The 57,007-nt window shown below is 71.6% G+C and carries 46 protein-coding genes, 1 tRNA gene, 2 pseudogenes and 1 riboswitch (2 of these 50 cut by a window edge); of the genes and pseudogenes, 25 read left to right on the top strand and 24 right to left on the bottom strand.

The window, feature by feature from the left end; all coding sequences use genetic code 11:
* Together JN22_RS30750 and JN22_RS30740 are read right to left on the bottom strand one after the other, a co-directional pair.
* Positions 1-3,876, bottom strand: partial view of a non-ribosomal peptide synthetase/type I polyketide synthase gene (locus tag JN22_RS30750; RefSeq protein ID WP_143268913.1) — the beginning only. 8,472 nt of this gene lie to the left of the window's left edge; only the first 3,876 of its 12,348 coding nucleotides appear in the window; it begins with the start codon at positions 3,874-3,876; the stop codon falls past the left edge of the window.
* A gap of 13 nt (positions 3,877-3,889) precedes the next feature.
* Positions 3,890-10,855 (bottom strand): type I polyketide synthase, encoded by a 6,966-nt coding sequence (locus JN22_RS30740; protein ID WP_085557719.1) that lies wholly within the window; start codon positions 10,853-10,855, stop codon positions 3,890-3,892.
* 288 nt (positions 10,856-11,143) lie between these two features.
* On the opposite strand from JN22_RS30740, the gene JN22_RS30735 reads away from it, so the two are divergent.
* The 3 genes and pseudogenes from JN22_RS30735 to JN22_RS30725 form a co-directional block, all read left to right on the top strand.
* A protein-coding gene (locus tag JN22_RS30735; protein ID WP_143268911.1) for an IS3 family transposase occupies positions 11,144-12,282 on the top strand; the annotation gives its coding sequence in 2 pieces (ribosomal slippage) (positions 11,144-11,399 and positions 11,399-12,282; 1,140 coding nt in all).
* Positions 12,283-12,397: 115 nt separating this feature from the next.
* Positions 12,398-13,343, top strand: a protein-coding gene (locus JN22_RS30730) for an IS630 family transposase (protein ID WP_143268068.1) whose coding sequence is annotated in 2 segments (ribosomal slippage) — positions 12,398-12,736 and positions 12,738-13,343 — 945 coding nt in all. Because the reading frame shifts where the segments join, the coding sequence is not laid out codon by codon here.
* Between the two features lie 49 nt (positions 13,344-13,392).
* Positions 13,393-13,773: pseudogene (locus JN22_RS30725) on the top strand (integrase core domain-containing protein); the annotation flags it as partial.
* Between the two features lie 40 nt (positions 13,774-13,813).
* Here the strand turns inward: JN22_RS30725 and JN22_RS30720 are convergent.
* From JN22_RS30720 to JN22_RS30710, 3 genes and pseudogenes are all read right to left on the bottom strand, one after another.
* A pseudogene (locus tag JN22_RS30720) lies at positions 13,814-13,939 on the bottom strand (transposase); the annotation flags it as partial.
* 487 nt (positions 13,940-14,426) lie between these two features.
* Positions 14,427-14,500, bottom strand: a tRNA-Gly gene (locus JN22_RS30715).
* Positions 14,501-14,579: 79 nt separating this feature from the next.
* On the bottom strand, positions 14,580-15,182 hold the full coding sequence (locus JN22_RS30710; protein ID WP_085557718.1) for a gamma carbonic anhydrase family protein: 603 nt from the start codon (positions 15,180-15,182) through the stop codon (positions 14,580-14,582).
* A 228-nt stretch (positions 15,183-15,410) separates the two neighbouring features.
* On the opposite strand from JN22_RS30710, the gene hppD reads away from it, so the two are divergent.
* From hppD to JN22_RS30690, 4 genes are all read left to right on the top strand, one after another.
* Positions 15,411-16,538 (top strand): 4-hydroxyphenylpyruvate dioxygenase, encoded by a 1,128-nt coding sequence (gene hppD / locus JN22_RS30705; protein ID WP_085557717.1) that lies wholly within the window; start codon positions 15,411-15,413, stop codon positions 16,536-16,538.
* Positions 16,539-16,564: 26 nt separating this feature from the next.
* Positions 16,565-16,957 carry a Rieske (2Fe-2S) protein gene (locus tag JN22_RS30700; protein WP_211099717.1) on the top strand — a complete coding sequence of 131 codons (393 nt, stop codon included), beginning with the start codon at positions 16,565-16,567 and terminating at the stop codon, positions 16,955-16,957.
* On the top strand, positions 16,954-18,270 hold the full coding sequence (gene hmgA / locus JN22_RS30695; protein ID WP_085557715.1) for a homogentisate 1,2-dioxygenase: 1,317 nt from the start codon (positions 16,954-16,956) through the stop codon (positions 18,268-18,270). The genes JN22_RS30700 and hmgA overlap by 4 nt, the downstream gene beginning before the upstream one ends.
* Before the next feature lie 91 nt (positions 18,271-18,361).
* Entirely contained in the window at positions 18,362-18,883 is a 522-nt protein-coding gene (locus JN22_RS30690) for a lytic transglycosylase domain-containing protein (protein WP_179166315.1), read from the top strand.
* A gap of 22 nt (positions 18,884-18,905) precedes the next feature.
* On the opposite strand, the gene JN22_RS30685 is transcribed toward JN22_RS30690, so the two are convergent.
* The 8 genes from JN22_RS30685 to JN22_RS30650 all read right to left on the bottom strand — a co-directional run bounded on the left by JN22_RS30685 (position 18,906) and on the right by JN22_RS30650 (position 27,037).
* Positions 18,906-19,277, bottom strand: a complete 372-nt coding sequence (locus JN22_RS30685) for a hypothetical protein (RefSeq protein WP_085557713.1) — start codon at positions 19,275-19,277, stop codon at positions 18,906-18,908.
* 20 nt (positions 19,278-19,297) lie between these two features.
* Positions 19,298-20,479, bottom strand: a complete 1,182-nt coding sequence (locus JN22_RS30680) for a type II secretion system F family protein (RefSeq protein WP_085557712.1) — start codon at positions 20,477-20,479, stop codon at positions 19,298-19,300.
* Positions 20,480-20,501: 22 nt separating this feature from the next.
* Positions 20,502-22,028 carry a hypothetical protein gene (locus JN22_RS30675; RefSeq protein ID WP_085557711.1) on the bottom strand — a complete coding sequence of 509 codons (1,527 nt, stop codon included), beginning with the start codon at positions 22,026-22,028 and terminating at the stop codon, positions 20,502-20,504.
* Positions 22,016-22,525, bottom strand: a complete 510-nt coding sequence (locus tag JN22_RS30670; protein WP_179166314.1) for a hypothetical protein — start codon at positions 22,523-22,525, stop codon at positions 22,016-22,018. Before JN22_RS30670 ends, JN22_RS30675 begins: the two co-directional genes overlap by 13 nt.
* Before the next feature lie 95 nt (positions 22,526-22,620).
* Positions 22,621-23,343, bottom strand: a complete 723-nt coding sequence (locus JN22_RS30665) for a hypothetical protein (RefSeq protein WP_223677991.1) — start codon at positions 23,341-23,343, stop codon at positions 22,621-22,623.
* 176 nt (positions 23,344-23,519) lie between these two features.
* Positions 23,520-24,293 (bottom strand): glycosyltransferase family 2 protein, encoded by a 774-nt coding sequence (locus tag JN22_RS30660; protein WP_085557710.1) that lies wholly within the window; start codon positions 24,291-24,293, stop codon positions 23,520-23,522.
* A gap of 74 nt (positions 24,294-24,367) precedes the next feature.
* Entirely contained in the window at positions 24,368-24,610 is a 243-nt protein-coding gene (locus JN22_RS30655; RefSeq protein WP_143268905.1) for a hypothetical protein, read from the bottom strand.
* 237 nt (positions 24,611-24,847) lie between these two features.
* Positions 24,848-27,037 (bottom strand): O-linked N-acetylglucosamine transferase, SPINDLY family protein, encoded by a 2,190-nt coding sequence (locus JN22_RS30650; protein WP_085557708.1) that lies wholly within the window; start codon positions 27,035-27,037, stop codon positions 24,848-24,850.
* 160 nt (positions 27,038-27,197) lie between these two features.
* Here JN22_RS30650 and lptF point away from each other — a divergent pair, with 160 nt between their 5' ends.
* From lptF to JN22_RS30635, 3 genes are all read left to right on the top strand, one after another.
* On the top strand, positions 27,198-28,352 hold the full coding sequence (gene lptF, locus JN22_RS30645; protein WP_085557707.1) for an LPS export ABC transporter permease LptF: 1,155 nt from the start codon (positions 27,198-27,200) through the stop codon (positions 28,350-28,352).
* Between the two features lie 11 nt (positions 28,353-28,363).
* Positions 28,364-29,392 carry a glycosyltransferase family 9 protein gene (locus tag JN22_RS30640; protein ID WP_085557706.1) on the top strand — a complete coding sequence of 343 codons (1,029 nt, stop codon included), beginning with the start codon at positions 28,364-28,366 and terminating at the stop codon, positions 29,390-29,392.
* A 92-nt stretch (positions 29,393-29,484) separates the two neighbouring features.
* Complete coding sequence (locus JN22_RS30635; protein WP_085557705.1) at positions 29,485-30,009, top strand: flagellar biosynthesis regulator FlaF; 525 nt, start codon at positions 29,485-29,487, stop codon at positions 30,007-30,009.
* 179 nt (positions 30,010-30,188) lie between these two features.
* Here JN22_RS30635 and JN22_RS30630 read toward each other — a convergent pair whose 3' ends face one another.
* Both JN22_RS30630 and JN22_RS30625 read right to left on the bottom strand, forming a co-directional pair.
* Positions 30,189-32,009, bottom strand: a complete 1,821-nt coding sequence (locus JN22_RS30630; protein WP_085557704.1) for an acyl-CoA dehydrogenase C-terminal domain-containing protein — start codon at positions 32,007-32,009, stop codon at positions 30,189-30,191.
* Positions 32,009-33,592 carry a fatty acyl-CoA synthetase gene (locus JN22_RS30625; protein ID WP_085557703.1) on the bottom strand — a complete coding sequence of 528 codons (1,584 nt, stop codon included), beginning with the start codon at positions 33,590-33,592 and terminating at the stop codon, positions 32,009-32,011. The genes JN22_RS30630 and JN22_RS30625 overlap by 1 nt, the downstream gene beginning before the upstream one ends.
* A 231-nt stretch (positions 33,593-33,823) precedes the next feature.
* Between JN22_RS30625 and JN22_RS30620 the strand changes: the two genes are divergently transcribed.
* From JN22_RS30620 to JN22_RS30590, 7 genes are all read left to right on the top strand, one after another.
* Positions 33,824-34,438, top strand: a complete 615-nt coding sequence (locus JN22_RS30620; protein ID WP_223677990.1) for a TetR/AcrR family transcriptional regulator — start codon at positions 33,824-33,826, stop codon at positions 34,436-34,438.
* 176 nt (positions 34,439-34,614) lie between these two features.
* Entirely contained in the window at positions 34,615-35,814 is a 1,200-nt protein-coding gene (locus JN22_RS30615) for a urate hydroxylase PuuD (protein ID WP_085557701.1), read from the top strand.
* A 15-nt stretch (positions 35,815-35,829) separates the two neighbouring features.
* Positions 35,830-37,179, top strand: coding sequence for a guanine deaminase (gene guaD / locus JN22_RS30610; RefSeq protein WP_085557700.1), 1,350 nt, complete (start codon positions 35,830-35,832; stop codon positions 37,177-37,179).
* Positions 37,180-37,264: 85 nt separating this feature from the next.
* Positions 37,265-37,379, top strand: a riboswitch (yybP-ykoY riboswitch).
* Between the two features lie 91 nt (positions 37,380-37,470).
* The gene (locus JN22_RS30605) at positions 37,471-38,049 is read left to right on the top strand and encodes a manganese efflux pump MntP (RefSeq protein WP_085557699.1); all 579 of its coding nucleotides are present in this window, start codon (positions 37,471-37,473) and stop codon (positions 38,047-38,049) included.
* A gap of 120 nt (positions 38,050-38,169) precedes the next feature.
* On the top strand, positions 38,170-39,054 hold the full coding sequence (locus tag JN22_RS30600; protein ID WP_085557698.1) for an alpha/beta fold hydrolase: 885 nt from the start codon (positions 38,170-38,172) through the stop codon (positions 39,052-39,054).
* A gap of 174 nt (positions 39,055-39,228) precedes the next feature.
* On the top strand, positions 39,229-39,699 hold the full coding sequence (locus tag JN22_RS30595) for a hypothetical protein (protein WP_085554537.1): 471 nt from the start codon (positions 39,229-39,231) through the stop codon (positions 39,697-39,699).
* Between the two features lie 85 nt (positions 39,700-39,784).
* The gene (locus JN22_RS30590) at positions 39,785-40,165 is read left to right on the top strand and encodes a hypothetical protein (RefSeq protein WP_085557697.1); all 381 of its coding nucleotides are present in this window, start codon (positions 39,785-39,787) and stop codon (positions 40,163-40,165) included.
* Positions 40,166-40,442: 277 nt separating this feature from the next.
* On the opposite strand, the gene JN22_RS30585 is transcribed toward JN22_RS30590, so the two are convergent.
* Both JN22_RS30585 and JN22_RS30580 read right to left on the bottom strand, forming a co-directional pair.
* Positions 40,443-40,646, bottom strand: a complete 204-nt coding sequence (locus tag JN22_RS30585; protein WP_085557696.1) for a hypothetical protein — start codon at positions 40,644-40,646, stop codon at positions 40,443-40,445.
* Between the two features lie 136 nt (positions 40,647-40,782).
* Positions 40,783-42,213, bottom strand: coding sequence for a mechanosensitive ion channel family protein (locus JN22_RS30580; protein ID WP_085557695.1), 1,431 nt, complete (start codon positions 42,211-42,213; stop codon positions 40,783-40,785).
* 287 nt (positions 42,214-42,500) lie between these two features.
* On the opposite strand from JN22_RS30580, the gene JN22_RS30575 reads away from it, so the two are divergent.
* The 8 genes from JN22_RS30575 to JN22_RS30540 all read left to right on the top strand — a co-directional run bounded on the left by JN22_RS30575 (position 42,501) and on the right by JN22_RS30540 (position 52,698).
* The gene (locus JN22_RS30575) at positions 42,501-42,923 is read left to right on the top strand and encodes a DUF4399 domain-containing protein (protein ID WP_085557694.1); all 423 of its coding nucleotides are present in this window, start codon (positions 42,501-42,503) and stop codon (positions 42,921-42,923) included.
* Positions 42,924-42,946: 23 nt separating this feature from the next.
* Complete coding sequence (locus JN22_RS30570) at positions 42,947-43,537, top strand: DUF4399 domain-containing protein (protein WP_085557693.1); 591 nt, start codon at positions 42,947-42,949, stop codon at positions 43,535-43,537.
* A 48-nt stretch (positions 43,538-43,585) separates the two neighbouring features.
* Positions 43,586-45,187 (top strand): DUF4384 domain-containing protein, encoded by a 1,602-nt coding sequence (locus JN22_RS30565; RefSeq protein WP_085557692.1) that lies wholly within the window; start codon positions 43,586-43,588, stop codon positions 45,185-45,187.
* Positions 45,188-45,324: 137 nt separating this feature from the next.
* On the top strand, positions 45,325-46,113 hold the full coding sequence (locus JN22_RS30560) for an OmpA family protein (RefSeq protein WP_143268903.1): 789 nt from the start codon (positions 45,325-45,327) through the stop codon (positions 46,111-46,113).
* Positions 46,114-46,149: 36 nt separating this feature from the next.
* Positions 46,150-46,491, top strand: a complete 342-nt coding sequence (locus JN22_RS30555) for a hypothetical protein (RefSeq protein WP_085557690.1) — start codon at positions 46,150-46,152, stop codon at positions 46,489-46,491.
* A 238-nt stretch (positions 46,492-46,729) separates the two neighbouring features.
* Positions 46,730-47,968 carry a DUF4384 domain-containing protein gene (locus JN22_RS30550; RefSeq protein WP_085557689.1) on the top strand — a complete coding sequence of 413 codons (1,239 nt, stop codon included), beginning with the start codon at positions 46,730-46,732 and terminating at the stop codon, positions 47,966-47,968.
* Position 47,969: 1 nt separating this feature from the next.
* Positions 47,970-49,868 carry an adenylate/guanylate cyclase domain-containing protein gene (locus tag JN22_RS30545; RefSeq protein WP_085557688.1) on the top strand — a complete coding sequence of 633 codons (1,899 nt, stop codon included), beginning with the start codon at positions 47,970-47,972 and terminating at the stop codon, positions 49,866-49,868.
* Between the two features lie 220 nt (positions 49,869-50,088).
* Positions 50,089-52,698, top strand: coding sequence for an SUMF1/EgtB/PvdO family nonheme iron enzyme (locus JN22_RS30540; protein WP_179166313.1), 2,610 nt, complete (start codon positions 50,089-50,091; stop codon positions 52,696-52,698).
* A gap of 32 nt (positions 52,699-52,730) precedes the next feature.
* On the opposite strand, the gene JN22_RS30535 is transcribed toward JN22_RS30540, so the two are convergent.
* From JN22_RS30535 to JN22_RS30505, 7 genes are all read right to left on the bottom strand, one after another.
* A complete protein-coding gene (locus tag JN22_RS30535) occupies positions 52,731-53,579 on the bottom strand; it encodes a hypothetical protein (RefSeq protein ID WP_085557686.1) in 849 nt (282 codons plus the stop codon).
* Positions 53,580-53,624: 45 nt separating this feature from the next.
* Entirely contained in the window at positions 53,625-53,876 is a 252-nt protein-coding gene (locus tag JN22_RS30530) for a hypothetical protein (protein WP_085557685.1), read from the bottom strand.
* A gap of 118 nt (positions 53,877-53,994) precedes the next feature.
* Positions 53,995-54,705 (bottom strand): Crp/Fnr family transcriptional regulator, encoded by a 711-nt coding sequence (locus JN22_RS30525; RefSeq protein WP_179166312.1) that lies wholly within the window; start codon positions 54,703-54,705, stop codon positions 53,995-53,997.
* 120 nt (positions 54,706-54,825) lie between these two features.
* On the bottom strand, positions 54,826-55,329 hold the full coding sequence (locus JN22_RS30520; protein ID WP_085557683.1) for a hypothetical protein: 504 nt from the start codon (positions 55,327-55,329) through the stop codon (positions 54,826-54,828).
* Between the two features lie 88 nt (positions 55,330-55,417).
* Positions 55,418-55,873 carry a hypothetical protein gene (locus JN22_RS30515; RefSeq protein WP_085557682.1) on the bottom strand — a complete coding sequence of 152 codons (456 nt, stop codon included), beginning with the start codon at positions 55,871-55,873 and terminating at the stop codon, positions 55,418-55,420.
* A 50-nt stretch (positions 55,874-55,923) separates the two neighbouring features.
* Positions 55,924-56,394, bottom strand: a complete 471-nt coding sequence (locus JN22_RS30510) for a hypothetical protein (RefSeq protein ID WP_085557681.1) — start codon at positions 56,392-56,394, stop codon at positions 55,924-55,926.
* Positions 56,395-56,572: 178 nt separating this feature from the next.
* On the bottom strand, positions 56,573-57,007 hold the 3' portion of the coding sequence (locus JN22_RS30505) for a 2OG-Fe(II) oxygenase (RefSeq protein WP_223677989.1). Its footprint extends 303 nt past the window's final position; 435 of the gene's 738 nt are visible here — the last part of the coding sequence; its start codon lies off the right edge, out of view; it ends in the stop codon at positions 56,573-56,575.

Genomic DNA, 57,007 nt, shown 5'->3' with positions numbered 1-57,007 from the left:
GGCGTTGGCGGCGGCGTAGTTGGCCTGCCCGGCCGCGCCCAGCACCGCGCCGGCCGACGAGAAGAACACCATCAGGTCGAGGGGCCGGTTCCGGGTCAGGCGGTCGAGATTCCAGGCGCCGAGGGCCTTGGCCGCCATCGCCTCGGCCAGACGCTGCGGCGTGAGGTCGGGCAGCAGCCCGTCGCGCAGCACCCCGGCGAGATGGAACACCCCGGCCAGCGGCGGCATGTCGTGGGCGAGGCCGTCCAGCGCGGCGGCCAGTTCCGTCCGGTCCGCCACATCGGCTTGCAGGACACGGATCCGGGCACCCTTGGCGATCAGGGCGTCGATGCGGGCCCGCGCGGCCGGCGACGGGGGCCGGCGGCCCAGCAGGGCCAGATGATCGGCGCCGCGTGCGTGGAGCCACTCCGCCACCGCGAGCCCGAGCGCGCCGCAGCCGCCGGTGACGAGATGGGTGACGCCGCTCCGGACCGGCGGGCCCCCGGATTCGGGGCGTGCCGGCAAGGCGACCGTCTCCAGCCGGGGCACGAAGATGTTTCCACCGCGCAACGCCCGCTCGCCCGGCAGCAGCGCCGCCGGCAGCCGGTCCCAGACGGCGCCGTCGGGATCGCCGGGCAGATCCAGCAGCCCGCCCCACAGCCTGGGTTGCTCCATCGCCAGCGACCGGCCGAGCCCCCACAGGGCGGCCTGAAACGGGTCAGCCCCGTCCTCGGGCAGCACCGCCTGCGCTCCACGGGTGACGACCCACAGGCGCGGCGGGGGTTCCAGCGCGGCCAGGGTCCGCGCCACGTCCAGCACCGGGGCGGCAAGGGCCGGATCCTCGCCGCCCGCCAGCGCGTGCAGGCAGACGACGCCGGCAAGCCCGGTGCCGACCTCGGCGATGGCGGCACGCAGGCGGTCGCCATCGGCGTCGATCAGGTGAATGGCGCCGGGAAGGGTGGCGGACGGATTGGCGGATGCGAGGACGATCCATCGCCCGCCCGCGTCCGCCCCCGTGCCCGCCCCCGTGCCCGCCCTCGTACCCGTGGAGTCGCCGCCGGTCACGGCCGGGGCCGGGTGCCAGACGACGCGGTGGCATGGCACCGCCGGTTCCGTACCGGCCGCCCGGCGCAGGGCGTCGGCGGACATGGGGTGGCCGTGCACGCCGTGCAGGGCCAGCAGGAGGTGTCCATTCCCGTCCAGGAGCCGCAGCTCGCCCAGCGTCTCGTCGCCCGTCTCCAGCCGCGCCGCCGCCCAGCGGCAGGGGGCGGAGGGGGCGCCGGGGAAATGCAGCCGGTCGATGCGGACCGGCACCAGCGCCTCGTCCCCCGCCCGTTCCCACAGGGCCGGCAACAGTTGCAGGCCGCCGTCGATCAGGCCGGGGTGGAGGGAGGGGGCCCAGCCGGCGTCGCCCGCCTCGTCGGCACCGTCCAGGCTGGCCAGCGCCTCGTTCCCCGACCGCTTCGCCCCCGTCACCCGACGGAAGGCGGGGCCGAGGGTCAGCCGCTCGCCCTGCCCCGAGAGCAGATCGTCGGCGGCGATGGTCCGGGGCCAGGATTCCCAGCGGGCCGCGACCGGTTCCGCCGGTGTCGGCGCCGCGTCGGCCGGGCGCAAAACGGCGGTGGCGTGGGTGACGGGGCCGTCCCCGGCCAAGCGGGCCAGCCGCAGCTCCGCCCGCCCGTCCTCCAGCGGCCGCAGCCGCAGATGCAGCGTCACCGTTCCGTCGTCGGGCAGGACGAGGGCGGCCGGAAAAACGATGTCCTCCAGGTCGAAGGCCCGGCCGGGGACGTGCCCGGCGGCGGCGGCCAGCAGCAGCGACAGGGTGGCGGCGGCCGGAACCACCGGCCGACCGAACACCCGATGGTCGCGGAACATCGGATGGCTGCCGAGCCCGATCGTGGTTTCCCACAGGGTCTCGCTGAGCAGCGGGCTGTTCCACGCCCGGCCGAGCAGCGGATGGGAGGGGGGGCCCGACGTCGCCGGTGCCGCGGCGGGGATTGAAACCTGGGCCGGGACCAGGGGGCCGCCGGGATCGCCCATGTGGCAGGGGCGCCCGTCGAAGGCGGTGGCGGGCAGGGCGACGCGGCGGTAGCCGCCCGGCGGGGCCAGCGCGTCCACGTCGAGGTCCCGGCCCTGCCGGTAATCCTCGGCGGCGGCGTCCAGCGGCGTCGGGCCGTTCGGGCCGAGCCCGTCCAGGGCGCGGATCAACCCGGCCGCGCTGGCGCCGGCCACGGCCAGACGGTGCGGGAAGCGGGTGCGGTGACGCAGCGCGGTGGCGCAGACGTCGCGCAGGCCGACGCCGGCCGGCAGGGCGGCGAGATACGCGCGGAAGCGACGGGCGGTCTCGCGCAGCGCGTCCGGGGTCTTGGCCGACAGGCACAGGAGATGGAAGCCGTCGTCGGCAAGTGGGGCGGGTGGCGCGGCGGCCGGTTCCGCGCTCTCGCCCGCGTTCTCGTCCGGCGGGTCCCCCAGGATGACGTGCGCGTTGGTCCCGCTGAAGCCGAAGGAGCTGATTCCGGCGTGCCGCGCCCCCTCCTCCCGTGTCCAGCCGACCGGCGCGGTCGGCACGCGCAATCCGGCGCCGTCCCAGGGAATCAGCGGGTTGGGAGCGTCGAAATGCAGATTGGCCGGAATCCGCCCGTGGCGCAGCGCCAGCAGCACCTTGATGAGGCCGGCCATGCCGGCGGCGGCCTCCAGATGGCCGATGTTGCTCTTGACCGCTCCCAGCACCAGCGGCTTGGCCGGATCGCGGTCGCGGCACAGCGCGTCCGCCAGCGCGTCGGCCTCGATCGGGTCGCCGAGCGGGGTGCCGGTGCCGTGGGCCTCGACATACTGGAGGTCGGCCGGGGCCAGCCCGGCCTTGTCCAGCGCCTCGCGCAGCAGGCGCTTCTGCGCGGCGCCGTTGGGGGCGGTGAAGCCGTTGCTGGCGCCGTCCTGGTTGACCGCCGTCGCCTTCACCACCGCCAGGATCGGGTCGCCGTCGCGCAGCGCGTCGGACAGCCGCTTCAGCACCACCATGCCGCCGCCCTCGCTGCGGCCGTAGCCGTCGGCCGAGGCGGCGAAGCTCTTGCAGCGCCCGTCGGGCGAGATCGCCTGGAGCCGCGAGAAGCACACATGGGTGGCGGGGGCGAGGATCAGATTGACCCCGCCGACCAGGGTCAGGTCGGTCTCCCGCCCGCGCAGGCTCTGGCAGGCGAGGTGGAGGGCGACCAGCGACGAGGAGCAGGCGGTGTCGACGGGGATGGCCGGCCCCTCCAGCCCCAGGAAATAGGCGATGCGGCCGGCGGCGGTGCTGGGGGTGCTTCCGGTGATCGAATAGGCGTCGATCCGCGACAGGTCGTCGGAATGGCGGTGGGCGAGGCTGTAGTCGTCGCCGGAGATGCCGACATAGACGCCGGTCCGGCTGCGCTTCAGCGTGGCGGGGACGATGCCGGCCGATTCCAGGGCCTCCCACGACAGCTCCAGAAGCAGCCGCTGCTGGGGATCAAGCGCGCGCGCCTCCTTGGGCGACAGGCGGAAGAAGGGGTAGTCGAAGCTTCCCAGGGGGACGTCGAGGAAGCCGCCCTTGGCGGTGGACATGGTGCCGGGGGTCGTCCCGTCCGGGTCGAGGAAGGCCGCCGCGTCCCAGCGGTCGGGCGGCACCGTGCCGATGGCGTCGACGCCGCCGTCGAGCAGCCGCCAGAAGGCGTCCGGGTCGTTGGCCCCGCCGGGGAAGCGGCAGGCCATGCCGATCACCGCCACCGGTTCGGCGCCGTGGCCGCTCCCTGGGCCGCTCCCTGGGCCGGGAGCTTCGGCCAGCCGGGCCTCCAGCGCCTCGCGCTTCTGCTGTTCGGCCTTCAGGGCGCGGAACAGCCGCTTGATGGTGTCCTGCGCCGACGCCGGGGTTCCTCCGGTCACGATCCGCTCCGACTCAGCATGCGTCCAACGCGCGGTTCACCAGGGACTCCAGTTCGTCCAGGTCGAGGGAGTCGAGGTCGATCTCGTCGGCCCCGGTCTCGCTCCCGGTTCCGCTTCCGGCGGGCGGAGCCGTCTCGCGATCCAGATACGCGGCGAGATCCTCGACCGTCGGGTGCTCGAAGACCAGACTGACGGGGAAGCTGCGGTCCAGGGCCTCGTTGATGGCCGCGCGCACGCTGACCGACGCCAGGGAATCCAGCCCCTGCTCCATCAGCGGCAGCGTGGGATCCACCACATCCGCCCCGGTGAAGCTCAGCGCGTCGGTGACCGTTTCGAGGACGAAGGCGAACAGCAGGCGCCGCCGCTCCTCCGGCCCGGCCTGGGCGAGCGCCGCCGCCAGCCCGGCGGGGGCGGCGGGCGGCGGTGCCGTGGCGGGGGTGACGAGGGAGCGGAACAGATCGGCCCGCCCGCTTCCTCCGCCGCTTTGCTGGACGTAACGGTCCCAGTCGCAGGCGATGGCGCAGACATGGGGAAGCCCGGACGCCAGCGCGGCGTCGAGCGCGCGGCGCCCCTGCTCCGCCGACAGGGGCTGGATGCCCAGCCGGGCGAAGCCGGCGGCGACCCGGTCGGCCGCCGCCATGCCGGCCCCGCCCCACGGCCCCCAGCCGACCGACAGGGCGGTCCGCCCCCGCGCCCGCAGGTCGGCGGCGAGGGCGTCGAGGAAGGCGTTGGCGGCGGCGTAGTTCGCCTGGCCCGGCTGGCCGAGGATCGACGCCGCCGAGGAGAACAGCACCAGCAGATCCAGGTTTCGCGCCTTGTCCGGTTGGGCCGCCAGCCGGGCGACGGTCAGCGCCCCCTCCATCTTCGGCCGGGCCACCGCGTCGAGGCGCGCGGGCGTCAGGCCGAGGAGGGCCGAATCGTCCAGCACTCCGGCGGCGTGGATGATGCCGCGCAGGGCGGGCAGGGCGGGTTCCAGCCGTCGCCACGCCGCCTCGAAGCCGGCGGTGTCGGCGACGTCGGCGGCGAGCGGGTGCAGGACGACTCCGCGACGGCCGAGTCGGTCGGCCCGCTCCGCGTCGATTCCGCCGCTGCGGCTGGCCACCACGATGTGGCGCGCGCCGGCATCGGCCAGCCAGTCGAGCAGCACCCCGCCGAGCGCTCCCGAGCCTCCGGTGACGAGGTAGCAGGCGTCGGCGGTCAGCGGAACGCTCCGTGGCGCCGGCAGCGGCACCGTCCGCAGTGCCGGGGCGTGGCGCAGGCCGCCGCGCCACGCCGTTTCGGGCTGGCCGGTGACGGACAGCTCGTCCAGCAGCCGGCCGGCATCCGCATCCAGGGCATCCGCATCCAGGGCATCCGCGTCCGGGGCTTCGGCGGCGGGGGCGAGGTCGATGGTCCGGCAGGGCAGGGCCGGATGTTCCAGGCGCAGCACCTTGGCCAACCCCCACACCGGGGCCTGGAGCGGCTGCACCGGCCCGCCGTCGACGGGCTGCGCGCCGCGCGTCACCAGCCACAGGCCGCCCGGCCCGGCGGCCGGGGCCTCGGCGAGGATCTGGGCGATCCGCAGCGCGCTGACCGGCCCCAGATCGCGGGCGGTCTGCGGGTCGGTGCCGGCGGTGATGTCGAGGCTCCAGAGATGCAGCACCCCGACGCCCTTGCCGGCGGACAGCGCGCCGGCCTCGGCCAGGAGCGCCCGGTGCGCGGCGGGGTCGGCCGGATCGAAACCGTCCGCCCGGACCCGCAGGCACGGCACGGAGCGGGCGCCGAGCCGCCGGGCCACGGCGTCGCCGAGCCCGCCCCGGTCGGCGAGGATCACCCAGGCGCCCGGCGCCGGAGCGGTGCCGGCCCCAGGCAGCGGAGCGGCGTCCCAGTCGACGCGGTAGAGCGGGACGGGGGCGTCGGGGATGATCTGCGCGCGCCGCGCCAGCCGGCCGACGAGGCCGGCGATCTCCAGCACCGGCGTGCCGTCCTCCTCGCACAGGTGGATGTGGCCGGTGACGCCGCCGCCGTCGGCCTGCCGGGCGAAGCTTCCCCAGGCCCACAGGCTGTCCCCGCGCGGGCGGCGGTGGAAGCGCAGCGTCTCGATGCCGGACGGGATGAAGGTGTCCTCCACCTCCAGATCCACGGCGGCGACCATCAGGCCGAAGCAGGAATCGATCAGCCCCGGATGCAGCCCGTAGGCGGCGTCGGTGGCGGCGTCCAGGCCCGCCGGACGGCGCAGCCGGCAGAAGGCCTGCCCCGTCCCGCGGGCCAGCGCGGTCATCCAGCGGTACTGGGGCCCCAGCGCGATGTGGCGCTCCTCCAGCCGCTGGTGATGGCGGTCGAGATCCAGCGGTTCGGGGCAGGCGGCCACGCAGTCGGCCAGCCGGGGAGCCACCGTCGGCCCGCCGGCCGGAACGGTGGCCAGCGTTCCGGTGACGTGGCTGCGGTGGCTGCGGTCCTCGCCCAGGGAAATCAGGGTGAATCCGGCCTGTTCCGCCGCTTTCCCGCCGGCCTCCGGCCGAATTGCCAACTGCACGCGCACCCCATCGGCCGGGACCACGAGCGCCTGGACGAAGGTGACGTCGCGGATGGTGATTCCCGTGCCGGTCCGCGGCTTGGCCGCTGCATCACCGCCGACGCCCAGCAGCATCGACATGAAGCAGGCGCCGGACACCACCACCTCGCCATGGACCCGGTGATCCGCCAGCAGCGGCATCCGTGCGGTGTCGAGCCGGCCTTCGTAGAAGACGTCCGCGATCAGCGGAGACTCGAAGCGGCGGTCGAGCAGGGGGTGCGGGCGCGTCTCCTCCGCGACCGCCGGAGCGGCCTTGGGCGGATCCAGCCAGAAGCGGCGGGTCTCGAAGGGATAGGTCGGCAGCGGCAGCCGCCGCCGCCGGTAGGGGCGGTCGAAGCCGAACCAGTCGACCGTGCCGCCGCGCGCGTGGAATCGTCCGAGCGCCTCCAGCAGCGGGCGCCAGCCCTCGGCGGTCATCTCCAGGACGACGGCATTGCCGGGAACGGGAAGGGGGGCGTCGGCGGTTTCGTTGCGGACGACCGCCTCCAGCGCCGTGTCCAGCGACTGGTTGCCGAGCACCCAGGCGGCCATCGGGCCGGCGACGGAACCGCCCTCGGCCCCGTCCGTCTCCACCCCCCAACTCCGCCACAGCTCGGCGACGGCGGCGCCGAGGCTGGCGGCGGCGGCGCGGGCGAAGGCGGGGTCGTCGGGCCAGCCGGCGTCGCCATACAGGCATTCGACGAGGGCGTGCGGCATGATCCCACGCAGGATCGCGTCGCAGCGCTCCAGCGCCGCGCGGAAGGGCGGCGACGTGCGGAACAGCTCCTCCCCCAATCCGGGGCGGGCGTCGTCGCCGAAGCGGAAGACCGCCTTGACCGCGGACGCGGCCGGCGCCATGGCGGTCTGGCCGTCCGCCACCGCGTCCAGCGCCGCGCGCAGCCCTTCCAGGCTATCGAAGACGAAGGCGCGGCGGTGCTCGAACGGCTTGCGCCCACTGTTGGCGGTGAAGCACAGGTCGGCCGGATCGAGGTCGGGCCGGTCGGCCAGGGTGCGCCGGTAGGAGCGCGCCAGCGCCGCCAGGGCGGCCGGCGTCCGCGCCGACAGGGTCAGCAGGTGCAGTGGCCGGTCATCGGGAACCGGCGCCCGCTCGACCGGCGGCGCTTCCTCCAGGATGACGTGGGCGTTGGTGCCGCCGATGCCCAGCGAATTGACCCCGGCGCGGCGCGGCACTCCCGCCGGCGGCACCCACGGCAGCAGGGCCGTGTTGATGCGGAAGGGGCCGTTCTCCAGGTCGATGGCCGGGTTGGGGCGCTTGAAATGCAGGGTCGGCGGGATTTCCCGGTGATGCAGCGCCAGCACCGTCTTGATGAAGCCGACGATGCCGGACGCGATCTGGAGATGCCCGACGTTGGTCTTGACCGAGCCGAGCGCGCAGGCGTTGCGCGGGGCGCCGGGGCTGTGCAGGGCGGCGGCGAGGCTCGACACCTCGATGGGGTCGCCGAGCGCGGTTCCGGTGCCGTGGGCCTCCAGGAAGGTGATGGTTTCGGGCGGCACCGCGGCGGCGGCCAGCGCGTCGCGCACCACCCGCGTCTCGCCGGCGCCGCTGGGCGCCATGAAGCCGACCTTGACGCCGCCGTCGTTGTTGACGGCGGTGCCCTTGATCACCGCGTAGACATGGTCGCCGTCGGCCAGCGCCGCCTTCAGCGGCTTCAGCAGCACCGCCCCGACGCCGCTTCCGAAGATGGTGCCGCTGGCCTCGGCGTCGAAGGCGCGGCAATGGCCGTCGGCCGACACCAGCATTCCGTCCTGCCAGAGATGGCCGGCGGCCTGCGGGCTCTGCACCGCCGCCGCCCCGGCGAGCGCCATGGCGCAGTCGCCGCTCAGCAGGCTCTGCACCGCCGCGTGGATCACCACCAGCCCGGTCGAGCAGGCGGTCTGCACGTTCAGGCTCGGCCCCCGCAGGTCGAGTTTGTAGGAGGTGCGGGTGGCGATGTAATCCTTGTCGTTGGCGACCATCGCCTGGAATCCGCCCATGGAATCCAGGGTGAAGACGTCGATGCGGTCGCGCGGGTCGAGCTTGTCGCGGTTGGGGTGGACGTTGTTGGTGAAGTAGGTGTTCATGCTGGCGCCGGCGAAGACGCCGATGCGGCCCGGGGTGAGGAAGGGGTTGTAGCCGGCGTCTTCCAGAGCCTCCCAGGCGCAGTGCAGGAACAGCCGCTGCTGCGGATCCATCAGCTCGGCCTCGCGGGCGCCGTAGCCGAAGAAGGCGGCGTCGAAGCCGGCGGCGTCCTTCAGCACCGGGCTGGCGCGGACGTAGTCGGGGGCGGACACCGCGCCGCGGTCGAAGCCGGCGGCGACCAGCTCCTCCACCGTGAAGCGGGCGATGGATTCGCGCCCCTCGCGCAGGTTGTCCCAGAATTCGGCGACGCTGTCGGCGCCGGGGAAGCGGCAGGCCATGCCGATCACCGCGACCTCCGTCTCGCCGTCGGCCCGGCGGCGCGGGGCTTCGGCCGGCGTGGCGGCGGCGTCCGGCTCGCGCAGGAAGTCGGCCAGCGTGCGGATGGTCGGGTGCTTGAACAGGTCGACCAGCTCCAGGCCGGGGAAATGCTCCTTCAGGCGGCCGTGGACCTGGATCAGCAGGATCGAATGGCCACCGATCTCGAAGAAATTCTCGTCCGGCCCGATCTCCTGCAGGTCGAGGGCCACCTTCCAGATGCCGGCGATGACGGCGTCCTGACCGCCGCCGGCCTTGCGGGCGGGCCGAGGCGGTTGCGGGCCCGCGGCGGAGGCGGAGGCAGGCGTGACGGCCGGCAGGGCGCGGTCGCGGAACTCGCCGCGCTCGAAGCGGCGCTTCAGCTCCAGCCGCTGGATCTTGCCGATCGAGGTCTTGGGCACCTGGTCGGCGGGCAGCGGCACCAGATGGGCCGGGGCCAGGCCGGTGCGGCGGGTCAGGTGCAGCCGGATGCGCCGTCCCAGCTCCGCCCAACCGGCCGGATCGGCGTCGGTCGGGCTGAACAGCAGCACCAGCTCCTCGGTCCCGCGCGCGGCGTTCCACGCCGAGAAGGCGGCGGTGAAGGACGGCGCGACGCCCTCGATCTCCTCGGTCGCCGCCTCGACGTCGTGGGCCGGGATGTTCAGGCCGTTGATGATGATGATCTGCTTCTTGCGGCCGGTGATGTGCAGCTCGCCGCCGGCGATGTAGGCGAGATCGCCGGTGGCGAACCAGCCGCCGGGCTTCAGAGCCTCGGCGTTGGCCTCGGGATTGTCGGTGTAGCCGGCGGTCACGGACGGGCCGCGCATCTCCAGATGGCCGATCTCGCCCTCGGGAAGGACGGCGCCGTCGTCGTCGGTGACGCGGATGGCCGCCCCCGGAATCGGTGGGCCCAGTGAGACGCTGGCGGGGTTCCCGGCCAGCTCCGCCCGCGTCAGCCCGCGCGACCAGGTGATGCCCGAGCAGCTTTCCGCCATGCCGAAGGCCGGGCGCAGGGCGTTGTCCGGCAGGCCGTAGCGCTCCAGCAGCTCCAGCGCGGCGGCCGAGGTCGCCGCCGCCACCTGCTCCCCGGCGCTGACTAGGAAGCGCATGCAGGACAGGTCGAGCCGCATCCCGGCCAGCCGGTCGGCGCTGCGCCCGATCAGCGAGAAGGCGAAGTTCGGCGCCCAGGACACGCTGGCCCGGTGGCGGTCGATCAACTCCAGCCAGCGCAGCGGGTCGGTCAGGATGTGGGAGGTCGGGGCATGGACCTGCCAGCCGCCGAGCAGGGCCGGCATCACGCCCAGGAAGACGTTGGCGCCGGGATGGTCGAGCGGCATCCAGTTCAGCGTGACGTCGGCGGCGGTGAAGCCGTTGGCCTGGATGGTGCCGGCCACCATCGCCAGGATGTTGGCGTGGGTCAGCCGCACCGCCTTGGGCATGCCGGTGCTGCCCGAGGTCAGCGGCATCATCGCCGGATCGCCGGAACTCACCGGCGGCAGCCGGGTCACGGCCCCGCCATTCCACAGCGGTTCGGCCGGCAGGGCGCGGAAGCCCTCCCATCCCTGCGCCGCGGCATGGGCGGCGAGCGCGGCGGGCAGATCGCCGTCGGCCACCACCACGGGCCGCGCCAGCAGCGACCAAACGCCGTGGAGCTTGCGCAGCGCCGGAGCGTCCTCCTCGACCATCGGCGGCGGCGCCATTGGCACGGCGACGATGCCGCCCAGGAAGCAGGCCCACAGCAGCGGCAGGAGGGTGCCCACCCCCTTCACCGGCAGGATCACCCGATCCCCCTGGCCCACGCCGGCGGCGTTCAGCCCGCCGAGGATCCGCCGGGCCTCGTCCAGCAGGGTCCGGTAGGGCCGGCTGTGCGCGGCTCCGTCATCGTCCAGCCACACCAGGCCGCCATCGCCGTCCGCCGCCCGAAGAAGAACCTGCCCGACATTGTCCAGCCCGATATCGATCAGGAAGGCTCCGGCGGCGCTGGCGGGCGTCGTGTCTGGTGCTTGGTTCATTGTCCACCTGGATCTGGCAGGGATTCGGTGATGAATTCAGGCTGCGTTCTTCCGGACCGGGAAATCAGTCCACTGGAATTATCCCGCATACATAGTGGAATTCCTTCCAGCCGGCCTCCAAAGCCCGACCATATGAGTTAATCCAACAAGCTGCTGTCAAGTTGACTTTGCTGCTCACGACACTGGCGCTTGAAAAAGAATCCCGCATCTGAACCGCAGCGGGTGAACTGGTCCCGGTTTCCGTGACAATCGGACAAGTCTGGTTCGCCCGGGAAGGGGGCGGAGCCGATGACGGGGAAACGGAGGCGGTATTCGGCGGAGTTCAAGGCGAAGGTGGCGCTGGGGGCGATCCGGGGCGAGTTGACGGTGTCGCAACTGGTGGCCAAGCACGGAGTGCACCAGACGCTGATCAACGTGTGGAAGAAGCAGGCGATGGAGGGGATGGCCGGCGTGTTCTCCGGCAAGGCGGAGGCCGCCGAAACCAGCCATCAAGGGGAGGTGGAAAAGCTCCACGCGATGATCGGGCCGTTGGTGGTGGAGCGGGATTTTTTGCGCAAGGCCTCCGGTCGGTGAGCGTCGGTCGGAGGCGAGAGCTGATCGAGCCGGAGTATCCGCAGTTGTCGGTCACACGGCAATGCGAGCTGGTTTCCATCAGCCGATCCAGCGACTACGGGCCGGCCAAGGGCGAACCGGCCGCAAACCTGGAGTTGATGCGGCGGATCGACGAGCAGTTCCTGGAAACGCCCTGGTACGGCAGCCGGCAGATGACTCGCCATCTGCGCCGTCACGGCCATGAGGTCAACCGCAAGCGGGTTCGCCGCCTGATGGCGCGGATGGGGCTGCGAGCGGTCTACCAGCGTCCGAAGACGACGGTGCGGCACCCCGAGCACAAGATTTGGCCGTACTTGCTGCGCGACCTGACCATCGACCGGCCCAACCAGGTCTGGTGCGCTGACATCACCTACATCCCGATGCGCCGAGGCTTCCTGTATCTGGTGGCGGTGATGGACTGGGCAACGCGCAAGGTCCTGAGCTGGCGGCTGTCGAACACCATGGACGTCGAGTTCTGCATCGAGGCCGTGGAGGAGGCGATGGCGCGGCACGGCCGGCCGGGCATCTTCAACACCGATCAGGGCAGCCAGTTCACCAGTCCGCGTTTCACCGGCCTCTTGACCGCGGCCGGCATCCGGGTATCGATGGACGGGCGCGGCCGGTGGATGGACAACGTCTTCATCGAGCGGCTGTGGCGATCGATGAAGTACGAGTGCGTCTACCTCCACGCCTTCGAAACCGGCAGCGAGGCGAGGGCCGGGATCGGCCGGTGGATCGATTACTACAACATCGACCGTCCGCATTCCGCGCTCGGCGGCAGAACCCCGGAGGAGGCCTACCAGGGCACACCGGACCCCATCAGATTGGCGGCATGACACGGACCTGAACCAAGCTTAGAGTCTGTCTGTTTGTGTCTGAATCGGAGATGGGGATTCCCGAGGGAGCGGATGTGTGATTCAACGGGTTGACTGATTTGGGAGATCAACCCTGATGGCACGTCCGTTGTCTCTGGATCTTCGTGAGCGGATTGCGGCGGCGTTGGCGAGTGGCCTGACGACCCGCGCGGTGGCGCAGCAGTTCAGCGTCTCAGTTGCGACGGCAGTGCGGATCGGTCAGAAGCAACGTGCCGGACAAGGGCTTGAGCCGGGCAAGATGGGCGGTCATCGTCCCTTCGTGCTGGGGCCGGAGGCGGTGGATTGGCTGCGCGAGCGGCTGGCTGAGAAGGGCGACCTGACGATCCGGGCGCTGACGGCGGAGTTGGCGGAACGCGGCACAGTGGTGACGCCGGACACCGTCTGGCGATGCGTGCGCCGGTTGGGCCTCAGCTTCAAAAAAAACGCTGCTGGCCAAGGAGCAGGATGGGACGAAGCTGGCTCGCTTCCGAGCGCGCTGGAAAGCCCACCAGCATAAGATCGATCCCAAGCGCCTGGTCTTCATCGACGAGACCTGGGTGAAGACCAACATGACCCGCACCCGGGGTTGGTGTGCGCAGGGCCAGCCTTACCTCGCCAAAGTTCCCCACGGCCATTGGAAGACGCTGACTTTCCTGGCAGGCCTGCGTCACGACAGGATCGTGGCTCCTCTGGTCCTGGATGGGCCGATCAACGGGACCATGTTTACGGCCTGGGTCGAGCAATTCCTGGTGCCCACCCTGGCACCGGGCGATGTCGTCGTTCTCGACAACCTGGGCAGTCACAAAGGAGCCGCGGCGCGCAACGCCATACGGAATGTCGGCGCCCATCTGCTCTTCCTGCCGCCCTACAGTCCTGATCTCAATCCCATCGAGATGATGTTCGCAAAGCTCAAAACCTTGGTCCGGAAAGCCGAGGAAAGGACGATCGAAGCCGTATGGCGGCGCATCGGAAACCTGCTGGAGCACTTCCAGCCTCACGAGTGCGCCGCATATATCCGACATGCAGGATACGATCCTACTTAAATCAGACAGACTCTAGCAAAGCCGCAAATCTGTCCGGGAAACGGGGACCATCTCAGCCCTGGAGCAGGCGCTTCACGACCGCCGGCCGGTCAAGGGCAGCGGTCTCATTCATCACTCGGACCATGGGTCGCAATATGTTGCCATTCGCTACACCGAGCGTCTCACCGACGCCGGCGTCGAGCCGTCGGTCGGCAGCGTCGGCGACAGCTATGACAACGCCTTGGCCGAGACCATCAACGGCCTCTACAAGACCGAGGTGATCCGGCGCCGTGGGCCATGGCGCACCCTGGAGGCCGTCGAGTTCGCCACCCTGGAATGGGTCGACTGGTTCAACAACCGCCGCCTGCTCGAACCCATCGGCAATATCCCTCCCGCCGAGGCCGAAGCACGCTACTATGCCCAAGCTGAGGATGTCGCCATGGCGGCGTGACTCAACCAAATCAGCCTCCGGGAAACCCGGCGCAGTTCACGTTGATCAGCGTCTGGTGCACTCCGTGCTTGGCCACCAGCTGCGACACCGTCAGTTCACCCCGGATCGCCTCCAGCGCCACCTTCGCCTTGAACTCCGCCGAATACCGCTTCCGTTTTCCCGTCATCGGGTCCGTCCTTCTTCCTGGGCGAACCAAGCTTAGCGAATTGTCCGGGAAACGGGGACCATCTCAGTGGATCGCCGTCACCACCGACCAGTACCGCGAAACTTTCCACTTTGCCGCCGCTGGAACGCGCGCAGAGGTGCAGGCCAATCTTCAAGGCGTCAACGCCGCCGTCCACAGCATGACCAACCAACTCTCGGCAGAGGTTTCGGCGGCTTCCGTGACATCTTCACAGAGGATCGATCAGGCTGGCGGGGCGGCGGGAGTGGGGCTCTTGACCGGCTTCATCACGAATGACGAAATCTGACTGTCCTGCCGATGCCCGGCACGACATCGCCGACTGCTGCGTCGGCTTTGGGCTGATCATTCGGAGGGGAGATCGGCGATTTTTGTCCGGATTTGCCCGCCAGCATCCGCTCCCGCTATTCCGTATTTTTTCCGTACGGCCTGCTCAGATCGAGCTGGAGGGAAGCCAAGCCCTTGAAAAGATTGGAGCGGGTGAAGGGAATCGAACCCTCGTCGTAAGCTTGGGAAGCTTCTGCTCTACCATTGAGCTACACCCGCGTCGCGACTGTTTATAAGTGACGGGCCGGCCGAATTCAAGCGCTTATCTGAAGCGCCGCAATGGCGCCAGCACAGGTGGTCAAGCCTCCCGGTAGGTACGGGCGAGGCCGGCGTAGTGGCGCACGTCGAAGGCCATGAACTCGATTTCCGCCGGGGTCACCTCGCGTAGCATTTTGGCGGGGCTCCCTACCCAGAGCTGGCCCCGGCCGACCCTCTTGCGTGGCGTCACCACGGCCCCGGCCGCGACCATCGCGTCGCTCTCCACCACGGCACCATCCAGCACGATGGCGCCGATGCCGATCAGGCAACGGTCCTCCAGCGCGCAGCCGTGCAGGCGGACGCCGTGGCCGAGGATGACGTCGGCGCCGATCACCGTCGGATGTTCGTTCAGCATCACATGGATGATGGTGCCGTCCTGGATGTTGGTGCGCGGCCCGACGGTGATCGGGTTGTCGTCGCCACGCAGCACACAGCCGAACCAGACGCTGGCCTCGGCTCCGATGGTCACGTCGCCGACGATGACGGCGCCGGGTGCGATGTAGGCGTCCGGCGCGATGCGGGGAAGGATCCCCTTGAAGGGCTGGATGATCGCACCGGGATGGCGGCGGCGCAGATCGTCGAGGCTGTCGGCCCCCGTCGGAGCGGCCCCCATCGGAGCGGCGGGCATCGGGTCGGCGGGCATCGGTCTTCCTCTCGGCGCTGGCGGTCTGTCCGGTTCCGGCCGGTCCAGAGCGGTTCGGCCGCATCCTGATGCAATCGGCGGCTCCGGCCAAGCCCGCCGATGAGGACAAAGTCCGCACTTTGCAAAAGCACGGGATTATAGTTTCATACGCAACAGAATGGATCCCAAACCGTTGGGGGAACGAGGCGACGCCCGTCCTGCCGACGCTCCAACCCCGATGAGGAATCGATGACCAGCACCGTTTCCAGCGCGGCGATCTCGCAACCCGGCGATCCGCGCATCACCGCCGACAACCCGATGGGCACCGACGGCTTCGAGTTCGTCGAATATGCGTCGACGGAGCCGGAAAAGCTCGGAGCGCTGTTCAAGACGATGGGATTCAAGGCGGTCGCCCGCCATCGGTCCAAGGCGGTCACCCTCTACCGCCAGGGCGACATCAACTTCATCGTCAACGCCGAACCCGACAGCTTCGCCCGCCGCTTCGCCGAGGCGCACGGCCCCTGCGCCTGCGCCATGGCCTTCCGCGTCGCCGACGCGCGGTACGCCTTCGAGCGGGCGGTGAGCCTGGGAGCCACGCCGGTCCCCAACCCGGTCGGGCCGATGGAGCTGAACATTCCGGCCATCGAGGGCATCGGCGGCAGCCTGCTCTATTTCGTCGACCGCTACGGCGACCAGGGTTCGATCTACGACGTCGACTTCCGCTGGACCGGCGAGCGCGAGGCCCATCCCGAGGGCGTCGGGCTGCTGGCCATCGACCACCTGACCCACAACGTCCGCCGCGGCAACATGGAGACCTGGGCCGGTTTCTACGAGCGGCTCTTCAACTTCCGCCAGATCCGCTATTTCGACATCGCGGGCAAGTTCACGGGCCTGTTCTCCAAGGCACTGACCAGCCCCGACGGCAAGATCCGCATCCCGATCAACGAGAGCGCCGACGACAAGAGCCAGATCGAGGAGTATCTGCGCGACTACAAGGGCGAGGGCATCCAGCACGTCGCCTGCGAGACGAACGACATCTACGCCACCGTGGACCGGCTGGCAAAGAACGGGCTGGACTTCATGCCGGCCCCGCCCGACACCTATTACGACCGCATCGAGGACCGCCTGCCCAACCATGGCGAGCCGCTCGACCGGCTGCGCGAATACGGGCTGCTGGTCGATGGCGGCGGCGTGGTCGAGGGGGCGGAGACCAAGCTGCTGCTGCAAATCTTCTCCAAGACGGTGATCGGCCCGATCTTCTTCGAGTTCATCCAGCGCAAGGGCGACGATGGCTTCGGCGAGGGCAACTTCAAGGCGCTGTTCGAAAGCATCGAGGCCGACCAGCTCAACCGCGGCGTCATCGGTCCCGGCGCATGATCCCGCCGGCGGAGGCCGTGGAATCCGTGGAGGCTTGGCGCCGGGACCCGAACGCCCCGGCGCCGGGAACCCCGCTGGGTCCGCTCGACGCCATTCCCGACGGCGGGGTGCGGGAGTTCCGCTTCGGCGAGGGGCGACGGGTCTTCTCGCTGCTGGTCGTCCACCGGGGTGGTGAGGCCCGCGCCTACGTCAACGCCTGCCCGCATGTCTGGCTGCCGCTGACCTACCGGCACGACCGGGTGGTCAGCGGCGATGGGCGGCGGCTGATCTGCTCGAACCACGCCGCCGAGTTCGCGGTGGAGGACGGGAGTCCGCTCTCCGGCCCCGGTGCCGGCCCGGCGACACCGGATTGCCGGCTGACGGCGGTACCCGTCCATATCGACGAACGTGGCCAGCTTCGCATCGGAAATCCGGCATGACCACCAGCGCACCGACCTACCAGTCCGGCTTCGGCAACGAGTTCGCCACCGAGGCGCTGCCCGGCGCCCTGCCGGCCGGGCGCAACTCGCCGCAGCGGGCGCCCTACGGGCTCTACGCCGAGCAGCTCTCCGGCACCGCCTTCACGGCCCCCCGCGCCCGCAACCGGCGGTCCTGGCTCTACCGCATCCGACCGGCGGCGGTGCATCACCCCTTCGAGCCGCTGGAGGGGCCCCGCGGCAACGGCCGGCTGCTCAGCGTCTTCGACGCGGTGCCGGCCCCGCCCAACCAGCTCCGCTGGGATCCGCTGCCGATTCCGGAGGCGCCCGCCGACTTCCTCGACGGGCTGGTCACCATGGCCGGCAACGGCGGGCCGGAAGCGCAGACCGGCTGCGGCATCCATCTCTACGCCGCCAACCGTGGCATGACTGGCCGCTTCTTCTACGACGCCGACGGCGAACTGCTGATCGTGCCGCAGCAGGGCCGGCTGCGGCTGGCGACCGAATTCGGCGTGCTGGAGGTCGAGCCGCAGGAGATCGCGGTGATCCCGCGCGGCGTCCGTTTCCGTGTCGAACTGCCGGACGGCGCGGCGCGCGGCTATGTCTGCGAGAATTACGGCGCCCCGTTCCAGCTTCCCGACCTCGGCCCCATCGGCTCGAACGGGCTGGCCAACCCGCGCGACTTCCTGACCCCGACGGCCTGGTACGAGGACGTCGAGGGCGATTTCGAACTGGTCGCCAAGTTCCTTGGCAAGCTATGGACCGCCCGCATCGGCCATTCGCCGCTGGACGTGGTGGCGTGGCACGGCAACAACGCGCCCTACAAGTACGACTTGCGGCGCTTCAACACCATCGGCTCGATCAGCTTCGACCACCCCGACCCGTCGATCTTCCTGGTGCTGCAATCGCCCAGCGACACGGCGGGGGTGGACAACGTCGATTTCGTCATCTTCCCGCCGCGCTGGCTGGTGCAGGAGGAGACCTTCCGCCCGCCCTGGTTCCATCGCAACGTCGCCAGCGAGTTCATGGGGCTGATCGTTGGGGTCTACGACGCCAAGGAGGAGGGCTTCCTGCCCGGCGGCGCGTCTTTGCACAACTGCATGAGCGGCCATGGCCCGGACGCCGAGACCTTCGCCAAGGCGACGGCCGCCGACACCGGCAGGCCGCAGCGCATCGCCGACACCATGGCCTTCATGATCGAGACCCGCGCCGTCATCCGCCCGACCCGCCACGCGCTGGAGACGGCGCAGCTCCAGCACGAATATTACCGTTGCTGGCAGGGGCTCGAACGCCGCTTCGACCCGACGCGGCGGTGACGGGAAGCGGCGGAGGGTGAGGCGGTCGAGTGAATTAAAGATATCTTAGCGGGAATCGTCTTTTCTGCTCGGCGAACGGTGGAGCGGAAGCGTGCGGACGGGATTCGCCAGACGGTTGCGGCAGACGGGGATCGGGCTTGGCGCCCTGCTGGCCGCCGCCATGGTGGGATCCGCCTGTCCGGCGCTGGCCGGGCGGACACCGGCGGGGATCGAGGCGGTGCCGCCGCTGTGCCTGGCCTACGCGGCGGAGGAGTGGGGCGTGCCGGTCGACGCCCTGCGGCTGATCCTGGCGGTGGAGGGGGGAAGTCCCGGCGCCTGCTCGGCCAACAGCAACGGGACCGAGGATTGCGGGCCGGGCCAGATCAACAGCATCTGGTTTTCGGTGATCGCCGCCGGCCGCGTGCCCCCGGCGGCGATCCGGCAGGCGTTGACCCATGACGCCTGCTACAACGTCCGGGTGACCGCCTGGATCCTGCGGCGCGAGATCGACGCGGTGGGCTGGGACCGGTTCTGGACGGCGGTCGGCAACTACCACAGCCGCACGCCGGAGCATCACGCCAAGTATCTGCGCCGCATCGTCGAGGCGGCGAAGGCGCTGTCCATCCAGCCGTGACGGGCGCGGTGGCCTGAGTTCCTCAAGACCCCGCGCGGCGCAGCTCCATCCGCATGGCGACCTTGCCGTCGGTGCCGCAGGCCTTGCCCATGCAGAAATAGGCCAATTCCATGTCCGGGCAGAAGGCCAGCAGGCCCGTGGCGTCGGTCAGCGCGGTGCGCTGGTCGGCGGTGTCCGCCATCGTCAGGCGCAGGCCGTCGGCGGTCGGCGCCACCTCGCCGCCGACCCGGCGGGCCGCGGCGAGGCAGGAGGCCTCCGTCTGCCCGGCGCCGTCGGCGACCGCCTCGGCCAGCCACAGGCCACGGATGTGCAGGGCCACCCCGGCGCCGCCGAAGAGAGCGCCCAGGACCAGCAGGGCGATGCAGACGATGCGGACGGCGGCGGGTTCGAACATGGCGGGCAGGATGGCAGGCTCTAGAAGGGCTGTCGCGCGATATGTTCGGACAATTGCAGGATCGGGATGATGGTCAGGCCGAACAGCACGATTCCGGCGATGCTGACCACCAGCACCGACAGCCCGCGCAGCACCGGCTCCGTCACCGCCACCGCGTGGAGGTAGAGGTCGCGGTGCTGCTCGGCCAGCGCCGACAGGGTCTGGGCCAGCTCGGCGCGGTTCTCGGCGGCGGCGAGCGCCGCGCGGTCGGTGCCGTGCAGCCCGCGCAGCGCGTCGGTCCAGGGCAGGCCGAGCGCGATCGCCCCGGTCGCCCCCTCCAGGTCGGCGCGCAGCGCCCCGGGCGGCGCGCCCTCGGCGGTCAGCCGCAGCGCGCGGTCGATCGGCACGCCGCCGCCGACCAGCAGCGCCAGCTCGCGGAAGGTCACGTGCCCCTGCACGCCGAGCGCGAGGTCGCGGTAGAGCGGGACGCCCAGGATCAGGCGGTCGATCCGCCGGGGCGCCAGCCGCCGGCCGGCGGTGGCGAGCGCGGCCAGCGCGGCCAGCGCGGCCAGCAGGACGGCGACCAGCCCGGTCGTCACGTCGGACAGCAGATAGACCCAGCCGACATCGACCTCCTCGCCGGCGCGGCGGAACACCTCGGTGTCGAGCAGGATCGGCGTCAGGAAGACCGAGGTGCCGACCATCACCACGCCGGCCATCGCCACGTAGAGCACCGCCAGCAGCAGGCCGGAGCGGAACTCCTGCCGCGCCCCCGCGACCTGGCGCTCGAAGCTGGCGGCGGTGCGCAACGCCGCCGGCGTGCCCTCGCCGAAGCCGCCGGCGCGGACCAGGGCCACGAGGTTGGGCGGGAAGTCGCGCGGCAGCCGCTGCATCGCCGCCGCCAGATCGTCGCCCAGCTCGACCGCGTCGGCCATCCGTTCCGCCGTGCGGCGGATGCGGCCGCGGAAGGAGGCGGCGATGCGGCGCAGCGCCTCGGCCAGCCCGACGCGGGAGTCCAGCATCGCCGCCAGCCGGATGAACAGGATGTGCCGCTCGTTGCGGTCGAGCGGGCGGCCCCAGCCGCCGAATTTCCGGCGCTGGCGGACGGCCAGGACGCGGCCGCGCCCGCTCAGCGCGTTGCGGGCGGCCGGGGCGTCGGCGGCCTCGACCTCCAGGCTGCGCACCCGCCCGTCGGCGATCAGTCTGACCTCGAACCACGCCATGGCGGTGGTGGTCCTCTTTCCCTCAGTTCGGCACTTCGCGGAAGACGGTGACGGTCGGGCGCAGGATCAGGAACAGGGCATCCTTGGCGATGTCCTGCGCCCGCTTGCCGATGCCCTCCTCGATGACGCCGCGCGTCGCCGTCGGCTGGTTGCCGCTGAAGCCCCGGCTGTCGGTCTGCAACCCGCCCAGCACCACCGTGCTGCCGGCGACCACCCGGACGATGTCGTTCAGCGCCTGCTCCTGCGTCACCGGCTGGGTCAGGATGCCGACCTGGTTGCCGGCGTTGAGGTCGCGGAACTCAATCAGGTTGTTCAGCAGCAGGTTGAGGTCGACGGTGACGATCCGGGTGTCGGCGTCGTAGTGCGGCGTCAGCTTGATGGTCAGGCCGGTCTGCACCGTGCCGGTCTGCGCCGACCCCAGAACGCCCGGCGTGTTGAGCGTGGTGGCGGAGTTGGCAGCGGTGGTCGCGGTGGACAGGCCGCTGACGGCGGTGACGCCGACCCCGGTCACGTAGGGGATGGTCTGGCCGCTGCGCAGGGTCACCTCGGCGCCCGACAGGGTGTGGACCTCGACGTTCTGGCGGGTGTCGGTCTGGCCGAACTTCGACAGGAAGGCGATGGCGCCGGCGACGTTGATGACGCCGTTGACTCCCAGCAGGGTGGCCGGCTTGGCGATGTCGAAGGACAGCGGTTGCCGGGAGTTCGCCAGATTGCTGATGACGGTGCCGTTGCTCGTCGTCGTGCCGTTGGTGGTCGTCGTGGTGCCCGACGGCAACTGGTTGAACTGGAGCGCCAGCGCGTTCCAGTCGAAGCCGCTGGCCGACTGGTCGGTCAGCCCCAGGCTGACGACGGCGAGCTGGATGCGCACCATCGCCATGTTGCGGTGCAGCCGGTCGACATAGGGCTGGATCACCTCGCGGTAGACGGTGGGCGCGGCGGAGAAGACGACCTGCCCGCCGCGCAGCGACTGGGTGATGTCGGTGGCGCCCAGCGTCTTCAGGTCGCTCATCACCGAATCGATGACCGCCTGGTTCTGCGGCACGGTGAAGGCGAAGCGGTCGCGGTTGCTGAGGAACAGCGTCCCGTTCTGCCACCAGGCGACCACCCCCATGCCGGTTTCCAGCACGCCGGCCAGATCGGTGAAGGTTCCGGAGAAGGACTGGAAGGGCAGCGTCTGCCGCAGCATGGCGGCGCCGTCGGTGCCCTCGAAGCGGCTCGCCATCGGCACGCCGGAATAGGCCATCATGCTGGACAGCCGCTCCAGGGTGTTCTCGCCGGACGGGAAGCTGACCGAGATGCGGCGGGCGGCGAGGCTGGGCGGCAGGGATTCGCGCAGCGAGCGCGCCACCAGCATGCCGCGGCTGACCGGCACCTCGGTGACGGGCGGGGAGGGATCCTCGGTCAGCGTCTGCCTGGTCTCGGCGACCAGTGTCTCGCGCGGCGGCAGGTTGCCGACCTCCGGCAGCGAGCAGGCCGCCAGCCCGAGCGAGGCCATCAGGGCGGCGGCCACCAGGGCGGCGGGAAGCCGGGAACGGGTTAGCGTGCGCATGAGGAAGGTCCGCCGGGTGCCGCCGGGAAGGCGCGCGGGTCGATCAGGAAGGGCGTGCCCGAGCGGTCCTGGAAGAAGGCCCGGCCGTCGAGGCAGCCGATGAAGGTGGCGCCGGCCGGCACCAGCTCGGCCCCGCCCAGGTTGGGCAGCGGCGGCAGGCGGGGAGCGCCGCCGCCGGGACCGGGAAGCGCCTTGCCGGCCATCCCGCCGGACGCGCCGCCCGCCGAGGCCATGCGGCGGGCCATCGCGTCCTCCAGCGCCTGGGGCAGGGCGCCGTCGCGGGCCTTGCCGTCGAGCGCGTCGATCATGGTCTTGGCCAGCCGCTCCTCCAGCCCGTTGACGGCGCGGTCGATGCGCTGCTGGAGCCGGCCCTCCAGCGATTCCTGGCGTTCCCTGGGCGTCAGGAAGGGGCTTTCCTCCGCCACGGCGGCCGCCAGCGGGGCCACGGCCAGGAGCGCGGCGGCGAGGCATGCCCGCAAGGTCGGCCGTCTGTTCATCGCGCTTGCCCCCACCCTGACCCTCCCCCACCGGGCGGGGGAGGGAATTCCGCCGCACGCCCCGTCTAACCCGGAAATCCTTAAGGAAACGGCCTTCATCGGGCGGTCGCGGTTTCGATGGTCCAGCGGCCGTCGCGGTATTCCAGCTTGCTGACGTAGCTGTCCGGCCCGATGGTCGCCAGCGCCTTCTCCCATTGGCGGTGCGGCATCTGGTCCAGGGTCAGGACCTGCGCGCGCGGCACGCGGTGCGGCGACCAATAGTAGAGTCCGCCGCCCGTCGTCAGCAGGCCGAGTCCGGCGGCGAAGCCGACCGCCGACAGGGCCAGCGGGACCGACACCGGGGCGGCGACCCGCTGCATCCGCCGTGTCGGCCGGATGGTGCGCAGCCGCACCTGGTCGGCCGTCACCCAGGGCGGGATGACGAGGCCATAGGCGCGGCCATCGACCTTGGCGGTCGGCCGCATCGCCGCCATCTGGAGTTGGACCTGCCGGCTCTTCGCCTCGGGCAGCAGGCCGCCGACCGGGCGGCCGTTGCGCACCGTCAGTTCGAACACCCGGCGGCCCGACGGCACCAGCGCGATGCCGCCGGGGTTGGCGTCCAGTTCGGTGACGAGGTCGGGCAGGAAGGAGCGGCCGGGGCCGCCCTCGTGAATCTCGTAGAGGTAGCCGGTCCACAGCGGCTCGACGGCGTACCAGCAGCGCTCGGAGGTCTTCAGCGTGCGGCGGGCGAAGGAGCGCGCGTAGGCGAGCGCGTCGCGGCGCTCCACCCCCTCCAGAAATCCGTACAGAACATTGGCCGCCAGCCCGCCGTCACCCAAGAACGAACCTGCCTTCCGATGCCTCTTCCCAAAAGCGGTACGCCGCTTTCCCGCCGACAATACTCTGAAAGGCCGAGTATTGGCAGTTGTTTATGGTGCCGGCCGCTGATGGTCAACAGCAAAGGCCGGGACAACGGCCGGGCTTCCGCTGTCCCGGTCCTTATCGCCTTCGCTTCTCACCCCTGGGTGTAGGCCAGCACCTGCGGTCCGAACAGGCGTTCGAGCAGGACCGGCGGCAACTCGTACTGCGGCAGGCACAGGCTGGTGCTGCGGGGGTGCAGCGTGTGCAGGCACAGCCCTTCGGCGTCGGGAAAGGCGCCGACGCGGAACCGTTCGCGCGCCGCCTGGACGAAGGGGGCGTCCTCGCAGGCGTTCACCGGCGGAAAGCGCACCGCCTGCCACAGAGCCCGCCGGTAGGCGTAGGAGAAGCCGTAGCCGTCCAGATTGTCGGGGGAGGGCGGGGCGTCCGCCGCCTCCACCCACTCGCAGGCGGTGCGGCCCCAGCGGTGGTGCGAGCCGCCGCGCGCGGTGTCCCAATAGCCGAAGCGGTCGTGGACGACGCTGTGCAGGAACCAGCCCGACAGCTTGACCAGATCGAAGCCCTGCTCCAGCCAGCCGACCATGCGTTCCACATAGGCCGGGGCGTAGAAATCGTCGTCGTCCATGTGAAGAATGATTTCCCCGGTCGCGTGCTCGGCCAGGATGTTGCGCTTCTCGCCGATGGCGTAGCGGCTGGGAGAGTAAAAGTATTTCAGCCGCGGTCCGGCCAGCGGCTGGAGATAGGCCGACGGGCGCGGGCTGTCGTCGAAGACCAGCCATTCGATCGCCCCATGGGTCTGCGCCTGGATGCGGGCGTGCAGCCGGGACAGGAAATCCTCGCGCTGCCAGGTGGGCGTGACGACGCTGACCAGGGGGCCGGACGGGTGACATGCGGAAGAGGGGGAGGCCATGGCCGGTCCTGCGCGGGTTTCGCCTTGATGGTGCCCCGTATCATAGCACGCCGCCGCCGGTCCCCCAGCGTCCGTCAACCCCGGCCGCGGTCGCGGATGCAGTGGGTGGGCGGGCAGGACCGGCAGCTCTGGCAGCACAGCTCGTCGAGATCCACCATGATCCCGTGGGCGGTCAGCACGCTCTGCGCGTAGACGGTGTAGAGCTTGCCCAAGGCGGGGCCGCCGTTCGGGCGGGGGGACGAGGCGCCGGTCGGCGTGGCCGCCACCACCCGTTCCACTTCATCGATTGCCCGGCGGATTGCGGACGGATCGAACATCGGCCCCTCGAATTCGCGCTGCTTCATTGCACCGCATATAAGGGGATGATGCGCCCAATCTGGAACGGTTACAACGTGGGATGCATGACAATTACGACACGAATTCATGAAGACCGCCGACCGGACCGGCGGCGGCGCTAAAGTTTCGTGCGTTTAATAAGAAACGCACGAAACTTTAGCCTTTTGATGACGAGCGGATTCACGCTCCAAACCGATTCCGGTTTTACGCGATCCGCTCTAGGCGAGGCGGGCGAGGCGCCCGACCTCCCGCGCGAGGGCGGCGGCCAGATGCCCGGCGAGCGTCCGCCCGTCGCACAGGGGCCCCGCCGCCATGCGGGCGCGCAGGTCCCGCCGCAGGGCCACCAGCCGCGCCGGGTCGCGTGCCCAGCCGACCGCCAGCTCCACATACTCCTCCGCGTCGCGGGCGACGCACCCCTCCACCCCGGCCACCGTCAGGAAGGCCAGCGAGTGGCGGCTGGAGAAGGTTTCCCCCGGCAGCGTGATCACCGGCACCCCCATCCACAGCGTTTCCAGCGTCGTCGTGCTGCCGCTGTAGGGAAAAGGGTCGAGCGCCACGTCGATCGACGCGGCGTGGCGCATGTGGTCGAGGCTGGAGGTGGCGCCGAGCATCGTCACCCGGTCCGGCGCGATGCCGGCGGCGGCGAGCCGGCCGCGCCACAGGGCGGCGGTCGCCGGGCAGGACAGCGCCTTGGTCTTCATCAGCAGGCGCGCATCCGGCAGGCGGGCCAGGATGGCCGCCCAGGCGTCGAGCACCGCGCCGTTCAGCTTGGTCAGGATGTTGAAGAAGCCGAAGGTCACCGGCGCGCCCGACAGGCAGGGTGGCGGTCCCGGCTCCGGAACGCCGGGCGGCGGGTCGTAGGCGATGAAGGCGTCGGGCATGCGCAGGACGCGCTCGACGTAGAAGGCGTCCGCCCCATCCGGGACATGGTGGCGGTCGGCGACCAGCGCGTCCATCGCCGCCAGCCCGGTGGTCGCCATGTAGCCCGACCACGCGACCTGCAACGGCGCCGGCTTGCGGGCGAAGACTCCCAGCCGGTTGCGGGCGTTGTGGCCGGCAAGGTCGATCAGCACGTCCGGACGGTCGGCGCGGATGCGGTCGGCCAGCTCCGCGTCGGACAGCGCGGCGACGGGAACCCAGCGCTCCGCCGCCGCGCGGAAGCGGGCGGTGAGGTCGTCGCTCTCGGGCTGGTTGGCGTAGAGGAACAGGCGGACCCCGAAGGCGGGCAGGGCCTCCACCGTGCGGACGGCGAACTGTCCGGCGGGGTGGCGGCGGAAATCGCCCGACAGGATGCCGACCGTCAGCGGCCGCGCGGCGCCCCCCTTGCCGCCGGCGAGCGGCGCCACCTTGTGCCGTTTCCACCCGGCGCGCAGCGGCGCCCCGTGGGCGGCGTCCCAGTCCTTGTGAACCTCCAGCGCGCCGCCCAGGCTCGCGTCCGGCTGGAACAGCGCCAGATAGGCGAGGTTGGAGCGCACCTCGGCAAGGTCGGGCCGCAGGACCAGCGCCCGCCGGTCGCCCGCCTCCGCCGCGTCGAGCAGGCCCTGGGTCTGGCGGACCAGCGCCCGGTTGGCATGCGCCTCGGCGAGAGCGGGGTCGAGCGCCAGGGCGGCGCCGTAGATGCCGGCGGCCTCGTCCAGCCGGTTGGCCCGTTGGCGAACCTCGCCCAGCCGCAGGAAGGTCTCGGCAACGCCGGGCTGCGCCAGCACGGCGCGGCGCGCGGCGTCGTCGGCCCGCGCGTTGTCGCCGAGCGCCAGCAGGGCCGACGCCCGGTTGGCGAGCGCCGGCCCATGGTCGGGTTGCAGGGCCAGCGCGCGGGCGAACGCCGCGCCGGCCTCGGCCGGGCGCATCCGGGCCAGCAGCAGGGCGCCGTGGTTGGCGTGCGCCTCGACGAAGCCGGGGTCGTCGGCGATGGCGGCGCGGTAGGCCTCGGCGGCCTCGTCGTCGCGGCCGAGCGCCGCCAGCGCGTTGCCCAGGTTGAAGCGGGCGCGGGCGTAGCCGGGCCGCCGGGCCGCCGCCTGCCGGTAGGCGGCGACCGCCTCCTCCCGCCGGCCGAGCGCGTCCAGCGCGTTGCCCAGATTGTAGAGCGCCTGCGCGAATCCGGGGTTCAGGCGGATGGCCTGCCGGTGGGCGGCGGCGGCCTCCTCCAGCCGGCCCAGGGCCTTGAGCGCGCTGCCGAGGTTGTCGTGGTAGGCGGCGGCGCGGCGGTCGGATTGGATGGCGGCGCGGATCAGCGCCTCGGCCTCGGCGGGCTGGCCGGCCTGGAGATGGACGACGCCCAGCAGATGGGAGGCGTCGGCGTGGCCGGGGGCGGCGTCGAGCACGGCGCGGTAGAGCCCCGCCGCCTCGCCCAGCCGGCCGGCCTGATGGTGCGCCAGCGCCGCGTTCAGCGCCTCTTGGATCGTCGCCATGGCGCCCTGTCTAACCGGCCGGGCGGGGCGTGCGCCACAGATTTCCGCCATGGTCCGCCGCGGCGGATTCCGGGGGGCGGGAAAGGTCCCGGTTTTCCGCACTTGACCCGGCGGGCGGAGATGGTCAGCTTGCCGCGCGAGCTTCTCCCGGCCAAGGCCCATGAACCGACTGCAACGGTACCTGTTCCGCAATCTCCTGATCGCCACGCTCTATTCGACCGCGGGCCTGACCCTGACCATCTGGCTCAGCCAGTCGCTGCGGCTGATCGAGATCGTGGTCAGCGCCGGCGCGCCGATGGGGATGTTCCTGTGGCTGCTGCTGCTGACGGTGCCGACCTTCCTCGGGATCGTGCTGCCGCTGGCGCTGGTCGGGGCGATCCTGTTCACCTACAACAAGATGGCGACCGACAGCGAGCTGGTGGTGATGCGCGCCGCCGGGGTCGGCCCCTTCTCGCTGTCGCAGCCGGCGCTGGCGCTGGCGCTGGGGGTGACGGTGGTGGTCTACACCCTGAACGTCTGGGTGACGCCGGCCGCCCACCGCGAGCTGGTGCGCATGGAATACGCGGTGCGCAGCGACTATTCGCAGCTCTTCCTGCGCGAGGGCGTCTTCAACGAGGTCGGCGAGCGCTTCAGCGTCTTCCTGCGCGAGCGCGACGGCGAGGGCAACCTGCACAAGGTGCTGATCCACGACGACCGCGTTCCGGAAAAGCCGGTGACGGTGATGGGCGACCGCGCCGTCATGCTGACCGGGCCGGAGGGCGCCCGCTTCGTCGTCTATGACGGCAACCGGCAGGAGCTGGACCGCAAGACCGGGCGGCTGTCGCAGCTCTTCTTCGAGCGCTACGCCGTCGACCTCAAGGTGCTGACCCCGGCGGCGGCCGAGCGCTGGCCCGACGCCCGCGAGCGCTCCACCGCCGAGCTGATGGATCCCAACGCCATCATTGCCCAGGACGACCGCATGCGGCGCGGCCTGATCGCCGAGCTGCACCACCGGTTCTCCTCGCCCCTGCTGGCGCTGGCCTACGCCGCGGTGGCGCTGGCCGCCCTGCTGTCCGGCGAGTTCAACCGGCGCGGCCAGTCCTCGCGCGTCACCATCGCGGTGCTGCTGGTGATGGGGCTCCAGGCGGCGGCGCTGGGGCTCACCAGCCTCGCCGGCAAGATGACGCCCTTCGTGCCGCTGATGTACGCGCTGCCGCTGGTCACGGTGGTCCCGGCGCTCTGGGTGATGTCGCGCGGCCTGCGGCTGAAGCCGGGGCGCAACGCCGGGCCGCCACCGGCCTCCACCACGGGCGCCGCCGCCGGGGCCGGGCCGTGAGGAGCGGAGCCGTGAGGCGGATCCTCTTCATCACCTCCAACCGGCTGGGCGACGCGGTGCTGTCCACCGGGCTGCTCGGCCACCTGACCGAGCGCTTTCCCGACGCCCGGCTGACCATCGCCTGCGGGCCGCTGCCGGCGCCGCTGTTCCGCGCCGTGCCGGGGCTGGAGCGGCTGATCCCGATGGCCAAGCGCTCCTACGCCCGCCACTGGCTGCGGCTGTGGCTGGACTGCGTCGGCACGCGCTGGGATCTGGTGGTCGATCTGCGCAATTCGGCGGTCGGGCGGCTGGTGCCGGCCCGGCGCCGCGCCTTCCACGCCAAGGCGGCGCGGCCGATGCACAAGGTCGAGGAGATCGCCGCCGTGCTCGGCCTGTCGCCGCCGCCGGCCCCGCGCCTGTGGATCGACGAGCGCGCGCGGGCCGAGGCCGACGCCCTGCTGCCGTCCGACCGGCTGCCGCCGGGCGCGCCCCTGCTGGCGATCGGGCCGACCGCCAACTGGCTGGGCAAGGAGTGGCCGGCGGAGCGCTTCGCCGCGCTCGCCCGCCGCCTGACCGCCGCCGACGGGCCGCTGCCCGGCGCCCGCGTCGCCGTGCTGGCCGCCGGGCCGGAGCGCGAGCGCGCCCGGCCGCTGCTGGAGGCGCTGGGCGGGCAGGCGATCGACCTGACCGGCCGCACCGACCCAATGGCCGCCGCCGCCTGTCTGTCGCGGGCGGCACTCTATGTCGGCAACGACAGCGGGCTGATGCACATCGCCGCCGCCGCCGGGGTGCCGACGCTGGGGCTGTTTGGGCCGGGCTTTCCGGAAACCTACGGCCCCTGGGGACCGCGCGCCCGCGCGGTGACCGGCACCATGCCGCGCGATGAGCTGCTGCGCCGGGTGGCGGCCGACCCCGGCGCGCGCGGCCTGATGGACGGCATCGCCGAGGCGGTGGTGATCGACGCCGCCCGAGCCCTGCTGGCCGGTTGCGGCGGGGCCGGCGGCTGTGATCATGTCGCGGCAAACCCTTACAGGCCGTCTGAATTAACCCCGTCGCGTTGACAAAACCCGGAGGATCACCCACACTTCGGGCATGAACGAGCGGGGGCAGTCCGTCCGCGTCCGCATGGGTCCGCCTCCTTTGAGGGTTTGGAATGAAGCCGACTCCCACCTACGCCAACAAGCCGACCTCGGACAATCCGCGGGATGTCGAGGCGTGGGCCCTGGCCGAGGCCGCGCGTCGCCTGATCTCCGCCGGACACGCCAGGGACGCCGAGGCGCTTCAGGCCGCCCTGCAATTGAACCAGCGGCTGTGGACGATCTTCCAGGCGGCGATCACGGAAGAGGATTGCGGGCACCCGCCCGAGGTCCGCACCAACATCGCGGCGCTGTCGCTGCTGGTCGACCGCGAGACGACCGCCCGCCTGATCGACCTGGATTTCGACAAGCTCGAAACACTGGTCAGCGTCAACCGCGCCGTCGCCAGCGGCCTGACCGCGCAGGGCGAGTTCATCGCCCAGCAGGCGGCCCAGCAGGCCGCGGCATCCCAGGCGCCGGCCCCGCAGGGTCCGGCCGGTTTGCGCCCGGCCGCCGGTGCGATGCCGCGCCCGCCGATGGCTCCGGCCGGCACGCCGGACAGCGCGCCGGTCAACCGGGAATCGCTGCGCATCTCGATCTGATACCGCCGGGCGAAAGTCCTGACACACCCGTGACCCGTCATGCCCGGCCTTGAGCCGGGCATCCACGCGCAAATTCCAAGCGGGCTCTCGGAGTGCGCCCGTGGATGACCGGGACAAGCCCGGTCATGACGTGAACGAGAGCAGGCGAGGGCGAGGGGGATGCCTCCCGCCCGGTTGCCCTATCCGTCGAGGCCGGGCAGATCACCCTCCAAACCCGGCCCGGACAGGTTGGCATGGCCGTCGCGGATGCGGGCTTCCAGCGCCGCCGCCTCCGTCAGCATCCTCTGCATGAAGAACCGGGCGAGGCCGATCCGCGCGTCCAGGAAAGCCGCGTCGTAACCTTCCGGCCGGCGGGCCGCCGCCGTGGCCATCAGCCCCCACATCCAGCCATAGGCGACCAGCGCCGTCAGACGCAGCAGGTCGGTGGCGCCGGCCGCCGGGTCGAGCGGGCCGCGCTCCGCCGCGCCGACCCAGGCGACGGCCGCGCGCAGCCTGTCCAGCGCGTCGAGCAGCGGCTTCGCCAGGGCGGCGGTCGCCGGCTCCGACGCCAGATCCCCCGCCGCATCCTCGACGGCTTTGAGCAGCCGGGCGACCGGGCGACCGCCGTGCAGCGCCAGCTTGCGCCCGACGAGGTCGAGCGCCTGGACGCCGTTGGTGCCCTCGTAGATCTGCGTCGCCCGCACGTCGCGGACGAGCTGCTCCGCCCCGTTGTCGCGGATGTAGCCGTGGCCGCCCATCACCTGCTGGGCGAGCAGCGCCGCCTCGAAGCCGAAATCGGTGCCCGCCGCCTTGATGACCGGGGTCAGCAGCGCCGCCCAATCCTCCGCCTCCTCGGCGACGGCGGCATCCCCGCTTTTCGCCGCGCGGTCGAGCCACAGCGCCGTCCAGGCGGCGAGCGCCCGGCCGGCGTCGGTGACGGCGCGGGCGGTCAGAACCATCCGCCGCACGTCAGGGTGGTCGAGGATGGGATCGGCCGGGAGATCGGGGCGCGACGGTCCGCCCAACGGTCCGCCGGAGGAGCGCCCCTGCACGCGGTCGCGCGCGTAGGCCAGCGCCGCCTGCGCGGCCCGCTCGCCGATGCCGATGCCCTGGATACCGACGAACAGCCGCTCGTGGTTCATCATCGTGAACATGGCGGCGAGCCCGCGGTGCGGCGTTCCCACCAGCCAGCCGACGGCGCCCTCGTAGGAAACGACGCAGGTCGGCGAGGCGTGCAGCCCCATCTTGTGCTCGACCGACAGCACCGACCAGCCGTTGCGGCTGCCGTCTTCCAGCCGCTTCGGCACGGCGAACAGGCTGATGCCGCGCGTGCCGGGCGGCGCGCCGGGCAGGCGGGCGAGCACCAGATGCAGGACGCCCCCGGTCAGGTCGTGGTCGGCCGAGGAGATGAACATCTTCTGGCCGGTCAGCCGGTAGCCGCCGTCGCCGGCCGGCTCGGCCGCCGGGTCCGCTCGGGTCCGCAGCAGGCCGAGGTCGGTGCCGGCCTGCGGCTCCGTCAGCGCCATGGCGCCGGTCCACTCCCCGGCGATCATCGGCGGCAGGAAGCGGTCCTTCAGCGCTGCGTCGCCATGGGCGGCGAGCGCGCGGATGGCGCCCTGGGTCAGGCCGGGGGTGACGCTGAAGGCGAGGTTGGCGGCGCACACCATCTCGGTCACCAGCGCGTCGAGCAGGAAGGGCATGCCCTGCCCGCCGTAAGCCGGATCACCGGCCAGCCCCATCCAGCCGCCGTCGCGCCACGCCGCGTAGGCGGCGGCGAAGCCGGCCGGCATGCGCACGCCACCACCGTCATGGCCCGCCTCGACCCGCGCGCCCTCCTCGTCGCCGGAGCGGTTGAGCGGCGCCAGCTTGTCGGCCGCCAGACGGCCGGCCTGGGCCAGCACGTCGTCGAACAGCTCGGGCGACACCTCCTCCCAGCCGGAGTCGGCGAGGAGGGCGGGGGCCTTCAGCACCTCGTGGACGAGGAAGCGCAGGCTTTGCAGCGGCGGCTGGTAGGCGGTCATCAGGCGGGTTCCGAGTGGCTGCGGCGCAGCTCGCGCTTCAGCAGCTTGCCGGCGGTGTTGCGCGGCAGGGACTCGACGAAATGGACGGTCTTCGGCAGTTTGAAGGGCGCCAGGTGCTGGCGGCAATGGGTCACCAGTTCCTCGCCCGTGGCGGTCTGGCCGCTGCGCAGGACGACGAAGGCGGTCACCGCCTCGATCCATTTCGGGTCGGGCAACGCCACCACCGCCACCTCGGCGACCGCCGGGTGGGTGTAGAGCGCCTCCTCCACCTCGCGGCTGGCGACCACCACGCCGCCGGTGTTGATGACGTCCTTGATGCGGTCGACGATGTAGAGGAAGCCGGACTCGTCGAGATAACCGACGTCGCCGGAATGGAACCAGCCGCCCTGGAAGGCTTCCGCCGTCTCCGTCTCCTTGCCCCAATAGCCGGCCATCAGTTGGGGCGAGCGGTGGACGATCTCGCCGTGCTGGCCGGGCGGCATATCGTTCATGTCGGCGTCGACCACGCGGGTCTCGACGTTGAGGATCGGGCGGCCGGCCGAGGCGGGGCGCTCCTCGTGCTCGTCGGGGGCCAGCACGGTGGCGAGCGGGCCGATCTCGCTCTGGCCGTAGCAGTTGTAGGGCTTGGCGCTGGGCAGCCGCTGGCGCAGTTCCTGAAGCACCGGCACCGGCATGATCGAGGCGCCGTAATAGAGCTTCTCCAGCGAACCCAGATCGTGCGCGTCGAAATCCGGGTGGCGCAGCAGGCTGACCCAGACGGTCGGCGGCGCGAAGAAGGAGGTGATGCGGTGGCGCTCGATCAGTTCCAGGCACAGCTTGGGGGCCGGCGCCTGGATCAGCAGGCTGGAGGCGCCGACCAGCAGCAGCGGCATCAGGAAGACGTGCATCTGCGCCGAGTGGTAGAGCGGCAGCGCCGCCAGCGCGCGGTCGGTGCCGTCGAGCCGGCAGTCGTGGATGCAGCTCTGGTATTCGGCCAGCAGGCTGCCGTGGGTCATCATGGCGCCCTTGGGCGCCGCCGTGGTGCCCGAGGTGTAGAGGAGCTGCACCACCGTGTCGGCGCCGATGAGGGGGGCGGCCGCCAGATCCGGCGCGGTGTCGTCGAGCGCCACCGTCAGCACGTCGAAGGCGCCGGCGGTGCCGGCACTCCCCTCCGCACCCGCCAGCGTCGCCGCCCATTCGCCCCGCCGGCTCGCCCCGGCCAGCGTCTCTGCCAGCTCGGCGTCGTGCAGCACCAGCCGGGCGCCCGACTGGCCGAGGATGTAGGACAGCTCCTCCCCGGTCAGGGCGTAGTTGACCGGCACATGGATGAAGCCGCCGATCGCGCAGCCGAGCCACGCCACCACATAGGCGTCGGAGTTGCGCCCGAAGGCGGCGACCCGGTCGCCGGGCCGCAGGCCGAGGTCGCCCAGCCGGCGGGCGACGCGGCGGGCGGCGCGGTGCAGCCCGGCGAAGCTCCATTCCCGCTCGCCGCAGCGCAGCGCGGTGCGGTCGCCGTACCGCCGCGCCGCGCGCGCCAGGGCGCCGCCGATGCTGGTGCCGCGCGCCGCGACGATCTCGTCCTGGACGATTCCATCCTGAGGCATTGCGTGTTCTCCCGGTTCTTGCCTGTGGACCGGCACCGGAGCGCGGAGGCCGGCCTTCTTGATCTACTTGTTGGAATATAGGTTACTTGAAAGTAGAGTTGAGAACAAGCGGGTCACGCGAACAATGCGCCGGACGGCTCATTGCCGCATCCGCTTTCGGTGCGGACGGGTCTGGACAGCGGAGCCGCGAGGTGGGAAGGAAGGGCGATGGGGCAGGGGAGCCGGAGCAGCATGTCGGAATCGCCGTGGAAGACACCGACGGACCGGCGGAACGAGCGCGAGGAAAAGCGCATCGCCGTCCTGCGGACGGCGGCGCAGGCGTTCAACGAGATGGGCTACTACGCCACCTCGCTGGACGATATCGCTCGTCGGTTGAACGTCACCAAGCCCACCATCTACTATTACGTGAAGAACAAGGAGGAAATCCTGTTCGAGTGCGTGCGGATCGGGCTGGAACTGCTCGATTCGGCCTCGAACGAGGTCATCGGTCATGGCGGCAGCGCGTACGACGAGCTGGTCGCGGTGATGACCACCTATGTCGGCATCGTCACCGCCGATTTCGGCATGTGCGTGATCCGCGTCGGCGAGGAGCCGCTGACGGGCGAGAGCCGGTGCACCATGCGCGCCCTGAAGCGCCGCATCGATCTGAAGTTCCGCACCCTGATCGAGCGCGGCGTGGCGGAGGGCTCGATCGCGCCCTGCGACCCGAAGATCGCCGCCTTCACCCTGTCGGGCGCCCTGAGCTGGATCGCCCGCTGGTACCGCCCCGACGGCGACCTCGACGTGGAGGCGATCGCGCGCCAGTCGATCGGGCTGCTGCTGGACGGCTTGCGCCCGCGCGCCTAGGCGGCGAGGGTTTCGGGAGCGTCCGGCCGCCCGCGCATTCTTCGCCATTCTTTGAAGCTGTTGGGAACGCGCGCCCGGTTTCCCAAGGCGCCGCGATGGCTTTAGACTCCGTTCAACCAGCCATCCGGGCCGGCTGCCCGCCCGGCGGGCGGTGAGAAGGGGAGAGAGTGTCTGCGATGGAACCCATCCTGTGGGAGTGGATCAACGCCGTGGCGCGGTGGCTGCACGTCATCACCGCGATCGCCTGGATCGGGTCGTCCTTCTACTTCATCCATCTCGACGCCTCGCTGCGCAAGCGGGCGGGGGCGCCGGCCGGCACGGCGGGCGACGCCTGGCAGATCCATGGCGGCGGCTTCTACCACATGACCAAGTACATGGTCGCCCCGCCGCAGTTGCCGGAGGATCTGACCTGGTTCAAGTGGGAATCCTACGCCACCTGGATCAGCGGCTTCTTCCTGATGTGCGTGCTCTACTACCGGGGCGCCGACCTGTTCCTGATCGACCAGGACGTCATGGCGCTGGCGCCGTGGCAGGCGATCGCTGCCAGCGTCGGCGCGCTGGCCCTGGGCTGGGTCGCCTATGACCGGATGTGCAAGTCGCCGCTCGGCCGCAACGACGCGGCGCTGGCGGCGGCGGGCTTCGTCCTGCTGGTGGCGACCGCCTGGGCGATGACGCGGGTCTTCAGCGGGCGCGGCGCCATGCTCCAGATGGGCGCGCTGATGGCGACCATGATGGCGGCCAACGTCTTCCTGCTGATCATCCCCAACCAGCGCAAGACCGTCGCCGCCATGCTGCGCGGCGAGACCCCCGACCCGGCGCTGGGCCGTCAGGCCAAGCAGCGCTCGCTGCACAACAACTACCTGACCCTGCCGGTGGTCTTCCTGATGATCGCCAACCATTACCCGCTGGTCACCTCGACCCGCTTCAACTGGGTGATGGTGGCGCTGGTGCTGGTGGTCGGCGCCTCGATCCGTCATTTCTTCAACAGCCAGCACGCCGGCAAGGGATCGCCCTGGTGGACCTGGGGGGTGGCCGCCGCCGGGATGCTGGCGGCGGCGTGGCTGAGCAGCTTCGGCCCCGCCCTGCCGGCGGGGGGGACGGCCGCCGCGCTTCCGACCAAGATCAGCTTCACCCAGGTCGAGGAAATCGTGCTGTCCCGTTGCAGCATGTGCCACGCCGCCGAGCCGGTCTGGGAGGGCATCGCCACGCCGCCGCGCGGGGTGGTGCTGGACGGCGAGGCGGCGATCCGCCGCCATGCGACGGAGATCCGCTTGCAGGCGGGCTTGAGCCGGGCCATGCCGCCGGCCAACATCACGCAGATCACACCGGACGAGCGCGCCATCCTGGCCGCATGGTCGGGCGACGCCACGCGCTGACGGGACCACCGCACTATGACAGACACCGCCGCCACCGCCGCCACGGCCACCGGCACGGCCGCCGCGATCCGTGGCCGCCTGCTCAGCTTCCGTCGCGCGCCCGACGGGCCGGGCGACGCCGGCAGTTACCGGCTCATCGAGGACGGGCTGGTGCTGGTCGAGGACGGGCGGATCGCCGCCGTCGGCGAACACGCCGACCTGCGCGGCCGGCTGCCGGAGGGCGCCACGGTCGCGCATCACCCGGACGGGCTGATCCTGCCCGGCTTCATCGACACCCACATCCATTTCCCGCAGACCCAGGTCATCGCCTCCTACGGGGCGCGGCTGCTCGACTGGCTGGAGAAATACACCTTCATCGAGGAGCAGAGATACGCCGACCCGGCCCACGCGGCGGCGGGGGCGGCCTTCTTCCTCGACGAGCTTTTGCGCAACGGCACGACGACCGCGGTCGCCTACGGCTCGGTCCACCCGCAATCGGTCGACGCCCTGTTCGCCGAGGCCGAGCGGCGCGGCGCCGGCCTGATCGCCGGCAAGGTGATGATGGACCGCCACGCCCCGGCCGCCCTGACCGACACGGCCGAGAGCGGCTACGCCGACAGCAAGGCGCTGATCGCGCGCTGGCACGGCCACGGGCGCCAGCGCTACGCGGTGACGCCGCGCTTCGCCATCACCTCGACCGAGGCGCAGCTGGAGGCGGCGGGCACCCTGCTGCGCGAGCATGCGGGCGTCCACATGCAGACCCACCTGTCGGAGAACGCCGAGGAGATCGCCACCGTCCGCCGGCTGTTTCCCGCCGCCCGCGACTACACCGACGTGTACGACCGCTTCGGGCTGCTCGGGCCGACCTCGCTGTTCGGCCATTGCATCCACCTGTCGGATGCCGAGATGGGCCGGCTGTCGGAGACGGGATCGGTCGCCGTCTTCTGCCCGACCTCCAACCTGTTCATCGGCAGCGGGCTGTTCGACCGGGCGGCGCTGGCCCGGAGCGACCGGCCGGTGCGGATGGCGCTGGCGACCGACGTCGGCGGCGGCACCAGCTATTCCATGCTGCGCACGGCGGGGGAGGCCTACAAGGTCCTGCAACTGAACCGCCAGAACCTGCCGGCGCTCGCCGCCTTCGACCTGATGACGCGCGGCAACGCGGCGGCGCTGGGCCTGGAGTCGGAGATCGGCACGCTGGAGCCGGGGCGCTGGGCCGATCTGGTGGTTCTGGACTCGCGCGCCACCCCGGCTATGCGACATCGCATGACGACGGTGGACGGCGACCTGGAGGAGGAACTGTTCGTTCTGATGACGCTGGGCGACGACCGCGCGGTGGCGGCGACATACCTGCGCGGCCGGGTCGCGCACCGCCGGATTGGCTGATGGCGCATCGGGCCGGACAGGATGCCGCAGTGCGGGATCGCGGGGCGCAAAATTCTTGACCCCGGCTTCCGGCGCCGTTAGGAGTTTGCGCGTCATTGGGGAGTAGCCACCCTCCGGCGTTGGAGGGGTTCGCGTCAACAGACTTGGACGGTTCCGGCGGGTGCGCCGAACCGCCATGGCGCGGACAGCCGTCTTCGGACCAGCCAGGCGAGACCAGTGGAACGGGCATCTCCGCAGGCCAGCCGGAGTCCGCCTGTATCCACTGAAATCCGCTTGGCCGAGGATTCGTCGATGTTCGGGACCTCCCTGGCCCTAGCCTTCAGCCTGTCCATGGATTCCTTCGCCGCCGCCCTCAGCCGCGGCGCCTGCTCGCGCCGTCCCGGCCTGCCCGAGGCGATGCGGGTCGGCATGGCCTTCGGCGTCGCGCAGTGCGCCATGCCGCTGATCGGCTGGGCGGTGGGCATCGCCTTCGCCAGCCTCGTCGAGGCGGTCGATCATTGGATCGCCTTCGGCCTGCTGCTCGCCGTCGGCGGCGCGATGATCCGCAACGCCATCCTCGATTCCGAGGAGGACGAGGAGTCCGATTGCGGTCCGGTCCGCTCGGGACGCAGCGAATGGCTCGCCCTGCTGACCACGGCGGTCGCCACCAGCATCGACGCGGCGGCGGTCGGCGCCGGCCTCGCGATGGTGGACGTCGACATGGTGACCACGGCGGCGCTGATCGGCGCCGTGACCTTCGCGGTCGCCTTCGGCGGCGTCCTGATCGGCCGCGCCGCCGGCAGCCGCCTCGGCCGCTGGGCCGAGCTGGCCGGCGGGCTGGTGCTGATCGGCATCGGCGCCAAGATCCTGTTCGAACACACGATCGGTTGAAAGGGAGGCACCGGCCGGGATCTGGACCCCCCGAAAATCCCGTTGGAACCCGTTGCCCGGGATGGGGTTGCGTCCGATGATGGAGGCCGATCGGGCTTCTGGACGCAACGGGGGGCAACGATGTTCGAGGGATTCACGGAACGGCGCGTCAGCGTCACGGGCGTGGAGATCCAGGCGCGGATCGGCGGGGCGGGGCCGCCCCTGCTGCTTCTCCACGGCTTCCCGCAGTCCCATGTGATGTGGCACCGGGTTGCCCCCCGGCTGGCGCGGCGCTTCACCGTTGTCGCCACCGACCTGCGCGGTTACGGGCGCTCCTCCAAGCCGCCGGGCGATCCGGAGCACCTGACCTACTGCAAGCGCAGCACCGCCCGCGATCAGGTGGAGGTGATGGCGGCGCTGGGCTTCGACCGCTTCCGGCTCGCCGGGCACGACCGTGGCGCCCGCGTGGCGCACCGGCTGACGCTCGACCATCCGGACGCGGTGGAGAGCGTCGCCTTCCTCGACATCATCCCGACCGTCGAGGTGTTCGAGCGCGCCGACCAGGCGATGGCCACCGCCTATTTCCATTGGTTCTTCCTGATCCAGCCCAACGGCCTGCCCGAGCACATGATCGGGCTGGATCCCGACTATTACCTGCGACGCACCCTGGGCTCCTGGGGGTCGGCGGCGGACGCCTTCAGCGAGGAGGCGGTCGCCGCCTACCGCGAGGCGTTCCGCGACCCGGTCGCCGTCCACGCCATGTGCGAGGATTACCGCGCCGCCGCCGGCATCGATCTCGCCCATGACCGCATCGACCGCGACGCCGGCCGGGTCGTGACCTGTCCGGCGCTGGCGCTGTGGGGCTCGCGCAGCACGGTCGGCCGCCTCTACCCCGACCCGCTGGCGATCTGGCGCCGCTACGCCCCAGCCGTCCAGGGGGCGGCGCTCCCCGCCGGCCATTTCCTGCCGGAGGAACGGCCGGAGGAGACGGCGGACGCGCTGCTCGCCTTCTTCGGGGAGGAATAGAGGGCCGGGAAGAGGCCGGCGGCGAAAGAGTCGGCGATTGTGGCGCGGCTCACAGCGGGGGATCCGGGGCGGGGTTAGTGTCCGGTCATCGAGACGGTGACAGGGCAGACGGCCAGGACGGCCAGCCACCGCCGGCCTCGCCTCCCTCCTCCCTACCATGAAGGAAGACGCGCCATGATCCGCACCGCCCTGCTCTCCGGCTTCGCCACCGTCGCCCTGCTGTCGGCCCCGGCCTTCGCCCAGAACAGCAGCACGATCTCCAACACCGCGGCCGGCGTCGGCAATGTGGCGCTTCAGTCGGCGATGACCCGGCAGGCGACCGGCGGCAGCATCCTCGGCACCGCCAACACGGCCGACGTCAGCAACATGGCCGCCGGCGTCGGCAACGTCGCCCGCCAGGGCGTCACCGTGATGCAGGGCGGCCCCGGCCGCATCCTCGGCGCCCCGGTGCTCGGCGGCGGCTCCAACACCGCCTTCGTCGGCAATACGGCGGCCGGCATCGGCAACCGCGCCTCGCAGAGCGCGCTGGTCCAGCAGTTCGGCAGCCGCGGCCCGATCCCCGGCGGCAACCTCGGCAACGTCCAGAACCTCTCGGCCGGCATCGGCAATTTCGCCGGGCAGCGCGCCCTCCTCCAGCAGCGCTGAGCACTCCCCGCCCCATCCTGCCTCCTCCCGCCTCAGCCGGTCCGTCACGCGGCGGACCGGCCCTTTTCGCGAAAGGTCCGCTCCCATGCGCCGCGCCGTTCAAGTCGTCATGCTGATCGCCGTGCTGGGTGCCGCCCCCGTCGCCACGTCCTCCGCCTTCGCCTTCGACGTGCAGTCGGGCGGCGTGGCGCTGTCGGCGCAGAACGTCGCGCTGTTGGCCGAGCGGCTGGCCAAGCGCAACGAGCGGCCGGCGGCGGACACGGCGGCGCAGCGCGGCGCGCTGCCCGGAGCGGCGGTACCGATGGGTGCGGCGGCACCGGCGGGGACGCCCGGAGCGGCCAAGGCCACGATGACGCGCGACGAGCGGATGATGCAGTTCATGCTCGGCCCCCAACCCGACGCGCGGACGGCCAAGGCCAAGGACGGCCTCGCCGACCTGAAGGCCCTGCTGAAGGCGCAGCGCTGAGCGGACGTGCGGTCTTCGATCGGTTCTTCTTCATCCGTCATGACGGGTTTGGCCCGATCATCCACCTGCGGGCTCTTTCGCATGATTTGCGGCCGTGGATGCCCGGCCCAAGGGCGGGCATGACGGATGCCGCTCCGCTCGACTCTCGAAAGATGTGCGGACGCGCGGGACGCGGGCATGAAAAAAGCCGCCCGGTGGCGGCTCTTTCGTGTTCCGTTCCTTCATGTCCCGTGCGTCCGTTCCTTTCTGGCCGCCCCCTCCCGGACCGGCCGCCGGCTCATGCCGCCAACCCGGCCATGGCGGCGAAGCCGCTGCCGTTGGACGCGATGTCGTGATTGAAGCCCTCGGCCACCCGGTCGTTGCCGTTGGAGGCCAGGCACAGCGTCACGTTGATCGCCGCCAGGATGGCGCGGTCGAGCTGTTCCGGGGCGACGCCATGGCGCTTGATCGCTTGCAGGGCACGGGTGACGGAGGGGGCCATGGCGTTGCTCCAGCGGATGGACCGGACGGTTGAGGCCGGGTTCGGCGGGGCCGGGTGGGTGGGAAACGTGGGGGCATCATGCCCGTGCCGCCGCCCGCCGCCTGTCGTCCGCTTCACACCCGCCGGCATTTTCCGCTCAAAGTTTGAAGAAACCGCGAAGACGGGCCAGCAGATCCTGCGAGGCGGCCAGCGACTGCCCGGCGCCGTCACGCCCCAGCCGGTCGCGCTCGGCGTCGTTGTGAAGCTGGCGGTTGGCCATCAGCTCGGCGAGCTGCCGCGCCAGCTCCGGCCGGCGCCGCAGCACCGGGTCGAGGTGCCCCTTGTCCAGTTCGAACACCACCGCGTCGGTGCAGGCGACGACCGAGGCGCTGCGCGGCTGGCCGGTCAGCAGCGACATCTCGCCGAACAGGTCGCCGGGCCGCAGCCGGTCGAGATGGACGGCGTGCCGGCCCTGGTCGAGCGTGACGTCGAACACCCCCTCGGCGATGACGAACAGCGATTCCCCGGCCTCGCCCTGGCGCACCGCCACCCCGCCGGCCGGGATGTGGTGGCGCCGCATCGCCTGCCCCAGTTCCGCCACCTCGGCCTCGTCGAAGGCGGCGAACAGGTCGAGTTGGCGCAGCAGACTGCGCCGCAGCGCGCCGGGCACCGGCTTGGCCGGGCGGTGGGTCCGCAGCTCCTGCTTGGGCCGGGCCAGCTCGATGCCGGCGCGGCCCAGATGCTCCAGGATCACCGTCGCCACCGCGTCGCGCACCGCCGACAGCCGCTCGTAGTCGTCCAGCCAGAAGCGCGCCTGGTAGCCGACGCCGTTGGGGCTGAAGCTGTCGATGACCACGTCCGGACGCGGCGTCGCCAGCACGCCGTCGGCGCAGAGCAGCGCCGACAGCAGCACCCGCTTGGCACGGGCCGCCGGGACGTCGTGGTCGAGCAAGATCGGGATGGCGGCGCGGAAGCGCGGCTCCGGCCGGCTGAAATTGACGAAGCGGCTGCCGGCGACGATGCCGTTGGGCACGATCAGGGCGGCGCCGTCCGCCGTGATCAGCCGGGTGGCGCGCCAGTTGATCTCGTCCACCCGGCCGGAGACGCCGGGCGCCAGCTCGATCCAGTCGCCGATGCGGTAGGGATGCTCGATGTTGAGCGCGATGCCCGAGAAGATGTCGGCGATCATGTTGCGCAGCGCGAAGCCGAGCACCGCGATCATCACGCCGGAGGTCGCCAGCAGCCCGGTCACCGGCTGCTCCAGCACGAAGGCCAGGATCGCCACCAGCGCCGCGACGTAGAGCAGGGCGCGCAGCAGGTCGCTCAGCAGGCGCGGGATGGGCGGCGGCCTGCCGCCCGGACGTCCGTTCGCGCGGCCATTGCCGGTCGCCAGCAGGTCGAGCGCCCGCGACCCCGCCCAGGCGAAGGCCAGCCATGCCGCCGCCGCGACCGCCATGTCGAAGCCGTTGCTCACCGCCGGCCCGCCCAGCGGCTCCAGGCGGGCGTGCAGCCAGGGCCGGTGCAGCACCGCGGCGGCCAGCAGGGCCAGCAGGGCCAACGGGGCAAGGAGGCGCCGGACGGCGTTCATGGTTGCGGGCATTTCCTGTCTTGTATGATGGGAAGAGGCGAAAGCCACGCATCGCATGCTCGGGCACGCGCGCGCCGTCAACAACGGCGATCATCGGGAAGGTCATCCGTCCCAAAGAAGAGGGGGGGATCGGAGCCCGCGGCGGCCGGATGGGGCGGGACGGTCCCGGAAAAGGAGGGGCCTTCCCCCTTCCGGTATTACCGTGAATGACGCGGGAGGATCGCGCCCCCTCCGGGCATAAGATGGCCGATACCGGACACAATCGAAAAAATGGGGGAGGGCTGCACATGCCTCGATCCTTGGCGTTCCTGCTCGGCGCCGTGCTGCTGGTGCCGATTCCGGCGGCGGCCCAGCGCGAGGCCGCGCCGGAGGGTGCCCGCGCCTACATCATGTGGCCCTACGACGGCAGCGTGATCAACGGCGGCAAGCTGTGGGTCCGCATGGGCCTTCAGAACATGGGAGTGGCGCCGGCCGGCATCCGCCGGGAGCGGACCGGGCACCATCACCTGCTGGTCGACACCGACCTCGGCAACCCCGAGGAACCGATCCCCAACGACCGGCAGCACCTGCATTTCGGCGGCGGCCAGACCGAGGTCCGGCTGGAGCTGCCGCCCGGCAGGCACACGCTTCAGATGGTCCTCGGCGACGCCGACCATATCCCGCACAACCCGCCGGTGATGTCGCAGAAGATCACCATCACGGTTCGGTAACGTCCCGCACAGGGGAGGACCGCATGACCACGCCCATGCATACGATGCCGGCACGCACGCTTCTGGCCGCCGCCGTGACGGCCGGCTTCCTTCTCGCCGCCGGGGCCGCGTCGGGACAGCAGCCCGCCGGTCAGCAACCGGCAGGCCAGCCGGGCGGCCACGACCACGGCGCCGTCTCGCCCGAGGCCGACGCGCCCGGCCCGGCCCCGGTCGACTCCCCCTTGACCGGGCGGGCCGCCGGACGCAAGGACGCCCACCTCTACATCGGCTGGCCGAACGACGGGATGGTCGTCGGCCCGCGCTTCAAGGTGTGGTTCGGGCTGCGCAACTTCGGCGTCGCCCCGGCCGGCGTGACCCGCGACAACACCGGCCATCATCATCTGCTGATCGACACCCCGCTGACCAAGTTCGACGAGCCGATCCCCAACGACAAGCAGCACCTCCATTTCGGCGCCGGCCAGACCGAAACCTATCTGGAGCTGCCGCCCGGCCGGCACACGCTGCAACTGGTCCTGGCGGATTCCAACCACGTCCCCCACGACCCGCCGATCGTCTCGAAGGTCATCACCATCACCGTCCAGGGCAAGCGCGGCGCGCAGGTCTCGGCGCGCTGAATCCACCATCCGATCCCGCCGTTCCGCAGCAGCATGGAGACCGCAGGCATGGGAGTTTCAGGCAAGGAGTCCGTTCCGCCGTCCGGCCGACGCGCGGCGGGCCGATGCGCCGCGCTGGCGGCCCTGCTGCTGGCGCTGCCGCTGGCCGGCTGCTTCACCGCCGGCGAGAAGGTGTCCGTCGTGCAGCAGCCCAAGACGCCGGCCGTCCGCACCATCAGCAGCTTCAGCGAGGCGTTGCGCTGCATGGACGGGCTGATGGCCGCCCACGGCAAGCACGACATCTACATCACCAGCAACGGCATCCCCGACGCCACCGGCCGTGTCGCCGGCGGCACCAAGGACATGCTGATCACCGCCGTCAGCCGCATGTCGGAACGCTCCAACGCCTTCCGCTTCGTCGATTTCGAGCCGGCGCTCGACGACGTCAACGCGCTGTACTGGATGATCGGCGTGCAGCCCAACTTCCGCGCGCCCTCCTATTACATCCGCGGCGCCATCACCCAGCTCGACGACAACGTGGTCAGCGAGTCGGCGGGCGCCGGCATCTCGCTGCCGAAGTTCGACCTCGGCGTTTCGGCCGACCAGGTGGCGTCGATGATCTCGGTCGACCTCAACGTCGGCGAGCTGGTGACCCGCCAGATCATCCCCGGCATGTCGTCGAGCAACTCGCTGGCCGTGCTGACCTCGGGCAAGGGGGCCGACGGCGGTGCTTTGATCGGCAAGGCCGGCCTGACCTTCAACGTCTCCTTCAACAAGTCGGAGGGGCTGCACCAGGCGGTCCGCACGCTGGTGGAGCTCAGCACCATCGAGGTGCTGGGCAAGCTGACGCGCACTCCCTATTGGCAATGCCTGGGCATCGACCAGACCAACCCGGCCTTCATGGGGCAGGCGCGCGACTGGTTCGACGGCATGCCGGCGGCCCAGCGCGTCACCTTCGTCCAGCGCACGCTGGCCGCCGACGGCTATTACGACGGCGCCGTCACCGGCGAACTGAACGAGCAGACGCGGGCCGCCGTGTCGCGCTATCAGGCCGACCATGACCTGATCGCCACCGGGCGCATCGACTTCGACCTCTACCAGCGCATGCTCGGCCAGCCGTCCGGCCGCCAGCAGGTGGCGCCGGAGCGGCTCCAGGCGGTCAGCAACGCCGGCGGCGAAGGGTTGCCGCACGCGCCGCCGGCGCCGGCCGGGGCCGGCCCGGATCTCGCCCTCTCGTCCGACCGCGGGCCGAAGCCGCGCTACCGGCTGGGCGAGCCGCTGGTGGTGCGGGTGTCGCCGACCGCCGACGGCTTCGTCTACTGCTACTACCAGGACACGGGCGGGACGGTCGCCCGCATCTACCCCAACCGCTTCCAGCCCGACGCCTTCGTCGAGGCCAACCGGCAGGTCGAGATCCCGCCGGGCAACCAGAAGCCCTTCAACCTGCGGATGGACCGGGTCGGCGACCAGGAGGCCATCGCCTGCGTGGCGACGCGCGACGAGATGGGCGTGCGGCTGCCCGACCGCTTCAAGACCGAGGATCTGCAACCGATTCCCGGCGCCACGCTGGACAACGTGCTGGAGGCCTTCGCCGGCGCGTCCGGCGGCGCCGCGCGGTCGAAGCGGATGGGCATCCAGGTGCTGCCGGGGCCGGTCGCCCTGCGCGAGTGAGGCTGCAAGGCCATCGGCGGCCTTCTGTGGCCCGGCTCACAGAAGGCCGCCGGGGGCGGTGCTAGAAATGGAGCAACAGACGGCGGATGCAACAGAAGGCGCTCTCGCCGAACCCCTTCCTTCCTTGGGAGATTGCCATGTCGACGCACATCCGGAGGGCCTTGGCCCGCCTCGTTCTTCCGGCCCTCGCGATCGCCTGCGCCGGGCCGGCGCTGGCCCAGACCATGGAGGGCAGCGGTTCGTCGAGCGTCCTGATGTTCGACCGGCCGCCGACCGTCGACGAGCTGCGCGAGGTGGTGGCGCCCAAGCCGCGCACCCGCAGCATCGAGATCATGGGCGGCGTCGCCAACGGCGCCGCCCAGCGCCAGCGCCCGACCGAGCAGGCCAACTACCCCTCGGACGCCGCGACCGCCCCGGACTCCGCCTCTACGCCCGCGCCCGCGAAAGCGGCGCCGCCCAAGGCGCCGCCGCGCCCCGTCGCCAAGGCGCCGCCGCAGCCGCAGCCCGAGCCGGCCGACCGCCAGGCGGCGCCCCCCGACGCGCGCCAGCAGGCGGCATTGCCCGAGCCGCCGCCCCCGCCGGAACCGGCGGCGCCGAACGCCTTCGGCTTCCGCATCAACTTCGCCTTCAACTCGGCCGAGATCCCGCGCGAGTTCCAGCCCTACATCGACGCGGTCGGCGGGTTGATGGCGCAGGACAGCAGTCTCGTGCTGGTGGTCGAGGGCCACACCGATGCGGTCGGCAGCGCCGCCTACAACCAGACCCTGTCGCAGCGCCGCGCCGTGGCGGTCGGCGAGTATCTGGTCCGCATGCACCACATCGACCCGCAGCGCATCGCCGTGGCCGGCAAGGGCCCGGCCGAGCCGGTGATGCCCGACCCCTACGACGGCCGCAACCGCCGCGTCGAGTTCAAGCCGGCCCGCTGATCCGGGCCGCCCCCACCCAACCCTTCGGAGGTCGCCATGAGACGCCTGTTGTCCTGTGTTGCGGCGGCCGGTCTGCTGCTGCTCCCACTTCTCGCCCTGTCCGGAGACGCCGACGCGACGCTCGTCCGGAAGGGCGACGGCAAGAAGGTCGGAGCCGCCTCCGGCGGCGTCGATGTCGGCGTGCCGAAGGGCAAGGTGCGCGTGCAATGCTGGCAGGACGGCCGCAAGATCATCGACGAGGCCGACCTCGCCATCGTCTCGCTGAGCATCGCCAGCCAGTTGAACGGCATGCGCTTCCGCCGGACGGGCGACGCCGACGGCACGGTGTCGGTGACGACCCAGGCGCGCACCGCCTGCCTGCTCGGCGGGCATGAGTGACGGTCGAACATGACGCGCGTCGCCCCATGATGCGTCATGCCCGGCCGTGGGCCGGGCATCCACGACCGCAAATCACGACAAGACGCTTGCGCGTGGATGGCCGGGTCGGGCCCTGCCATGACGAACAGGATGGCGGTCGTCAAAGGACCGCGCTGCGCCGTCGACCACACCACCCCCCTCTCGGCTCATTGACGCCCCTGGTCACCTCCTCTGTCCGTTTGCGAATGAGGTCCCCGCCATGATCCGCCGTCCCGCATTCCGCCTTGGCGCCGCCCATCCGGCCGGCCGGCTGTGCGCCGGTGCGGTCGTCGCCCTCGCCACCGCCCTGACCGCGACGCTTTCCGCTCCCGCCGCACGGGCGGCCGAGGCGGTGGTCGTCGCCTCCACCGCCCCCGGCTACAAGCTGGGGCAGGTCGTCGCCGATGGCGCGTCGGTGACGGTCCCGGAAGGGGCCGGCGTCATGCTGCTGTTCGCCAGCGGGCGGACGCTGCGCCTCAAGGGTCCCTACGCCGGGCCGTTCGACAGCCTGCGCGACAGCGCCCAGGACCAAGGCGCCCTGGGCGCCCAGGGCGCCCGCCCGGCGCTCGGCGGGCTGCTGGGCGGCGAGCGCTTCGTCCAGACCGACCTCGGCGCCGCCCGCTCGCTCGGCTCGCCGCTGAACAAGGCGGCGGAGCGCGCCTTCGCCATCGACCCCGGCATCGACGGCACCTACTGCATCCCGGCTGGCGGGCGCCCGAGCCTGACCCGGCCGCAGGATCCCGCCCTGGCCAAAATCTCACTGGCCGCCAATGGGCGCGAGACATCCACGACGGTGGCCTGGACCGGCGACGCCCCGGCCCCCTGGCCGAGCGAGCTGACGCTGAGCGACGGCGCCGAGTTCCGCGTCAGCGGCCCCGACGGCACGCCGCGCCACACGCTGCGCTTCCGCACCCTCGGCGCCATGTCCGCCGCCCCCGGCGCGACCAACGGCGCGGCGCTGGCCCTGCGGCTGGCCGGCGCCGGCTGCGCCCGGCAGGCGGCGGCACTGCTGGCCCCGCTGCGCGACGCGGTGGTGCCGCTGGACATCTATCTGGCCGCCGACCGCGGGCCGGCGGCGAGCTACCGGCCGGGCGACCCGTTCCGGCTGGTGCTCCAGGCCAACCGCGACGCCCATGTCTACTGCTACCTGCGCAACACGCGCGGCCAGCTCATCCCCTTTTTCCCGCCCGGAGCCGGGACCAGCGCCCAGCTCTCCGCCGACACGCCGCTGACCATGCCGGGCGACCGCATGCCGCTGCCTCTGCTGGCCGGCGAGAGCGCCGGCGACATGGAGGTGCGCTGCGTCGCCGCCGACCACGACCTGGGCGGCGATCTGCCCGGCCGGGCCGACGCCTTCCGCCCGATGAGCGCCGAGACGGTGGCGCAGCTCGACCGCGCGCTGAACGGGATGCGCGACACCGAGGTGGTCATGACCCAGGTCATCCTGCGGGTGCGCTGACATGGGGGGATCTGGGGGGAAGGAATCCGGGGAGGATTCCGGAACCGCGTCCGGCGGGGACGGCCGTGTCGCGCCGTGGCGGGCGGCCCTGCTCGCCGGCGCCGTCGCGGCGCTGGCGGTCGGACTGACCCATCTGGTGCCGCCGCTGCGCTCGGCCGACGAGACCTTCAGCGATCTCCAGATCGCCCATCTGGCGCCACCGCAGCCGCCGCACCCCGGCGTGGCGCTGGTGACGCTGGGCGAGGACAGCTTCGCCACGCTGGTCTGCCGCTCGCCGATCGACCGCGGCTTCCTCGCCGACCTGATCGGCCGGCTGGAGGCCGCCCGCGTCCGCGCCATCGGCATCGACATCCTGTTCGACCAGCCGACCATCCCCGCGCTGGATGAGCGGCTGCGCCGCCGCATCCTCGACGCCCGCGTGCCCGTGGTGGCGATCACCGCGCTGGCCCAGACCCCGCTGACGGAGGCGCAGCGCCGCTACCTCGGCAACTTCCTCGACGGCATGCGGCACGGCCACGCCAACCTCGCCAAGGATCCGCTCGACGCGACGGTGCGCTGGCATGTGCCGCGCGGCGAGGGCGGCGAGCCCAGCCTGCCGGCCGGCCTCGCCGCCCTTGCCGGGGCCACGGTGCCCGACCAGCCCTTCCGCATCGACTGGCGCGTGGGCCCGACGCCGGACGAGCCGCCCTTTGCCGCCTACCCGGCGGAAATGGTGGCGCTGCTGCCGGCCGACTGGCTGGCCGGGCGCATCGTGCTGATCGGCACCGTGCTGAACGGCATCGACCGCCACCGCACGCCCCTGGCGCTGGCCGGCGCCGCCACCCCCGGACTGGTCGTCGAGGCGCAGGTGCTGGCCCAGATGCTCGACGGCCGGGCCAGCCCGCGCCTGCCGCTGGCGGCCGAGGCGGCGCTGGCGCTGGCGCTCGCCGCCGCCGGGGTCGGGCTGGCGCTGACCGGCCTGTCGCCGGGGCTGCTGGCGGCGGTCGGCCTGCTGCCGCTCGCGGCGCTGTGGGCCGGCGGCTCGCTGCTGTTCGCCCAGGGTGGGCCGCTGGTGCCGCTGATGGCGCCGTCGATGGCCTGGATCGGCGGTACGGCGGCGATGGCCGCGCACCTGTCGCTGCGCGCGCGGGCCGACCGCCGCGTGCTGATGCGTCTGTTCGCCAACCACGTCTCGCAGCCGGTCGCCGACGAGATCTGGCGCGAGCGCGCCACCTTCATGGCCGGCAGCCGGCCACGCCCGCAGCAGCTTACCGCCACGGTCCTCTTCTCCGACATCGAGGGCTTCACCACCGTCTGCGAGGCGCTGGAGCCGGAGCCGCTGATCCGCTGGCTGGAGGGCTACCTCGACGCGATGGTGCGCATCGTCGCCGCCCATGACGGGGTGGTGCTGCGCTTCGTCGGCGACGCCATCCTGGCGGTGTTCGGCGTGCCGGTCGCCCGCACCACCCAGGCGCAGATCGACGCCGACGCCGAGCGGGCGGTGCGCTGCGCCGTGCAGATGGGGCGCGAACTGGCGACGCTGAACCAGCGCTGGCGCGAGGAGGGGTTGCCGCCGGTCGGCGTGCGCGTCGGCATCCACACCGGCCCGCTGGTCGCCGGCAGCATGGGCGGGCTGCGGCACATGGAATACTCGCTGCTCGGCGACACCGCCAACACGGCGGCCCGGCTGGAAAGCCACGCCAAGACGGTCGGCGCCCGCTCCTCCCCGCATTGCCGGATCATCATCGGCGACCCGACCTGTCAGGCGGTGCGCGGCAGGATCGCCGTGCTGCCGGTCGGCGAGGTTGCGCTGAAGGGGAAATCCAGGACCGTCCGCATCTGGCTGGTCATCGACGACGCCGAAGACGAGACCGGACAGGCGGCGGCGGAACCCGAAGAATCGGGAAAGACCATCCTGTGACGCAAACGCGGCTGTTCTGCATCACATCTTCCATCCTGTCCAAACGGGGTGCCCCAATGGAGGGTGCGGCCTTTCCGTTATACGGGTTAGGCTGATCGAGCGGCTTGGCAGACCTCCATCCGATCAATAAAATGCTCCGCACTCATCCCAAAACCGGTCGCCGGATGCCCCGACACGCCGCAGCGGCGTGGGCTTCGCCGCGATGCAAGGAGGCGATACGATGGGAGGACGGTGGAAGCGGCGCTGGTCCGCCGTGCCCGCGCTGCCGGCCGCGCTGCCGACCATGTCCGTCTGGATAGCCATGCTGATCGCGGCCATGCTGCTGGCCGCGACCGCGCGGGCGGCCGGCCCGCCCACTCCCCAACCGGCGGCCGAGAAGCGCATCGCCCTGGTCATCGGCGTCAACACGTACCAGCACGCGCCGGAACTGATCAACCCGCGCAACGACGCCCGCGCCATGGCCGAGACGCTGCGCGGGCTGGATTTCACCGTCGAGGAGCAGTACGACCTCGACAACCGCGGCTTCAGCATGGCGCTGCGCGCCTTCGGCATCCGCGCCTCGCAGGCCGACGTGGCCGTGCTGTTCTACGCCGGGCACGGCATCCAGGTCGCCGGCACCAACTACCTGATTCCGGCCGACGCCCAGCTGGAGCGCGAGCGCGACCTCGTCTACGAGGCGGTGCCGCTGAACCTGCCGCTCGGCGAGCTGGCGCAGGCGCGCAAGCTCGGCATCATGATTCTCGACGCCTGCCGCAACAACCCCTTCGTCGACCGGCTGACCCGCACCGGCACCAACAAGACCCAGGCGCATCCCGGCTTCGGCCGGGTCGACGACACCCCGAGCGACACGCTGGTCGCCATGGCGACCCGCGCCGATCAGCTCGCCGAGGACGGCACCGGCGAGCACAGCCCGTACACCGCGGCCCTGCTCCAGCATCTGGCGACGCCGGGGCTGGAGCTGAGCCTGTTCTTCCGCAACGTCCGCGACACGGTCAAGCAGGCGACCGACGGCCGCCAGGATCCCTTCATCTACGGGTCGCTCGGCGCCACCCCCTTCTATTTCAACCCGCGCCCGCCCAACCGGCCGCCGCTGCTGGCCGAGACGCGGCCGATCACCGTCGCCGACCGCGCCGACCCGGAGCCGCTGCGCATCAGCCAGCCGACCGACCCCGACGACGACCAGCTCTTCGCCCGCGTCACCGGCCTGCCGCGCGGCGGCACCATCCGCATCGGCGAGCGCAGCGTGCTGATCGGCGACTACCTGACGGTGGAGCAGCTCGCCGCGACCAGCTTCAAGCCCGACGCCAGCCTGCGCGGCGACGCCGGCGGCTTCGAGTTCGTGGTGATGGACGGGCGCGGCGGCAACGTGCGCGGCTTTGTCCCCATCACCATCCGGCCGAGCAACCGGCCGCCGGTGCTGATCTCCGAAAAGCGGGTGATGGCGACGCCCAACCCGCTGCGGATCGAGGCGCCGGTCGATCCCGACGGCGATCCGCTGACCATCACCGTCACCGCCGTGCCCGAGCGCGGCCATGTGGTGAGCGGCGACCGCATGATCCGCCCCGGCGAGATCCTGACGACCGAGGTGCTGACCGGCCTGGTCTTCGAGCCGTCGGGGGCGGCGCCCGGTCCGGCCGGCGCCTTCGCCTTCACCGCCGACGACGGGCGCGGCGGCGTGTCGCGCGGGACGGTCTCGGTGGAGATCGCCGAGCCCGGTACTCCGCCGCTCGCCGCCAACGCCGAGGAGACGGTGTGGCAGCGGGTGCGGACCAGCAACAACGTCAACGAGATCGAGGCGTATCTGCGCCTGTTCGGCAACGGCACCTTCGCGGCGGCGGCGCGCCAGCGGATCGACCAGCTGCGCGGCAACGCGCGCGCTTCCGAGCAGCCCGCGCTCTCCGGCAACAGCGGCGGCGGCGGATCGGGCGGCGGATCGGGCGGGACGCCCGCCCCGGCGGCGGTCGCCGCCCTGCCGCCGCCGAAGCCCCCGCAACCGCAGCAGGCCCAGCCGCAGACCTTCCAGCCACCGGCCCCTCAACCACCGCAAACCACGGCGTCCCAACCCAACCCCCAACCCGCCGCTCCATCGAACGGCGGGGCGCGCAACCACGGCGCCGGCAACAGCTTCCAGGACTGCGACACCTGCCCGGTGATGGTCCGGCTGCCGGCCGGCTCCTTCATGATGGGCAACGACAAGGGCGACCCGTCGGAACGGCCGGTGCACCGCGTCACCCTCGCCAAGCCCTTCGCGGTGAGCGCCTACGAGGTGCTGGTCGGCGAATGGCGGGCCTGCGTCCAGGGCGGCGGCTGCTCGAACATGCCGCGCATGACCAACGCCAACGACGGCACGCCCGTCTACAACATCAGCTGGGAGGACGCCCAGGCCTACGTGAAGTGGCTGAGCCAGAAGACCGGCCAGCGCTACCGCCTGCCCAGCGAGGCCGAATGGGAGTACGCCGCGCGCGGCGGCACCAGCGGCCTCTACTGGTGGGGCGGCGACAAGGGCATCTTCGCCAACTGCCAGAATTGCGGCGGCCCGCAGGAGCCGCTGACCCCGGCCTCGGCCGGCAGCTTCAAGCCGAACCCCTTCGGGCTGCACGACATGAACGGCGGCGTCGCGGAATGGGTCGCCGACTGCTGGAACAAGGACTACGCCGGGGCGCCGGCCGACGGCAGCGCCTGGCAGCGCGGCGACTGCCGCAAGCGGGTGCTGCGCGGCGGTTCCTGGCGCAACACGCTGACCGACATCACCGACACCGTCCGCAACCTCTACGACCAGGACGTCCGCTACCTCAACAACGGGTTCCGCATCGCCCGCGATCTGAATTGAATGGCTGTGCAGGCGCTGCCTCTCCACCCCCCTCACCGCTGCACCGACTTGACCCGCTGTCCGGCGAAGTTGCCGGTGCCGGACGCGATGTTGACGGCGCTGTTGGCGTTGTTGAATTGCACGCCGCCGTTCTTCATGGCGAAGGGCAGGTAGGGCAGCGGGCCCAGCGTGGTCATCATCGCGTCGGGCTGGCCCGACGGGGCGGTGCCCGGCAGGGTCGGGACCTTCGGCATCTCCTGCGTCGCCACCGGCGGCACCTCCGGCAGCTTCGGCATCCTGGGACCGTCGGCGCCCTTCTGCCGGTTGCGCGGGCGGGGGAGGGCCGGGTCGGCCGCCGCCACCGGTGCCGTAGCCACCGGGGCCGCAGCCTCCGGAGCCGCCCTTCCGGCACCGGGGTCGAGGATCACGCCCTCGCCGCCGGTCACCACGCCCTGGTCGGTGGAGTTGCCCTCGCCGATGGCGATGTTCAGCGCGCTGTTGATGTTGTTCACGATGAAGGGTGCGTCGATGAAGGTCACGCTCGGCTCGAAGGACGGCGGCGGGTTGCGGCTGGGCGCCAGCGCCTGGCCCTGGCTGAAGCCGGCCAGGAAACCGGCGTCGCCGCGCGTCTTGGCGATGAGCTGCTGGTGGAATTCCTTCCGGCTCTTGCCCGGATTCGTCACCATGGCGCCGGCCGGCGTCCCGCGCCGCGCCGAGGCGAAGACCGGCTGGCGCGCCGGCTGCGCGAAGGCCTGGGCGAGGTTCGCGGCGCTGACCCCGGCCGGCCCGAAGCCGATGCCGCCCATGTCCTGGGCGCGCGCCTCCCCGTCCACTACCGCGCCGGCCGCCGTGGCCGTCAGCAGAAGCCCCGCAATGCCGTGCAGAAAGCCGACGCGCCGCATGGAAATCTCCCTGGAGGACGGTTGAAGGAGGGGGGCGGGAAAAGCTCAATGGACGCGCAGCGGTTCGAGATCCTCCTGGCGAAGGATGGCGGAGGCCAGTTCGACGCTGGAGAAGTGGTCGAGCAGCCGGCCGTCCGCCGCGTGCACGGCGACCGCCTTGCGGCCGTCCAGCAGGACCGGCTTCACATAGGCGCTGTCATGGACGCCGAGATCGGCGAAGAAACGGTCGGCGGCGCTCCAGCGGGGGAGCGGCGCGTCGGTGCCGCAGGCGGTGTCGGAGGTCGGACGCTTGGACATCGGCGGTCTCCCTGGGGCTGTCTCCCGGACGCGGTGACGATCACCGCATGGAAGGAAGCCTAACGCCGTCCGCATCCCGCCGCTGTGACGGGGGCCACAGTCGCCCCCGCATCGTCCCTCAGACGCAGCTCTCGCCCAGATCCTCCAGCGCCTCGCGGTCGAGGATGGTGATGCGGCCGGCGTCCAGCCGGATGACGCCGTTGCGCTGCCACTCGTTCAGCAGCTTGTTGACGCTCTCCCGCGACACGCCGACGAGGCAGCCGAGCTGCTGCTGCGACAGCTTGATGTCGAGCTGCAACCCCTCCGGAACCGGACGGCCGAAGCCGTCGGCCAGCCGGCCGAGCGCGCGGGCGAAGCGCGACGAGGCCTCCAGGAACAGCGTGTCCTCCAGATGCTCGCTGGTCTGGCGCAGCCGCTTGCACAGCACGCCGAGCAGGCGCATGGCCACCTCGGGCCGCGCCGTCAGGAAGGGCAGGAACTGGGTGCGGTCGAGCACCAGCAGGTCGGTTTCCTCCAGCGCCACCGCGTCGGCGGTGCGCGGCTCGCCGTCGAGCAGGGCGATCTCGCCGAACACCCCGCCGCGGTTGACGATGCTCAGCACCAGCTCCTTGCCGTCCAGCGAGTGGGAGCAGATCTTCACCCGCCCGCGCACCACCGCCATCATGCTGCTGCCGGGATCGCCCTTCTGGAAGATCACCGCGTTCCTGGGATGGTAGGTCAGCCGCGCCCCGGCGGCGAGCCGGTGCAGGTCCTCGCGCTGGAGATGCTTGAGGAGGAAATGCCCGGCGAGGACGAGTTCCTTGTCGAACGCGATCCGGCTCACGGTCATGGCCGACCTCTCTGGACCATCGGGTTTTGAAGGGAACATCCTAGCATCGCCCCCGCCGCCGGGCCGGGGCCGCCAATGGCGGTACTTCACCGTTCCGCCGGCCCTCCTTTCGCGGAAAAATCAGCGCGGGGAGCCGAGCCGCAGATCGAGCGTGCCGGTGCGCACGCGCAATCCATGAGCGGTCCGCTCGACGGCGACGGGGCTGGCGACGGGGCTGGCGACGGGGCTGGCGACGGGGCTGGCGACGGGGCCGCCACCCCAGCCGCTCCACTCACCCGAACCGGGCGGCAGGGCCGGCAGCCCCTCCGCCCCGTCCAAATCCTCGTCCGGCAGGGCCGGCTCCGGCGGCAGCGGTCCCAGCGCGGAAGGCGGGACGCGCGCGGACTCCGGCGAGGACGAGCAGCTCGTCTTGCCGTTGACGGTGTCGCAGCGCATGGTTCCCGACCCGCTCAGGCACTGGGTCTTGCCGTTGACGGTCTGGCAGCTCAGCGCCTCGCCGCTTTGCGAGCAGACGCTGCGGCCGTTGACCGTGCGGCACACCGTGGAGGCGGCCTGCGACGGGGTGGGCTGGAGCGCGGCGACGGCGCCGAGCAGAAGCAGCAAGGACAGCGTGGCGTTCGGCATCGGTTTCCCCTCTCGTTCCGGGGATGCGGAGAACGGAGCCGGCCGGCAGCGCCTCCGCGTTGCCGGCCAACCCGATGGGATGATCGCCTCAGCGCTGCCGGGCCAGACCCCGCTGGCCGGCGACGTTGCCGAGACCGGCCGCCACGTTGGTGGCCAGATCGACGTTGGTGCTGACCAACGGCCCGCGCCCCGTCATGTTCAGCCCGACCTGCACGCCGTTGCCCTGCATGCCGAGAACGCGCTGCTGGGCGCTGTTGCCGATGCCGGCCGCCGTGTTGGTCGCCACGCCGACGTTGGTGCTGACCAGCGGGTTGACCAGACCGCCGCCGGCCAGACCGCCGCCGGGCGTGCCCTGCATCGTCATCACCCGCTGCTGAGCGTTGTTGCCGATGCCGGCCGCCGTGTTGGTCGAGGTCCCGACGTTGGTGGAGGCCAGCCCGCCGAACCCGGGGAAGGCGCCGGGACGCACCGGCACATTGTCGGCCATGGCGGGGGCGGAAAGCAGGGCGACGGCGAAGCCGCTGAGCAGGATGGTGCGGATCATGGGAACGATCTCCTCGGCAAAGGGGGGCGGCAAGGCGTTGCGGACCGGTTTCAGCGCTGGCCGATGCGGGCCTGCTGCCCGGCGAAATTGCCGATGCCGGCCGACAGGTTCTGGACGTTGCCGAGGTTGCCGCCGGGGATCGGGCCGCGGCTGCCGAACTGCTGGACCAGCGCGCTCTGCGAGGCGCGGTTGCCGATGCCGGCCGCCGTGTTGCCGACGAAGGCGGTGTTGGAGCCGCCGCCGACCACCGGGGCGCCGAGGATGCGGCCGGGGCCGCCCTGCATCACGGTGACGTCCTGGCGGGCGACGTTGCCGACGCCGGCGGCCATGTTGCTGACGTCGGCCGTGTTGGCGGTGCCGAGGATGCTGCCGCCGGTCGCCTGCCGGGTCATCGCCGACTGCAAGGCCACATTGCCGACGCCGGCCGCGGTGTTCGAGATCGAGCTGACGTTCTGGGCGAAGGCCGGGGCCGACAGCAGGGCGACGGTGGCGAAGCCGGCGAACAGGGCGGTGCGGATCATGGCGCGTCTTCCTTCATGGTGGGGAGGAGGGGCGGGGAGGAGGGAGGCGAGGCCGGCGGTGGCTGGCCGTCCTGGCCGTCTGCCCTGTCACCGTCTCGATGACCGGACACTACCCCCACCCCGGATCCCCCGCTGTGAGCCGCGCCACAAACCGGCGCGGAACGCTCAGCCCGCCTTTTCAGACCGCGTCGTGGAAGATGATGCCGAGCGTGTGCCGCAGACCGGAGCGGAGCCGGCTGACCCCGTGGCGCAGGTTGACCCGGTAATCCCCGCGCGTCCCCCGCACTGGTCGGTGGCGCACGGCGAACAGCACGGCGTCGCCCTGCCGCAGCGGCACGACCTCCACCCGGCTCTGCATGCGCGGCCGCTGCTCGGTCAGCACGAATTCGCCGCCGGTGAAGTCCCGATCCGGCTCCGACAGCAGCACCGCCACCTGGAGGGGGAAGACCAGTTCGCCGTAGAGGTCCTGATGCAGGCAATTGTGGTCGCCGGCCCGGTACTGGAGCAGCAACGGCGTCGGGCGGCTCTGGCCGGCGGCGTGGCAGAGCGCCAGGAAGTCGGCGTGGCGCGCCGGAAAGCGCGCCGCCTCGCCCAGCCGCTCGTTCCATGCGTT

It is taken from the genome of Azospirillum agricola, from assembly GCF_020005195.1.
Classification (GTDB): Bacteria; Pseudomonadota; Alphaproteobacteria; order Azospirillales; family Azospirillaceae; genus Azospirillum; species Azospirillum agricola.
This window is presented reverse-complemented; position numbering and strand designations above follow the sequence as displayed.

Excerpts from the sequence above, each read along its gene's own strand:
- JN22_RS30740 (WP_085557719.1), bottom strand. The coding sequence starts at position 10,855 with ATGAACCAAGCACCAGACACGACGCCCGCCAGCGCCGCCGGAGCCTTC.
- JN22_RS30710 (WP_085557718.1), bottom strand. The coding sequence starts at position 15,182 with ATGCCCGCCGACCCGATGCCCGCCGCTCCGATGGGGGCCGCTCCGACG.
- hppD (WP_085557717.1), top strand. The coding sequence starts at position 15,411 with ATGACCAGCACCGTTTCCAGCGCGGCGATCTCGCAACCCGGCGATCCG.
- hmgA (WP_085557715.1), top strand. The coding sequence starts at position 16,954 with ATGACCACCAGCGCACCGACCTACCAGTCCGGCTTCGGCAACGAGTTC.
- JN22_RS30685 (WP_085557713.1), bottom strand. The coding sequence starts at position 19,277 with ATGTTCGAACCCGCCGCCGTCCGCATCGTCTGCATCGCCCTGCTGGTC.
- JN22_RS30680 (WP_085557712.1), bottom strand. The coding sequence starts at position 20,479 with ATGGCGTGGTTCGAGGTCAGACTGATCGCCGACGGGCGGGTGCGCAGC.
- JN22_RS30675 (WP_085557711.1), bottom strand. The coding sequence starts at position 22,028 with ATGCGCACGCTAACCCGTTCCCGGCTTCCCGCCGCCCTGGTGGCCGCC.
- JN22_RS30670 (WP_179166314.1), bottom strand. The coding sequence starts at position 22,525 with ATGAACAGACGGCCGACCTTGCGGGCATGCCTCGCCGCCGCGCTCCTG.
- JN22_RS30660 (WP_085557710.1), bottom strand. The coding sequence starts at position 24,293 with ATGGCCTCCCCCTCTTCCGCATGTCACCCGTCCGGCCCCCTGGTCAGC.
- JN22_RS30655 (WP_143268905.1), bottom strand. The coding sequence starts at position 24,610 with ATGTTCGATCCGTCCGCAATCCGCCGGGCAATCGATGAAGTGGAACGG.
- JN22_RS30650 (WP_085557708.1), bottom strand. The coding sequence starts at position 27,037 with ATGGCGACGATCCAAGAGGCGCTGAACGCGGCGCTGGCGCACCATCAG.
- lptF (WP_085557707.1), top strand. The coding sequence starts at position 27,198 with ATGAACCGACTGCAACGGTACCTGTTCCGCAATCTCCTGATCGCCACG.
- JN22_RS30635 (WP_085557705.1), top strand. The coding sequence starts at position 29,485 with ATGAAGCCGACTCCCACCTACGCCAACAAGCCGACCTCGGACAATCCG.
- JN22_RS30630 (WP_085557704.1), bottom strand. The coding sequence starts at position 32,009 with ATGACCGCCTACCAGCCGCCGCTGCAAAGCCTGCGCTTCCTCGTCCAC.
- JN22_RS30625 (WP_085557703.1), bottom strand. The coding sequence starts at position 33,592 with ATGCCTCAGGATGGAATCGTCCAGGACGAGATCGTCGCGGCGCGCGGC.
- JN22_RS30620 (WP_223677990.1), top strand. The coding sequence starts at position 33,824 with ATGTCGGAATCGCCGTGGAAGACACCGACGGACCGGCGGAACGAGCGC.
- JN22_RS30615 (WP_085557701.1), top strand. The coding sequence starts at position 34,615 with ATGGAACCCATCCTGTGGGAGTGGATCAACGCCGTGGCGCGGTGGCTG.
- guaD (WP_085557700.1), top strand. The coding sequence starts at position 35,830 with ATGACAGACACCGCCGCCACCGCCGCCACGGCCACCGGCACGGCCGCC.
- JN22_RS30605 (WP_085557699.1), top strand. The coding sequence starts at position 37,471 with ATGTTCGGGACCTCCCTGGCCCTAGCCTTCAGCCTGTCCATGGATTCC.
- JN22_RS30600 (WP_085557698.1), top strand. The coding sequence starts at position 38,170 with ATGTTCGAGGGATTCACGGAACGGCGCGTCAGCGTCACGGGCGTGGAG.
- JN22_RS30595 (WP_085554537.1), top strand. The coding sequence starts at position 39,229 with ATGATCCGCACCGCCCTGCTCTCCGGCTTCGCCACCGTCGCCCTGCTG.
- JN22_RS30590 (WP_085557697.1), top strand. The coding sequence starts at position 39,785 with ATGCGCCGCGCCGTTCAAGTCGTCATGCTGATCGCCGTGCTGGGTGCC.
- JN22_RS30585 (WP_085557696.1), bottom strand. The coding sequence starts at position 40,646 with ATGGCCCCCTCCGTCACCCGTGCCCTGCAAGCGATCAAGCGCCATGGC.
- JN22_RS30580 (WP_085557695.1), bottom strand. The coding sequence starts at position 42,213 with ATGAACGCCGTCCGGCGCCTCCTTGCCCCGTTGGCCCTGCTGGCCCTG.
- JN22_RS30575 (WP_085557694.1), top strand. The coding sequence starts at position 42,501 with ATGCCTCGATCCTTGGCGTTCCTGCTCGGCGCCGTGCTGCTGGTGCCG.
- JN22_RS30570 (WP_085557693.1), top strand. The coding sequence starts at position 42,947 with ATGACCACGCCCATGCATACGATGCCGGCACGCACGCTTCTGGCCGCC.
- JN22_RS30565 (WP_085557692.1), top strand. The coding sequence starts at position 43,586 with ATGGGAGTTTCAGGCAAGGAGTCCGTTCCGCCGTCCGGCCGACGCGCG.
- JN22_RS30560 (WP_143268903.1), top strand. The coding sequence starts at position 45,325 with ATGTCGACGCACATCCGGAGGGCCTTGGCCCGCCTCGTTCTTCCGGCC.
- JN22_RS30555 (WP_085557690.1), top strand. The coding sequence starts at position 46,150 with ATGAGACGCCTGTTGTCCTGTGTTGCGGCGGCCGGTCTGCTGCTGCTC.
- JN22_RS30550 (WP_085557689.1), top strand. The coding sequence starts at position 46,730 with ATGATCCGCCGTCCCGCATTCCGCCTTGGCGCCGCCCATCCGGCCGGC.
- JN22_RS30545 (WP_085557688.1), top strand. The coding sequence starts at position 47,970 with ATGGGGGGATCTGGGGGGAAGGAATCCGGGGAGGATTCCGGAACCGCG.
- JN22_RS30540 (WP_179166313.1), top strand. The coding sequence starts at position 50,089 with ATGGGAGGACGGTGGAAGCGGCGCTGGTCCGCCGTGCCCGCGCTGCCG.
- JN22_RS30535 (WP_085557686.1), bottom strand. The coding sequence starts at position 53,579 with ATGCGGCGCGTCGGCTTTCTGCACGGCATTGCGGGGCTTCTGCTGACG.
- JN22_RS30530 (WP_085557685.1), bottom strand. The coding sequence starts at position 53,876 with ATGTCCAAGCGTCCGACCTCCGACACCGCCTGCGGCACCGACGCGCCG.
- JN22_RS30525 (WP_179166312.1), bottom strand. The coding sequence starts at position 54,705 with ATGACCGTGAGCCGGATCGCGTTCGACAAGGAACTCGTCCTCGCCGGG.
- JN22_RS30520 (WP_085557683.1), bottom strand. The coding sequence starts at position 55,329 with ATGCCGAACGCCACGCTGTCCTTGCTGCTTCTGCTCGGCGCCGTCGCC.
- JN22_RS30515 (WP_085557682.1), bottom strand. The coding sequence starts at position 55,873 with ATGATCCGCACCATCCTGCTCAGCGGCTTCGCCGTCGCCCTGCTTTCC.
- JN22_RS30510 (WP_085557681.1), bottom strand. The coding sequence starts at position 56,394 with ATGATCCGCACCGCCCTGTTCGCCGGCTTCGCCACCGTCGCCCTGCTG.